This window comes from Antiquaquibacter metalliresistens (genome assembly GCF_029211225.1).
In the GTDB taxonomy this organism is placed as follows: domain Bacteria; phylum Actinomycetota; class Actinomycetes; order Actinomycetales; family Microbacteriaceae; genus Rhodoglobus; species Rhodoglobus metalliresistens.
The window spans coordinates 227,329-281,907 of record NZ_JARGEM010000002.1; the positions used below are offsets into that span (position 1 = coordinate 227,329).

The 54,579-nt window shown below is 69.5% G+C and carries 60 protein-coding genes, 1 tRNA gene and 1 riboswitch (2 of these 62 cut by a window edge); of the genes, 26 read left to right on the forward strand and 35 right to left on the reverse strand.

Annotation, left to right across the window (positions count from 1 at the left end; all coding sequences use genetic code 11):
- The 3 genes in view from pstA to PYV02_RS03980 are tightly spaced (at most 40 nt apart) and all read left to right on the forward strand, a layout consistent with a single transcriptional unit that may run on beyond the window.
- Positions 1–867: the 3' portion of a phosphate ABC transporter permease PstA gene (gene pstA / locus PYV02_RS03970; RefSeq protein WP_275756409.1), read on the forward strand. It extends 219 nt beyond the left edge of the window; only the last 867 of its 1,086 coding nucleotides appear in the window; the start codon falls outside the window, past its left edge; it ends in the stop codon at positions 865–867.
- 27 nt (positions 868–894) lie between these two features.
- Positions 895–1,674: a phosphate ABC transporter ATP-binding protein PstB gene (pstB, locus tag PYV02_RS03975; protein WP_275756411.1), complete on the forward strand. Its 780-nt coding sequence runs from the start codon at positions 895–897 to the stop codon at positions 1,672–1,674.
- 40 nt (positions 1,675–1,714) lie between these two features.
- On the forward strand, positions 1,715–2,368 hold the full coding sequence (locus PYV02_RS03980) for an arsenate reductase ArsC (protein ID WP_275756413.1): 654 nt from the start codon (positions 1,715–1,717) through the stop codon (positions 2,366–2,368).
- Here the strand turns inward: PYV02_RS03980 and PYV02_RS03985 are convergent.
- From PYV02_RS03985 to PYV02_RS04015, 7 genes are all read right to left on the reverse strand, one after another.
- On the reverse strand, positions 2,365–3,579 hold the full coding sequence (locus PYV02_RS03985) for a Dyp-type peroxidase (protein WP_275756415.1): 1,215 nt from the start codon (positions 3,577–3,579) through the stop codon (positions 2,365–2,367). The genes PYV02_RS03980 and PYV02_RS03985 overlap by 4 nt on opposite strands.
- Complete coding sequence (locus tag PYV02_RS03990; protein WP_275756416.1) at positions 3,580–4,101, reverse strand: copper chaperone PCu(A)C; 522 nt, start codon at positions 4,099–4,101, stop codon at positions 3,580–3,582.
- Positions 4,102–4,134: 33 nt separating this feature from the next.
- Complete coding sequence (locus PYV02_RS03995; RefSeq protein WP_275756418.1) at positions 4,135–4,683, reverse strand: copper resistance CopC family protein; 549 nt, start codon at positions 4,681–4,683, stop codon at positions 4,135–4,137.
- Positions 4,684–4,756: 73 nt separating this feature from the next.
- Positions 4,757–5,332, reverse strand: coding sequence for a hypothetical protein (locus PYV02_RS04000; RefSeq protein WP_275756420.1), 576 nt, complete (start codon positions 5,330–5,332; stop codon positions 4,757–4,759).
- Between the two features lie 26 nt (positions 5,333–5,358).
- Entirely contained in the window at positions 5,359–5,808 is a 450-nt protein-coding gene (locus tag PYV02_RS04005) for an OsmC family protein (protein ID WP_275756421.1), read from the reverse strand.
- 202 nt (positions 5,809–6,010) lie between these two features.
- Positions 6,011–6,640, reverse strand: coding sequence for a DNA-directed RNA polymerase subunit beta (locus PYV02_RS04010; RefSeq protein WP_275756423.1), 630 nt, complete (start codon positions 6,638–6,640; stop codon positions 6,011–6,013).
- A 10-nt stretch (positions 6,641–6,650) separates the two neighbouring features.
- The gene (locus tag PYV02_RS04015; protein WP_275756425.1) at positions 6,651–7,241 is read right to left on the reverse strand and encodes a hypothetical protein; all 591 of its coding nucleotides are present in this window, start codon (positions 7,239–7,241) and stop codon (positions 6,651–6,653) included.
- Positions 7,242–7,273: 32 nt separating this feature from the next.
- Between PYV02_RS04015 and PYV02_RS04020 the strand changes: the two genes are divergently transcribed.
- The 3 genes from PYV02_RS04020 (at position 7,274) to PYV02_RS04030 (ending at position 8,718) form a co-directional block, all read left to right on the forward strand.
- Positions 7,274–7,346: transfer RNA gene (locus tag PYV02_RS04020), tRNA-Lys, on the forward strand.
- Positions 7,347–7,845: 499 nt separating this feature from the next.
- Complete coding sequence (locus tag PYV02_RS04025; protein ID WP_275756426.1) at positions 7,846–8,232, forward strand: hypothetical protein; 387 nt, start codon at positions 7,846–7,848, stop codon at positions 8,230–8,232.
- A 48-nt stretch (positions 8,233–8,280) separates the two neighbouring features.
- The gene (locus PYV02_RS04030) at positions 8,281–8,718 is read left to right on the forward strand and encodes a hypothetical protein (protein WP_275756428.1); all 438 of its coding nucleotides are present in this window, start codon (positions 8,281–8,283) and stop codon (positions 8,716–8,718) included.
- Between the two features lie 52 nt (positions 8,719–8,770).
- Here the strand turns inward: PYV02_RS04030 and PYV02_RS15375 are convergent, their stop codons facing one another.
- Positions 8,771–9,463, reverse strand: coding sequence for an SDR family NAD(P)-dependent oxidoreductase (locus PYV02_RS15375; RefSeq protein ID WP_420833592.1), 693 nt, complete (start codon positions 9,461–9,463; stop codon positions 8,771–8,773).
- Positions 9,385–10,245, reverse strand: a complete 861-nt coding sequence (locus tag PYV02_RS04040; RefSeq protein WP_275756432.1) for an HIRAN domain-containing protein — start codon at positions 10,243–10,245, stop codon at positions 9,385–9,387. The genes PYV02_RS15375 and PYV02_RS04040 overlap by 79 nt, the downstream gene beginning before the upstream one ends.
- A 179-nt stretch (positions 10,246–10,424) precedes the next feature.
- Here PYV02_RS04040 and PYV02_RS04045 point away from each other — a divergent pair, with 179 nt between their 5' ends.
- Positions 10,425–10,625, forward strand: coding sequence for a type II toxin-antitoxin system VapB family antitoxin (locus PYV02_RS04045; protein WP_275756434.1), 201 nt, complete (start codon positions 10,425–10,427; stop codon positions 10,623–10,625).
- Entirely contained in the window at positions 10,612–11,106 is a 495-nt protein-coding gene (locus tag PYV02_RS04050) for a PIN domain-containing protein (protein ID WP_275756436.1), read from the forward strand. The genes PYV02_RS04045 and PYV02_RS04050 overlap by 14 nt, the downstream gene beginning before the upstream one ends.
- A 37-nt stretch (positions 11,107–11,143) precedes the next feature.
- Here the strand turns inward: PYV02_RS04050 and PYV02_RS04055 are convergent, their stop codons facing one another.
- Positions 11,144–11,323 carry a hypothetical protein gene (locus PYV02_RS04055; protein ID WP_275756438.1) on the reverse strand — a complete coding sequence of 60 codons (180 nt, stop codon included), beginning with the start codon at positions 11,321–11,323 and terminating at the stop codon, positions 11,144–11,146.
- Complete coding sequence (locus PYV02_RS04060) at positions 11,320–11,445, reverse strand: hypothetical protein (RefSeq protein WP_275756440.1); 126 nt, start codon at positions 11,443–11,445, stop codon at positions 11,320–11,322. Before PYV02_RS04060 ends, PYV02_RS04055 begins: the two co-directional genes overlap by 4 nt.
- A 162-nt stretch (positions 11,446–11,607) precedes the next feature.
- Between PYV02_RS04060 and PYV02_RS04065 the strand changes: the two genes are divergently transcribed.
- Both PYV02_RS04065 and msuE read left to right on the forward strand, forming a co-directional pair.
- Positions 11,608–12,351, forward strand: coding sequence for an alpha/beta hydrolase (locus tag PYV02_RS04065; RefSeq protein WP_275756442.1), 744 nt, complete (start codon positions 11,608–11,610; stop codon positions 12,349–12,351).
- A complete protein-coding gene (msuE, locus tag PYV02_RS04070) occupies positions 12,348–12,944 on the forward strand; it encodes an FMN reductase (protein WP_275756444.1) in 597 nt (198 codons plus the stop codon). Before PYV02_RS04065 ends, msuE begins: the two co-directional genes overlap by 4 nt.
- 16 nt (positions 12,945–12,960) lie before the next feature.
- On the opposite strand, the gene PYV02_RS04075 is transcribed toward msuE, so the two are convergent.
- Genes PYV02_RS04075 through PYV02_RS04095 form a run of 5 tightly spaced genes read right to left on the reverse strand, consistent with a single transcriptional unit; the run spans position 12,961 to position 17,704 of the window.
- On the reverse strand, positions 12,961–13,740 hold the full coding sequence (locus tag PYV02_RS04075; protein WP_275756446.1) for an ABC transporter permease: 780 nt from the start codon (positions 13,738–13,740) through the stop codon (positions 12,961–12,963).
- Entirely contained in the window at positions 13,737–14,522 is a 786-nt protein-coding gene (locus tag PYV02_RS04080) for an ABC transporter permease (RefSeq protein WP_275756448.1), read from the reverse strand. Before PYV02_RS04080 ends, PYV02_RS04075 begins: the two co-directional genes overlap by 4 nt.
- On the reverse strand, positions 14,519–15,349 hold the full coding sequence (locus tag PYV02_RS04085) for an ABC transporter ATP-binding protein (protein ID WP_275756450.1): 831 nt from the start codon (positions 15,347–15,349) through the stop codon (positions 14,519–14,521). The genes PYV02_RS04080 and PYV02_RS04085 overlap by 4 nt, the downstream gene beginning before the upstream one ends.
- A gap of 1 nt (position 15,350) precedes the next feature.
- Positions 15,351–16,412 carry an ABC transporter substrate-binding protein gene (locus PYV02_RS04090; protein WP_275756452.1) on the reverse strand — a complete coding sequence of 354 codons (1,062 nt, stop codon included), beginning with the start codon at positions 16,410–16,412 and terminating at the stop codon, positions 15,351–15,353.
- Positions 16,413–16,435: 23 nt separating this feature from the next.
- Positions 16,436–17,704: an acyl-CoA dehydrogenase family protein gene (locus tag PYV02_RS04095; RefSeq protein ID WP_275756454.1), complete on the reverse strand. Its 1,269-nt coding sequence runs from the start codon at positions 17,702–17,704 to the stop codon at positions 16,436–16,438.
- A 142-nt stretch (positions 17,705–17,846) separates the two neighbouring features.
- Here PYV02_RS04095 and PYV02_RS04100 point away from each other — a divergent pair, with 142 nt between their 5' ends.
- The gene (locus PYV02_RS04100; RefSeq protein WP_275756456.1) at positions 17,847–19,217 is read left to right on the forward strand and encodes an NtaA/DmoA family FMN-dependent monooxygenase; all 1,371 of its coding nucleotides are present in this window, start codon (positions 17,847–17,849) and stop codon (positions 19,215–19,217) included.
- A 26-nt stretch (positions 19,218–19,243) separates the two neighbouring features.
- On the opposite strand, the gene PYV02_RS04105 is transcribed toward PYV02_RS04100, so the two are convergent.
- A complete protein-coding gene (locus PYV02_RS04105; protein WP_275756458.1) occupies positions 19,244–19,924 on the reverse strand; it encodes an aquaporin in 681 nt (226 codons plus the stop codon).
- Between the two features lie 36 nt (positions 19,925–19,960).
- On the opposite strand from PYV02_RS04105, the gene PYV02_RS04110 reads away from it, so the two are divergent.
- The 3 genes from PYV02_RS04110 (at position 19,961) to PYV02_RS04120 (ending at position 21,858) form a co-directional block, all read left to right on the forward strand.
- On the forward strand, positions 19,961–20,884 hold the full coding sequence (locus tag PYV02_RS04110) for a metalloregulator ArsR/SmtB family transcription factor (RefSeq protein WP_275756460.1): 924 nt from the start codon (positions 19,961–19,963) through the stop codon (positions 20,882–20,884).
- 21 nt (positions 20,885–20,905) lie between these two features.
- Positions 20,906–21,304 (forward strand): arsenate reductase ArsC, encoded by a 399-nt coding sequence (locus PYV02_RS04115; protein WP_275756462.1) that lies wholly within the window; start codon positions 20,906–20,908, stop codon positions 21,302–21,304.
- Between the two features lie 101 nt (positions 21,305–21,405).
- Complete coding sequence (locus PYV02_RS04120; RefSeq protein WP_275756464.1) at positions 21,406–21,858, forward strand: hypothetical protein; 453 nt, start codon at positions 21,406–21,408, stop codon at positions 21,856–21,858.
- Here the strand turns inward: PYV02_RS04120 and PYV02_RS04125 are convergent.
- On the reverse strand, positions 21,855–24,431 hold the full coding sequence (locus PYV02_RS04125; protein ID WP_275756466.1) for a helix-turn-helix transcriptional regulator: 2,577 nt from the start codon (positions 24,429–24,431) through the stop codon (positions 21,855–21,857). The genes PYV02_RS04120 and PYV02_RS04125 overlap by 4 nt on opposite strands.
- 108 nt (positions 24,432–24,539) lie before the next feature.
- Between PYV02_RS04125 and PYV02_RS04130 the strand changes: the two genes are divergently transcribed.
- The gene (locus PYV02_RS04130) at positions 24,540–25,160 is read left to right on the forward strand and encodes a hypothetical protein (protein ID WP_275756468.1); all 621 of its coding nucleotides are present in this window, start codon (positions 24,540–24,542) and stop codon (positions 25,158–25,160) included.
- Here the strand turns inward: PYV02_RS04130 and PYV02_RS04135 are convergent.
- From PYV02_RS04135 to PYV02_RS04145, 3 genes are all read right to left on the reverse strand, one after another.
- Complete coding sequence (locus PYV02_RS04135) at positions 25,147–26,205, reverse strand: VIT1/CCC1 transporter family protein (RefSeq protein WP_275756470.1); 1,059 nt, start codon at positions 26,203–26,205, stop codon at positions 25,147–25,149. The two genes, PYV02_RS04130 and PYV02_RS04135, sit on opposite strands and share 14 nt — an antisense overlap.
- Before the next feature lie 161 nt (positions 26,206–26,366).
- A complete protein-coding gene (locus PYV02_RS04140) occupies positions 26,367–27,281 on the reverse strand; it encodes an aldose 1-epimerase family protein (RefSeq protein WP_275756472.1) in 915 nt (304 codons plus the stop codon).
- A gap of 10 nt (positions 27,282–27,291) precedes the next feature.
- Positions 27,292–28,056: a DeoR/GlpR family DNA-binding transcription regulator gene (locus tag PYV02_RS04145; protein ID WP_275756474.1), complete on the reverse strand. Its 765-nt coding sequence runs from the start codon at positions 28,054–28,056 to the stop codon at positions 27,292–27,294.
- 18 nt (positions 28,057–28,074) lie between these two features.
- On the opposite strand from PYV02_RS04145, the gene galT reads away from it, so the two are divergent.
- Genes galT through PYV02_RS04160 form a run of 3 tightly spaced genes read left to right on the forward strand, consistent with a single transcriptional unit; the run spans position 28,075 to position 31,078 of the window.
- Positions 28,075–29,163 carry a galactose-1-phosphate uridylyltransferase gene (gene galT / locus PYV02_RS04150; protein ID WP_275756476.1) on the forward strand — a complete coding sequence of 363 codons (1,089 nt, stop codon included), beginning with the start codon at positions 28,075–28,077 and terminating at the stop codon, positions 29,161–29,163.
- Positions 29,160–30,320 (forward strand): galactokinase, encoded by a 1,161-nt coding sequence (galK, locus tag PYV02_RS04155; protein ID WP_275756478.1) that lies wholly within the window; start codon positions 29,160–29,162, stop codon positions 30,318–30,320. The genes galT and galK overlap by 4 nt, the downstream gene beginning before the upstream one ends.
- Positions 30,321–30,337: 17 nt before the next feature.
- Positions 30,338–31,078: a hypothetical protein gene (locus tag PYV02_RS04160; protein ID WP_275756480.1), complete on the forward strand. Its 741-nt coding sequence runs from the start codon at positions 30,338–30,340 to the stop codon at positions 31,076–31,078.
- 11 nt (positions 31,079–31,089) lie between these two features.
- On the opposite strand, the gene PYV02_RS04165 is transcribed toward PYV02_RS04160, so the two are convergent.
- Together PYV02_RS04165 and glyA are read right to left on the reverse strand one after the other, a co-directional pair.
- Positions 31,090–31,962, reverse strand: a complete 873-nt coding sequence (locus PYV02_RS04165) for a bifunctional methylenetetrahydrofolate dehydrogenase/methenyltetrahydrofolate cyclohydrolase (protein ID WP_275756481.1) — start codon at positions 31,960–31,962, stop codon at positions 31,090–31,092.
- A gap of 136 nt (positions 31,963–32,098) precedes the next feature.
- Positions 32,099–33,382 carry a serine hydroxymethyltransferase gene (glyA, locus tag PYV02_RS04170; RefSeq protein WP_275756483.1) on the reverse strand — a complete coding sequence of 428 codons (1,284 nt, stop codon included), beginning with the start codon at positions 33,380–33,382 and terminating at the stop codon, positions 32,099–32,101.
- A 24-nt stretch (positions 33,383–33,406) separates the two neighbouring features.
- Positions 33,407–33,493: riboswitch (ZMP/ZTP riboswitch) on the reverse strand.
- A gap of 214 nt (positions 33,494–33,707) precedes the next feature.
- Between glyA and PYV02_RS04175 the strand changes: the two genes are divergently transcribed.
- Together PYV02_RS04175 and PYV02_RS04180 are read left to right on the forward strand one after the other, a co-directional pair.
- Entirely contained in the window at positions 33,708–35,129 is a 1,422-nt protein-coding gene (locus PYV02_RS04175; protein WP_275756485.1) for a COG1361 family protein, read from the forward strand.
- Between the two features lie 92 nt (positions 35,130–35,221).
- Positions 35,222–36,520 carry a family 20 glycosylhydrolase gene (locus PYV02_RS04180; RefSeq protein WP_275756487.1) on the forward strand — a complete coding sequence of 433 codons (1,299 nt, stop codon included), beginning with the start codon at positions 35,222–35,224 and terminating at the stop codon, positions 36,518–36,520.
- On the opposite strand, the gene PYV02_RS04185 is transcribed toward PYV02_RS04180, so the two are convergent.
- The gene (locus PYV02_RS04185) at positions 36,504–37,712 is read right to left on the reverse strand and encodes an MFS transporter (RefSeq protein WP_275756489.1); all 1,209 of its coding nucleotides are present in this window, start codon (positions 37,710–37,712) and stop codon (positions 36,504–36,506) included. The genes PYV02_RS04180 and PYV02_RS04185 overlap by 17 nt on opposite strands.
- A 119-nt stretch (positions 37,713–37,831) precedes the next feature.
- On the opposite strand from PYV02_RS04185, the gene purU reads away from it, so the two are divergent.
- Positions 37,832–38,689, forward strand: a complete 858-nt coding sequence (gene purU, locus PYV02_RS04190) for a formyltetrahydrofolate deformylase (RefSeq protein WP_275756491.1) — start codon at positions 37,832–37,834, stop codon at positions 38,687–38,689.
- A 46-nt stretch (positions 38,690–38,735) separates the two neighbouring features.
- Entirely contained in the window at positions 38,736–39,881 is a 1,146-nt protein-coding gene (gene nagA / locus PYV02_RS04195) for an N-acetylglucosamine-6-phosphate deacetylase (RefSeq protein ID WP_275756493.1), read from the forward strand.
- A 19-nt stretch (positions 39,882–39,900) separates the two neighbouring features.
- Here the strand turns inward: nagA and PYV02_RS04200 are convergent, their stop codons facing one another.
- From PYV02_RS04200 to PYV02_RS04220, 5 genes are read right to left on the reverse strand one after another with little or no spacing between them, the layout of a single operon-like run.
- The gene (locus PYV02_RS04200; protein ID WP_275756494.1) at positions 39,901–40,857 is read right to left on the reverse strand and encodes an N-acetylglucosamine kinase; all 957 of its coding nucleotides are present in this window, start codon (positions 40,855–40,857) and stop codon (positions 39,901–39,903) included.
- Positions 40,854–41,699: a carbohydrate ABC transporter permease gene (locus PYV02_RS04205; protein WP_275756497.1), complete on the reverse strand. Its 846-nt coding sequence runs from the start codon at positions 41,697–41,699 to the stop codon at positions 40,854–40,856. The genes PYV02_RS04200 and PYV02_RS04205 overlap by 4 nt, the downstream gene beginning before the upstream one ends.
- Entirely contained in the window at positions 41,699–42,640 is a 942-nt protein-coding gene (locus tag PYV02_RS04210; protein ID WP_275756499.1) for a carbohydrate ABC transporter permease, read from the reverse strand. Before PYV02_RS04210 ends, PYV02_RS04205 begins: the two co-directional genes overlap by 1 nt.
- Before the next feature lie 30 nt (positions 42,641–42,670).
- Positions 42,671–43,942, reverse strand: coding sequence for an extracellular solute-binding protein (locus PYV02_RS04215; protein WP_275756501.1), 1,272 nt, complete (start codon positions 43,940–43,942; stop codon positions 42,671–42,673).
- Between the two features lie 45 nt (positions 43,943–43,987).
- Entirely contained in the window at positions 43,988–44,932 is a 945-nt protein-coding gene (locus PYV02_RS04220; RefSeq protein WP_275756503.1) for an N-acetylmuramic acid 6-phosphate etherase, read from the reverse strand.
- A gap of 87 nt (positions 44,933–45,019) precedes the next feature.
- Between PYV02_RS04220 and PYV02_RS04225 the strand changes: the two genes are divergently transcribed.
- Genes PYV02_RS04225 through PYV02_RS04235 form a run of 3 tightly spaced genes read left to right on the forward strand, consistent with a single transcriptional unit; the run spans position 45,020 to position 48,146 of the window.
- Positions 45,020–46,087, forward strand: coding sequence for a serine hydrolase domain-containing protein (locus tag PYV02_RS04225; protein ID WP_275756505.1), 1,068 nt, complete (start codon positions 45,020–45,022; stop codon positions 46,085–46,087).
- A gap of 14 nt (positions 46,088–46,101) precedes the next feature.
- Complete coding sequence (locus tag PYV02_RS04230; RefSeq protein ID WP_275756507.1) at positions 46,102–46,989, forward strand: MurR/RpiR family transcriptional regulator; 888 nt, start codon at positions 46,102–46,104, stop codon at positions 46,987–46,989.
- The gene (locus PYV02_RS04235) at positions 46,986–48,146 is read left to right on the forward strand and encodes an exo-beta-N-acetylmuramidase NamZ family protein (RefSeq protein ID WP_275756509.1); all 1,161 of its coding nucleotides are present in this window, start codon (positions 46,986–46,988) and stop codon (positions 48,144–48,146) included. The genes PYV02_RS04230 and PYV02_RS04235 overlap by 4 nt, the downstream gene beginning before the upstream one ends.
- Before the next feature lie 11 nt (positions 48,147–48,157).
- Here PYV02_RS04235 and PYV02_RS04240 read toward each other — a convergent pair whose 3' ends face one another.
- From PYV02_RS04240 to PYV02_RS04265, 6 genes are all read right to left on the reverse strand, one after another.
- Positions 48,158–48,931 (reverse strand): glucosamine-6-phosphate deaminase, encoded by a 774-nt coding sequence (locus tag PYV02_RS04240; RefSeq protein ID WP_275756511.1) that lies wholly within the window; start codon positions 48,929–48,931, stop codon positions 48,158–48,160.
- 16 nt (positions 48,932–48,947) lie between these two features.
- Positions 48,948–49,862, reverse strand: coding sequence for an ROK family protein (locus PYV02_RS04245; RefSeq protein ID WP_275756513.1), 915 nt, complete (start codon positions 49,860–49,862; stop codon positions 48,948–48,950).
- On the reverse strand, positions 49,859–50,638 hold the full coding sequence (locus PYV02_RS04250; RefSeq protein WP_275756977.1) for a carbohydrate ABC transporter permease: 780 nt from the start codon (positions 50,636–50,638) through the stop codon (positions 49,859–49,861). The genes PYV02_RS04245 and PYV02_RS04250 overlap by 4 nt, the downstream gene beginning before the upstream one ends.
- Before the next feature lie 47 nt (positions 50,639–50,685).
- A complete protein-coding gene (locus tag PYV02_RS04255) occupies positions 50,686–51,576 on the reverse strand; it encodes a carbohydrate ABC transporter permease (protein WP_275756515.1) in 891 nt (296 codons plus the stop codon).
- Positions 51,577–51,674: 98 nt separating this feature from the next.
- The gene (locus tag PYV02_RS04260) at positions 51,675–52,964 is read right to left on the reverse strand and encodes an extracellular solute-binding protein (RefSeq protein ID WP_275756517.1); all 1,290 of its coding nucleotides are present in this window, start codon (positions 52,962–52,964) and stop codon (positions 51,675–51,677) included.
- Positions 52,965–53,029: 65 nt separating this feature from the next.
- On the reverse strand, positions 53,030–54,163 hold the full coding sequence (locus PYV02_RS04265) for an ROK family transcriptional regulator (RefSeq protein ID WP_275756519.1): 1,134 nt from the start codon (positions 54,161–54,163) through the stop codon (positions 53,030–53,032).
- 189 nt (positions 54,164–54,352) lie between these two features.
- Between PYV02_RS04265 and PYV02_RS04270 the strand changes: the two genes are divergently transcribed.
- A protein-coding gene (locus tag PYV02_RS04270) for an FMN-binding protein (protein ID WP_275756521.1) crosses the window boundary here: on the forward strand, positions 54,353–54,579 show its 5' portion. Its footprint extends 226 nt past the window's final position; only the first 227 of its 453 coding nucleotides appear in the window; the start codon lies at positions 54,353–54,355; the stop codon falls past the right edge of the window.

The following is a 54,579-nucleotide window of genomic DNA, read 5'->3' on the forward strand; positions in this document are numbered from 1 at the left end:
CTCGTCGAGGGCGTGCGCCAGGCCAAGAACCGCCTGGTCACCTCACTCGTCGCGACGGCGTTCATCGTGGCCCTGTTGCCGCTGATCTCGCTCGTCTACACGGTGCTCATCAACGGCCTGGCCCGATTCGACCTGCAGTTCTTCACCAGCTCCATGCGCAACGTGGTCGGGGAGGGCGGCGGCGCCCTGCACGCGATCATCGGCACCCTGCTCATCACCGGCATGGCCACGCTGATCTCCGTGCCGGTCGGCCTGCTCGCCGCGATCTACCTCGTGGAGTACGGTCGTGGCCCGCTCGCCAAGGCGATCACGTTCTTCGTTGACGTGATGACGGGCATCCCCTCGATCGTCGCGGGTCTGTTCGCGTTCGCGTTCTTCGCGCTGATCCTCGACGACCCCGGCATCCGGTTCGGATTCGGTGGTTCGGTGGCGCTCTCGCTGCTGATGATCCCGGTCGTGGTGCGTTCGAGCGAGGAGATGCTCAAGCTCGTGCCGAACGAGCTGCGGGAGGCCTCGTACGCGCTGGGCGTGCCGAAGTGGCTCACGATCCTGAAGATCGTCATCCCCACCTCGATCGCCGGCATCACCACCGGTGTCACCCTCGCGATCGCCCGCGTGATCGGCGAGACGGCGCCGCTGCTGATCATCTCCGGCTTCACCGCGAGCATGAACTACGACCTCTTCAAAGACCGCATGGCGTCGCTGCCGGTGTTCGTGTACACCCAGTACGCCAACCCGGGCAGCGACGTGCAGCCCTACCTCGACCGCGCCTGGGCCGGAGCGCTCACCCTCATCCTCATCGTGATGGTGCTCAACCTCATCGCCCGACTGGTCGCTCGCATCTTCTCCCCCAAGCTCGGCCGCTGAGCCGCAGGACGACAAGACAGGAAACCCGTGTCCAAGCGCATCGAAGTCAATGACCTCAACGTCTACTACGGCAAGTTCAAGGCCGTGGAGGATGTCTCGCTGAAGATCGAACCCCGCACCGTCACCGCCTTCATCGGCCCGTCCGGTTGCGGCAAGTCGACGTTCCTGCGCACGCTCAACCGCATGCACGAGGTGATCCCCGGAGCCTGGGTCGAGGGCGAGGTGCTCATCGACGGCAACAACCTCTACGGTCCGGGCGTCGACCCCGTGCTCGTGCGCCGCCAGGTGGGCATGGTCTTCCAGCGCCCCAACCCGTTCCCGACGATGTCGATCCGCGACAACGTGCTGGCCGGCGTCAAGCTCAACAACACGCGCATGTCGAAGTCGGACCAGGATGCGCTCGTCGAGGAGTCCCTGCAGGGCGCGAACCTGTGGAACGAGGTCAAGGACCGCCTGCACCTGCCCGGCTCCGGCCTCTCCGGCGGACAGCAGCAGCGTCTGTGCATCGCGCGTGCGATCGCGGTCGCTCCCGAGGTCATCCTGATGGACGAACCGTGCTCGGCGCTCGACCCGATCTCGACGCTCGCGATCGAGGACCTCATCGAGGAGCTCAAGCAGGAGTACACGATCGTGATCGTGACCCACAACATGCAGCAGGCCTCGCGGGTGTCGGACAAGACGGCGTTCTTCAACATCGCCGGCACGGGCAAGCCCGGCAAGCTCATCGAGTACGACGACACGAACACGATCTTCTCGAAGCCGAGCGTGCAGGCCACCGAGGACTACGTCTCCGGCAAGTTCGGATGATCCACTGTCAAAAGCATAGATATCCATCTATGCTTTTGACATGATCGATGTCAGTGCACGAAAGCCTCTCCCGGGTCTCGCCTTTCCCGAGGAGTACCTGAAGCGCCTCGCCGCCGAGCTCAGCGCGAACTTCACGGGCGTCTTCGCGCCCGAGACCGTCGAGCGCTACGTGCTCGAGTCCTACGCCTCCCTGCTGCGCACCTCCACCGTCAAGGCGCACGTCGCGGCGCGCACAATCCGCTTCGCCGGCGACCGCCTGACCGCGCTCGCGCAGGCCAAGGGCGCGATCGCCTCGCCCGTGCCCGAGGTGCTCTTCGTCTGCGAGCACAACGCCGGACGCTCGCAGATGGCCGCCGCCCTGCTGAACAGCGTCGCAGGCGGACGGGTGCACGTACGTTCCGCGGGCTCGGCGCCGCGGTCGGACATCGACCCCAGCGTGGTCGCCTCGATGACCGAGATCGGCCTGGACCTCGCCGAGGAGTTCCCGAAGCCGCTCACCGACGACGTCGTGCAGGCCGCGGACGTGGTGATCACCATGGGCTGCGGGGATGCCTGCCCCATCTACCCGGGCAAGACCTACCTCGACTGGGAGCTGCCCGACCCCTCCGGGCGCACCGTGGAGGAGGTTCGCGTCATCCGCGACGAAATCGCCCAGAAGGTGACCGACCTGCTCGCCGACCTCGATCGGGGCTAGAGAAGCGTCTCGCCGATGTAACCCCCCTCCGCGCAGCCGGGCGGGATGGCGAACACGGCAGAGCCGACCGGCGTCGTCCAGGTGTTGAGCAGGTCGAGCTCGTCGAGGCGGCGCTGGATGGGCACGAACTGGCGGGTGATATCCGCCTGGAACGAGGCGAACAGCAACCCAGAGTCGGAGATGCCCTCCGCGCCGCCGACCGGCTCGTCGTAGTTGTACCCACGTCGGTAGATGCGCTCGGGCCCCTTCGCCCGTCGCAGGTGCGCATAGGCGGGGATGACGGGGAAGCCGAGCGCGGTCGTCGCCTCGAGATCCGGAGCGTCGCGCTCGAGCGTGCCGGTCAGCGGCGCGCCCGTGTCCATGCGGCGACCGATCGAGGCCTCGCGTGCGGTGCGGTCGACGCGATCCCAGCCCTCGAGATCCATGGCGATGCGGCGCAGCACGAGCCCGGTGCCCCCGCGCAGCCAGTCGGGCGCTCCGCTGGACCACACGGTCTCCTCGAACTCGGCGGTGCCCGGCTGCGGGTTGGCGGTGCCGTCCACCTGACCGAAGAGGTTGCGCATCGTAGTGCCGGTGGCTTCCGAGTCCGCGGCGCGACGGAAGCCGCGCTGGCTCCAGCGCACGCTGGCGAAGCCGCGCGCATCCTTCAGCAGCATGCGGGTAGCGTGCGCCACCGTCACCGGGTCGTCGGCGGCGAGCTGCAGCAGCAGGTCTCCGCCGCTGAAGGCCTCCTGCAGTCGGTCCACGGCGAATGCCGGCAAGGGGCCGAGCCAGTCCGGTGCCGCGCCACCGGCCCGCGCGACGAGCTCCGCGCCGAAGCCGAAGGTCACCGTGAGCCTGCGCGGGATGCGCGCGAGCTCCGGCTCGGTGTCGGCGAGCGCCGGGCGCCCCTGGCTCAGGCGGGCGGCATCGTCGGTGAGCACGCGCATCAGCCGACCGAGGGCGATGGCATCCGTCTGCGGACGCAGGTCGAGCGCGAGGAACACGGCGTGCGCCTGCGGTGGGGTGTCGATGCCTGCCTGATGCTCGCCGTAGAACGGCACGATCGCGGGTGCGGGGTCGGGCGCGGGCTGCGGTCGGCCGGCGAGCTCGGCGGCGAGCCCGAGGCCCACCGCGCCAGCCGCACCGGCGCCCGCCGCGGCGGCACCCCCGAGCAGGAGGTGCCGCCGCGTCAGTCCGCGACCCGGTTGGCTTCTCGGGTCGTCAGGCATCTAGTCGTTCATCTCCATCGAGTCGTCGTAGTTCTCGTTGGCACCGGTGAAATCCTTCGCCGGTGCGGTGAACTCGAGGGTCGAGCCATCCGCGAACTCGAGGGTGATCGTGATCTCGTCGCCCGCGACGATCGGCTCGGTCACGCCCATGAACATGATGTGGTTGCCGCCGGGCATGAGCTCGAGGCTCTCCCCGGGCGCGATGACGAAGCCGCCGTCCTTCTGGCGCATGGTCATCGTGCCGGTGCCGTCGTCGACCGTCTCGTGCAGTTCGATCATCGGGGATGCCGCGGAGCTCGCCGCGACGATCGTCACCTCGGCGTCGCCGCTGTTCTCGACGAGCCCGAATGCCGCAGTCATGCCGGACTCGACGGCCTTGACCCAGGCATCGGTGATCGTCACCGACTCGGCCTGGGTCGCCACCGGCGCGTCGGCGACTGGCGCGGTGGGCGCGCAGCCGACCAGGGCGAGGGCCGCGATCGCGAGGGCCGCGAGGGCAGGGGTCGTTCGTGTGTGCTTCATGCTGTCTTCCTTCAGTGCTTGCTGTGCCGGCACTCAGACGCGCCGGCGAGATCGCACCGCGACGACGATGGCGAAGATCGCCACGCCGACCACGGCGCCGGTGAGGCCGATCCAGAGCAGCGCCGGGATGGCCCAGGGCTGCTCGTTCGATCGGCCGGTGTCCGTGTCATCCGCGGCACCCGGTGGGGTGATCGCGCCGGTCGATGCTCCGACCGCGAAGTCGAAGAAACCGGAGATCGGATGCCCGTCTGCCGAGACCACCTGCCAGCGCACCTGGTAGCTGCCGTCGGGCATGCCGGCCTCGAGCGGCTGCACGAGTTCGGCGCCCTCGACGATCGGCTCGCCCGCGCTCCAGTCGCGCTCGCTGCCGTCGACGACGAACACGATCACCCCCATCTGCATGAGCTCGGCCGTGAACCGCATCGTGACCTGCCCCGGGGCTTCGGCCAGCACCTGCCCCTCGGCGGGATCGGTGGAGATGACCTGATCGTGTGCGGATGCCGCCGCCGGCACCGCGAGTGCGGCACCGAGGGCGAGCGTGACGGCCGCGATCGCGGCGAGCGTGCGGGAGCGTGCGGACATGATGATGCGCCTTCCGGGCGGTCTTCGGACACGGGAGCGAACCCGGTCACGTGTCAGACGCGCACCGGGCGGTTCAGGCGGGCAGCAGCACGGGTGGTCCCCGCCGGGAGACCGAGGCCGCGAGGACGCGCAGGCGGGTCGGGGTGACCTCGCGCTGCGGCAGGGCTGCGGGCCTGGTGTCCGCGAGCGGGATCGGCGCGTGGGTGCGCAGTCGGGACAGGCCCGCCTTCGCGAGCGCCACGATCCCCCAGAACGCGGCCTCGCCGGAGCGCAGCGCCGCGATCGTGATGATGGCGGCGACCAGGTGGGCGAGGAACATCGGCTGTGCGCCGTGCTCGACCACCTCGGTCGGCACGAAAGCCACGGCGCCGTGGTGGCCGGACGTCGTGACGCCACCGGGGCCGGCACTGAGCGCGAACAGCGTGTGGAAGACGGCCTGGGCGCCCGCGACCGAGATCGTCAGGCGCACCAGCGAGAGGGTGCGGCCGGCCAGCGGCACGCACAGGATGCCGGCGAACGCGAGCGAGACCGCCACCGCGAGCCAGTCCGGGGCGTGTCCGCCGCCGGCGACGTGTGCGAAGGCGGCGACGAAGACCGCGAACCCGGCCGTGACCCAGCCGCGGACGAATCTCGCCCACCTCGTGGTCATCGGGTCTCCCTGGTCGCGTGCGATTCCTACGATACCCCCGCGGGTAGGGGCGGTCCGTCGACCGCGCGAACCGTCCCGTGCACGTCGCACGCCGCGGCGAGGGTGTTGGTGATCGTGCCGAACTCCCGCAGGTTGCGGTGCAGCAGCTCCACGCGACGCTCGCTCTCGGGGGTGACCAGCCGCAGGTCGTATTCGAGCTCCACGAACCGCGGCGGGGTGTTCTGCCGCCGACCGGTGACGGTGACCTCCGCCGACTCGTACTCGAACGGCATCATGGCGCGGGCGCGCTCGAGGCCCTTGAGCAGGCAGGCCGCGAGCGCGGAGAGCAGCAGATCCGCCGGTCCCGGCAGGCCCGACGGCAGCTCGGCGCCCCAGAGCACGTCCAAGGGGATCTCGGTGGCCGCCGCGGCGATCGAGGCGTCGTGCCCCGGAGCGCTGCGGGCGTGCACCGTGTAGGTCGTGGGCGGAGTGGTCATGGGCCCATCCTCGCCGCACAGGGGTCGCGCTGGCAGGGGCGTTGGTCCCGCCCCGCAAGAGTGATGCCGGGCCGCAGAACGCCTCTCGGCGCAAGGCCGCTCGAAGCGGCTATTAGTGGAGCCCGGGGTTACTGCGGCCCGGCTGGACTATTTTAGCCACGGTCGGCACACCTCTGGGCCGGCCTGCGCTGAGCGCGAACACTCAGTCCAGGCTGCCCGACCGGTAGAGGCGCGCGCAGGCGGTGAACTCGTCCGCGGTGAGGGCCAGGCGGTCGGCGCGGGTGGTCAGTTCGGTGGCGCGGTCGGGATGCAGCGGGTCCGCGTCATCCGCGAGGCTCGACGCCCCCGAGCTCAGGATGCGGCTGAACGCGGCCGCGCGATCGAGGGCCACGCCGAAGTCGCCGCGGAACAGTCCGCGCAGGATCTGGTCGGCGAGCTCGGTGATCTCCTCGGGACCGGCGGGCTCCGGCGCCCCCGCCACGGCGGCGTCGATGGTGCGCAGGGTGTCGATGCCGCGCTGGAAGAGCAGGCTCGTGCCGGCGGCATCCTGCCGGATCACCAGCCGCAGCAGGTAGATGCGCCACAGCGCACCCGGCAGGCTGCGCGGGCTCGAGCGCGCCCACAGCTCGGCGATCGCGTCGATGCCGTTGGCGTCGGTGAAGGCGACGATGCGTTCCAGCACGGCCGGATCGTCGGTCTGCCGCGCCCGGTCTACGAGCGCGTGCGCGGTGTCGTGGGCGACGCGCAGCACGGCGGCGGGATCTTCGCCGCCCTGCACGCCGTCGAACCAGTCGCCGGAGTACTGCGTGGGTTTGTGGAAGTCGTCGGCCATCGCCTCAAGCCTAACCAGCCGCGGCGACGGCGAGCCCGGCCGCCCAGCCGGGAGCCCGGCCGCCCTGGGGCGGTGTGAGCGCGGCGGGAATGCCCGCCTGCACCAGCAGCCACGAGACGAGCGAGTTGGAGTTCCACATGTCGCCGACCGGCCGCACCGTGCTCCCCCACACCAGGATCGGCACGCGCGGCACCGCATCCAGCAGGCGGCGGGATGCCTCGGTCTCGCCGCTCAGCGTCAGCGGCCCGCCCACGGCCCACGCCCGGTCGGGGATCACCCCGTCGCGCCAGCGCCGCACCTCGTACCGGAAGAACCGGGACCGGCCCAGCCACCGCATCCCCACCGGCCCGCTCGCGACCACCCCGCGCTCGGCCGCCGGCACGCCCCACGCGGGCGCCATCTCGATCACATAGCGCTCGCCATCGGCGACCACTTCGAGCGCCGCATGGAACAGCCGCGCGGGCCGTCGCCGCTGCACCGCCGCCTGCGCGAGCTCCCACCACCGGCTGGTGTGCTTGACCACATGCCCACCCGCACCCACCGGCAGCCACAGCAACGTCACACTCGACGCCCCGGATGCCACGCTCTCCACGTCAGACACCGTACCCGCCGCGCCGCTACCCTTGACGTGTAGGGCCTGTAGCTCAGTTGGCAGAGCATCGGACTTTTAATCCGCGGGTCGTGGGTTCGAGCCCCACCGGGCCCACATTGGTGGGATGCCCCACCGGGGCAGCGCACCAATGTGCGAGCGAAGTAGAAGAACTACACCGGGGTCCCCATCGCGCCGGTTCCGACGAACCGCGCAGCGGTTTGGCGGCCGTGCCGATGGGGCGTCGAGCCCCACCGGGCCCACGATGGACGGCTTCAACTGCACATCGGGTGACCGGCCATTGCTCAGCCCACTCGGTGGCGGTGATTCGCGACTCACTCGCGAAAGCGCACTCGCCCCGAGACTTCGCGACATCGCTGTTCGTCAGGAGCAGCTCGGCCTCGCGCTTGTTGGCACCCAGTCGCGTTTGAACAAAAGATATCGCGGCGCTGACGCAGGCTGGCTTGTCCCAATCGACTTCCCTGAAACCGCCTGAGCTGACGATTCACCGGTCGCGGCACTGCCATCCTGGTCTACCCGGGACCCGCCGCGTGTCGATCGACCTGATCACTGCTCAGGCGCAAGAGAGTCCGCCGGCACCGGTACCATGCCCGACATGGTCGCGTCATATGTCGTCCTCGTTGTTCTCGGCTTTCTGCTGCCCACGTTGGCCCTCGGAATCTTTGTTGTCCATGCCATCACCACTCGCAGGCAAATACGCAAGGACATCGCAGAACTCGTGGTCCTCGGCGAGCACCTCGCCGAGGCACGCGCGACGGGGCCACAGTGGGCGGTCGACGAAATTAACGAGAAGGTCGCGACTGTGATGTCACGACATGGAGTTGACGAATTACTCAGCGTCAACCTCGTGGCTTTTCCGCTCGCGATCCTCAGGGCCGCCGACAGGTCCACGATCGCTGACGGTTGGCGGGAGCTTGCGCTTGTCGCCGCCGGCTTGCTCTGCCAGGCAATAGCAGCGTTGATCGGCATCGGTTTCATGTAGCCGCATGACGATCCCGCGACAAACCCGGTCGGCCGCTACGCTCACTGTGTGAACGACATGATCACCACATGGGCAGACACGGGACCCGCATGGCTCGGCGCCGTCGGCGGCATTCTCGGCGCCTTCGCGAGCGTCGTTGCAGTCCGTGTGGCTTGGCGCGCCGAACAGGAGCACGTCTCCTGGCTGAAGGTGACGACGAAGACGAATTCCAGGGGAATGCCGACCGGCTACGAGATCGTCAACGGCGCGAAGAAGACGGAAGCAATCGTCGAGTCGATCGCTGACGTGACCGGCGACCAGATCGATGCGCTTGACACCTTCACCGAACTGCCACTCACAATCGCCCCAGGCCTATCCTTCCCTGTCGCGATCAGTCGGTCCCTGGCCAACAGTTACCCGACCGTCGTTGAACTCACTTGGCGAGAACGCACCGTCAACAGCCACCGTGTGAAACGCAGGGCGCGAACCGTTCGTTTGTACATGTAACTACAGGCGCGCGACAGATGCCAAGGTCCCGATCCAGTGGCCGCGCTTGCCGTCACCGTGGAATGCAACCCAGGCAAGTGCAGGACGCTTCTCTGGAGCGCGTCCGTGCCTGACCTCGCGGCCGCTGGTTCTGCGCCGCAACCTTCCGCGGAGCGCGGCAGCCAGGGTCGGTCATCCGGTGCATCATGGTCACCACCGTGCGGCGGCCGACGAGACGACCCAGGGCCGCGCCCACCCGATTGCCTGCGCCCTCGATGACGCTGGGGCCAGGGTTGCGGGAGTCGAGGTGGGCAAGCGCTGTGGCCACGACGTCGTCGGGGGTGCGCATCGCGGCACCGGCGGTGGCGTCATCCGTTCCGACCACGGTGTTGAACTCGGTGCTGGTCGCCCCGGGCGAGAGCGCGAAGACCAAGACCCCGATGCCGCGCGATTCCGCCCACAGCGACTCCGTGAAGCTCAGCACGAACGCCTTCGCGGCGCCGTAGACCGCCATGCGCGGCGTGGGCGCGTAGGCCGCCAGCTCGCGGCGTTGATCAGGTAACCGCCGCAGGCGGCGATGAACTGCGGGAGGAACTCTGCGGTCAGGTGCACGGGTGCAGAGACGTCGACCGTCCACCGCCCAACGAGCGTAGGCATGGGCGCTCGCCCTGTGACCCGCCCGGGCTGCTAGATCGCGGCGCCGCGCGCGAGTCGGGCCTTCGCGAGCTTGGCAACCATCGAATCCGGCATCGTTCGGGTGCCGCATTCGACGGCGTACTCTTCTAGCGTCGCGAGTTCACCGTCTCGGTCGCCCAACCGACGGATCACGGCGGCCAGTTGCTCGGTCGGCCACGGGTCCGGAACCTCGCCTGTCAGCGCCGACTCCCGGCTTGCGGCGGCACGGCATTCGATAAGAAACGCCCGAGCCTCCTCAAGCCGCTGCTGCCGCTTCAACTCAGCAATCGAGGGCTTCCATGTCGTCCAGTACATATCCCGCACCGTGCCGGTTTCACGGCGCGCGGCCTTGGCACTCTCTCGCGCCTCCCGCTCGGCCGCCTTCTGCGCAAGCGCCGCAGCCTTCTGGGCGTCTCTCTCCTCGATCCCCCGACGCTGCTCGGCGTAATCCTGTTCGTCCTCCGACGCACCAGTGAAAGAGAGCGTGACGCGCGCCCTCCATGTGCCGCCATCCACTCGAGCCCACACGCGCGCTGGGACGACGGCGACGGAGCCCCGTCCGAGTCTCTTGCACTCCGATGCGACCCGCGCGCTGAGATCCGCTGGCACGTAGCCGACGTGCTCGCCACGGATGATCACCTTGACGGCATTCCTGTCGTAGCGATTGCTTGGCTCAGGCACGAGCTGTGCCTGCTGCATCGTGACGCCGCCTTCAGGTCGCCCGATGCCCTTGAACAGGCGGGATACTTCCGCTCGGCGGTACGCCTCGCCCTCCACCTCGACATCCGGCCAACCTGCGCCGATGACCACGTACTGCTGAGCTCCTTGCGGCGCGTCGCTACCGCCCAACAACCGAGTGAACAATCCCGCCACGTCGCCTCCTTGTTGGGCGGAATGCTATCGAAGAAGACGCGCGCTCGGTAAGCATCACTCGGGAACCTCGCCAGCCCACGATGTAGGAGTGGCCACCGGGCCCAGGATGGCCGACCCGGACCTAGCAGATTCGCAGGCGGTGTATATACACTTGTCGCAGACTTTATATAGGAGGAATGATGGCCGTCACGAGCGTTGATATCGATACCGAAATGCTCCGACTCGCGAAGTCGTCACTAGGAGTACGCACCAACCGCGAAGCGATCAACCTCGCGCTGCGGGATGTTGTGATGCGTCGACGCCAAATCGAAGCCATCGACACGCTGGCGACGATCCCGGTCGACAAGGACGCGACGACCATCTCGTATGGCGACGACTAGCGGCCGATCCGTGGTGCGGTCTCGGACAACCGGCCGAGTTGGCCGAGCGCCGAGCCATCCAACTCGTTTCGTCGTCGACACCAGCGTCTGGGCTCGTCTCGCGACGACGCCCGAGGTTGTCGCCGAACTGAAGAAGGTCGTGGAGCTGGTGAGCCCCACGGACGTGCTGGTCTGCCCGCCCGTCGCGCTCGAGTACGGGTTCACCGTGCGCACCGGCAAGGATCACTCGAAGCTCATGGCGCAGTTCGGCGCTTTCGGCGAGTGCGATTCCCATCCGACTCGTGACGACGTCATGGAGATCCAGAGTCGGCTCTGGAATGGGGGGCTCCTTCGCGCCGCTGGCGCCATGGACACGCTGATCGCCGCGTACGCCGCGAAGAACAACGCGTCCGTGCTCCACTACGACCGCGACTTCGAGCACATTGCGTCCGTCGTGCCCGCCTTCGCGCACCGGTGGATCTTGCCTCGAGGTTCGATCTAGCACTTCGTAGTCGCAGCCCGCGCGCGTAGAGCACCCACTACACGCGCACCTCGTGCCGTCGCGGCTTCAGCCGCTCCGGGGCATCCGTCGCGGGGACGAACTCGCACGTGAACGTTCCGTCGTAGCCCGCATCCAGCCCGACCCCGAATCGGCGCTGCAGCATCGGGTGCAGCCGATCGAGCTCCTCGCCCATGGCGGCGGCGAAGATCGAGGTCATGGCGCCTCCAAGGGCTCGAGGGTCGCGGGGGCGTCGGCGTGCAGCGCGGCCTCCTGGGTGAGCCACCACACCCGCTCCAGGTCGGCGCGGATCTCGATCTCCACGTAGATGGGCTCGGCCACCCTTCGAGTGTGCCACCCGCGGCCACCGTTACCCCGTGTGACAGTTGTGACGGTCTGTGACGGGCGCTGCTTCGCCATCGCACCGCACCTTGCATAGCGTCGTTCTGTGAACCCGCTCCCCGTCTCGGCCGACCGCTCGCGGTCGTTCGCGTGGGCGCGGCGGTGACCACCCCGCTCACGCCCCCGACGAGCCAGCGCTGGGATGAACCGACCGGTGTCGAGGCGCGCGGCACGGTGCTCGTGCTCGGCGGCCGCGGCGAGACCCCGGCGGCCTACGCGCGCCTCGGACGCCGACTCTCCGCCGACGCCTACCGCGTGCGCGTTGTGGGTGACGTGACCGCACCGCGCACCCGCACCGTGGAGCTGGCGAAGAACCTGCTACGCGAGGGCGGGGTGCGCCCGATCGTACTGCTGGGCGCGGATGCCGGAGCCCTGCTCGCGCTGCGCCTCGCCGCAGCAGCACCGCACCTGGTGTCCGGCGCGATCACGATCGGCCTGCCGTCGCAGCGCGCGCACGTGCCAGACGGTGTGGCCCAACTGCCGCTGCGCACGCGCTCGCCCGAACACTGGGAGACCCTCTCCGACCCCGCCATCGTGGACCCCGGGGCGCTCTCCCGTGCGATCTCCGACGAACTACAGCCGCCGCGCGCCGCCGATATCCAAGTGCCGGTGCTCGGGGTGCACGGCGAGTCGGACCCGGTCGCGCCGCTCGAGGACGCCCTCGCCTACTACGCCGGCATCCCGCGGGTGCGCGTCGTGGTGGTCGACGGCGGTCGACACGACAGCGTCAACGATGCTGCGCATCGCAGCGTCGCGGCGACGATCGTGCTCTTTCTGGAGGAGCTGCGAAACGGAACCCCCACGGTCTCGACCTTTCCCCTACAAGAACGGACACGCATCCCATGACCATCCGCATCGTCGGCGTGAGCGGCAGCCTAACCACCCCGTCGCGCACCACTGCACTCGTCGCTGCGGTGGCGGACCAGCTGGCACGCGACCTCGGTGAGCACGGCGCCACCGAGACCACCGTAATCGAACTCGCCTCGCTCGTGCCGGCGTTATTCGCGGGCAGTTCGCGCAAGACACTCGGAGATGAGGCGCGCACCGCCCTCGATCAGGTCGAGAGCGCCGACGTGATCGTCGCGGGTTCACCCGCCTACCGCGCCGCCTATACCGGCATCTTCAAGCACTTCTTCGACTACGTCGACCAGTACGCGCTGGTCGACAAGCCCGTGGTGCTGACGGCGACGGGCGGCTCCGACCGGCACGCGTTGCTGGTCGAGCACCAGATGCGGCCCCTGTTCGGCTTCTTTCAAGCGCTGACGCTGCCCCTGGGCATCTTCGGCAACGAACGCGACTTCACCGACTACGTGGTCTCCTCCGACGAGTTGCTCGAGCGCGTGGCGCTGTCGACGAGGCGCGCGTTGCCGCTGCTGACCTACCAGCTGCGCTCGGCCGGACGCCTGTCGGGCACCGCGGCGGGCGTGGTGGTGCCGTAGCTCGACGCGCGACGGCTCAGGGCGCGAATCGTTCGACGACCGCGCTCTCGATGAGCGAGATGATCGTGTAGATGGTGATCGTCACGACCGCGATGGCGACAGCGGCAGCCCACAGCTCCGCGTACCGAGAGGTGCCCGCCGCCTGCTGCAGCTGGGCACCGATCCCCTTGCCGGTGATGAGCCACTCCGCCAGCAGCGCGCCCGTCAACGCGTGCGGCGCGGCGACCCGTGCAGCGGTGAAGAACGCCGGTACCGCGTGCGGCAGCGAGACCTTCGTGACCCGGGCGAGCGCGCCACCGCCGTAGACGGTGACGACGTCGAGCGCCGAGCGCGGTGTGGACCGCAGGCCGAAGGTGATCGTGATGAGGGCTGCGAAGAAGACGACGATGAAGCCGATCGCGGCCAGACCGGCGGCCCCACGCCCGAAGCCGAGGATGATCAGCGGCGTGAGGGCGATGAGCGGAAAGGTGCGCAACACCATCGCGACCGGCATGAACGTGGTCTCCACGGGCGGCAGCAGCACGAAGACGATCGCGATCAGCAGTGCGCCGGCAAGCCCGACGCTGTAGCCGATCACGGTGTCGTTGAGGGTGATCGCCACGTTGTCGAGGATCTCGGTGCGGTTGGCCTGGGCCTCCGGTGCGGTGACGAGGTAGTTCCACACGTCCAGTGGTGACTTGCCGATGAAGGGACTGATCCGCGCCACGATGAGGAACGCCCACCACAGGCCGAGCACCACGGCGGTTGCGGCGATGACAAGTCCGATGCGGCGCAGCGCGCCGAGCGCGAAGGTCATGATGTGCTCCTAGCCCAGGGCAGCGCGATGCGCGCCGCGACTGCGATGAGTCCGTACCCGCCGCTGGCCAACAGCGCGGCGCTGAGCCCGAAGATCCAAGTGCGCTCTACCTGGATGGATCGCTGGATCGCCGAGAGCGCCACGCCGATCCCGGAATCCACTCCGCCCAGGTACTCGCCGAGGATCGCACCGATGAGCGCAGCGGGCACCGCGATCTTGAGTGCGGTCGCAACCGCGGGCAGCGCCGCCCAGACCTGCACTTTCGCGAACCGCGACCAGCGATTGCCACCATAGGCGCGCACCAGGTCGTGCTCGATGCGGCGTGAGGCGTGCACTCCGAGCAGCGACCCGATGAGCGCGGTGAAGAACACGGCCATCGCCGCGAGGAAGATCGAGGGGGTTCTACCGCCGACGAGCGCGAGCACGATGGGGCCGATCGCGGTGAGCGGGATGCACTCGATGATGACGCCGAACTGGGTAACCGCGGGCTCGCTGCGCGGGAACAGCAGCACGAACGAGGCCAGCAGCAGCGCCGCGATCGAGCCCCACACCCAGCCCTGCGCGGCGCTGGTGACGGTCACCCCGACCTGGTTCACGTAGTACTGCGGCCCGTCCGCGATGAACTGCTCGACGAGCGCTGCGGGCGACGGCACGACGCCCGTCGCGGCGAACGCGGTGTCGGCGACGATCCACCACACGGCGATGACGACGACGAAACCGGCGAGCCCGAGCAGCAGGGTGGTGCTGCGCGAACCGGGTCGCCACGTGCGCGGGTCGCTCATGAGGTCTCGGCCGCGGCACCGGAGTCGAACAGCAGCGAGACCAACTGGTCGTGGATGCGGTGGAACTCCGGCGAGCGCAACACGTCGATGGTGCGCGGTCGCGGCAGGTCGATGCGCACCTGGGCGACGATGCGGCCCGGTCGCGGCGACATGACGGCGACCTCGTCTGAGAGGAGGATCGCCTCCTGGATGCCGTGGGTCACCATCAGCGTGGTCGCGGGCCGGTCGGTCCAGATGCGCTGCAACTCGAAGTTGAGCCGCTGACGGGTCATGTCGTCGAGCGCACCGAAGGGCTCGTCCAGCAGCAGCAGGTCGGGTTGAAGCACCAGCGCTCTGGCGATGGAGGCACGTTGCCGCATCCCGCCGGACAGGTGCGTGGGGCGGGCGCGCTCGAAGCCACTCAACCCGACGAGGTCGATGAGCTCGTCGACACGCGCCGACTCGTCTCTGCGACCGGCGAGTTCGAGCGGCAGCCGGATATTGGAGGCCACCGACCGCCATGGCAGCAACGCCGAATCCTGGAATGCGACCCCGACCCGCAGGTCTTTGGAGCGCTTCAGCGCGTCGTCGCCGTGCACACGGGCGATGCCGGAGGTGGGGGTCTCGAGTCCGGCCAGGATGCGTAAGATCGTGGACTTGCCGCAACCGGAGGGTCCCAGCAGGGAGGTGAACGATCCGCGCGGCACCTCGAGGTGCACGCCTTCGACGGCGTCGATCGTCCGCCGACCGAGCCTGAACTGCTTGGAGAGGCCGTCGACGAGGAGGCCCTCCCCGCGCGGCCCCGCGGGACCGGCATCGTGTACCGGCCCCGCGAGGGTGTTCGTCATGTCAGCCGCCGATGATGAGCTCAGGGTGGTCGGCGTAGACCTTCGCGATGAAGGTCGGGTCGAACAGCGTTTCATCGAGGTCGACACCGATGAGCTTGATCGAGGCGACGTTCGCTTCGATGGAGCGCTGCGAGATGGTGCCGATGCCGTTGGCTTCGCTCTCCTCGGTGAGGATGAACGTGGCCTGCTGATCCCACGACGACGAGATGTCCTCGGCCAGGTAGTTCTGATCCTTGCCGTAGTCGTTGACGACGAGGTCGATCACCCGGTCCTTGTCCTCGAACGCGGCCTTCCATCCCTGTGCGAACGCGGTGAGGAACGCCTGCAGTTTCTCGGGCTCGTTCTCGACGGTCTCCCGTCGCACGACGACCGCTTCGCCGGAGTACTCGAGTCCGAAGTCGGCAAGCTGGAACTCCTGCGCGCCGAACCCCTCGGCGCGCAGCGGGGCACCGCCGTCGAAGTAGCCCATGAAGCCATCGATCTGTCCGAGCTTCAGCGAGGCGTTGGCGTCGCCGTACGGCACGCGGTTGATGTCGGCCGGGTCGATGTCGTTGGCCGCGAGGAACGCGTCCCAGTTGCTGGCGCTGGAGTCGGCGATGGCGATCGTCTTGCCCACGAGGTCTTCGGGGCTCTCGATCGGGTTGGTGTCGGCCGACACGAGGGTGAACGGGTTCTTCTGGAACAACGTCGCCACGATCACGAGGTCGGCACCCTCCAGGTTCGCCTGGGCGACGCTGACGGGGCTGGCGATGCCGATCCAGGCCGTGCCGCTGGCGAGCGCCGCCTCCGCGGAGACGCCGCCGAGTCCGCCTGCGGTGAGCTCGACCGAGTCGAAGCCGGCATCCTCGAAGTAGCCGTCCTCGATGCCGAGGTAGTAGCCGGCGAATTCGTGATTCTTCAGCCAGGAGAGCTGCACGTTGACATCGCCGAAGCTCTGCGCGGCGGATTCGTCTGCCGGCGCTCCTGCGGAGCAGCCCGCGAGCGCGAGGCCGAGCGCGAGCGCGCCTGCCCCGGCGGCGAGGAGCCGCGAGGGGGTGCGTCGGGTCACCGAGGTGATGGACATGGGTTTCCTTTCCTCTTGCTGTGTCAGTTCTTGCTGCTGTGTGAGTTCGCAGCGCCCGGGTGGACGCCGACATCCGAGCCGGCCACGAAGATGGGCGGCAGCACTTCGTTGAGCACGTAGTCGCCGACCTGTCGCGCCTTGTAGATCCAGGGATTGTGCGATCCGACGGTGCGCGCGTTGCGCCAATGCCGGTCGAGCGCCGCCCGCACGTGGGTCGCGGAGGCCCCGAGCGCGTCAAAGATGTGGCTGGTCTGCTCGAGCACGAGCGGCACGATAGACACCTGCGCGGTGGAGACGACGATGTCCGCCTCGGCGAACAGTGCGGAGCTGGTGGCGGAGTCGATGTCGGGGTCGACCCAGGCATCCCACGCTTCTTGAAGGACGGCGGCGGCCGACAGCACGATCGCCCGCGCCGTGAACGCGGCCGCCTCCGCACGTCCGACGGCCTCCTGGATGAGGGGGTCCTCACGCGGCAGGTCCCCCGACCCTGCGCTGTAGACGCGGGTGCGTTCCTGTACCAGTCGGCGCACGTCGTCTGCCGCGGCTCGAGCAATGCCCGCGATGGTCGCGAGCAGGATGAGTTGGTGGTAACCCATCGTGTGGTGGCTGTCCGAAGTGCCGCGTCGCAGCACCTCGTCGTCGGTGACGAGCACGTCGGTGAACGTCGTGGTGCCACTCGCGGTGAGCTTCTGTCCGAAGCCCGGCCAGTCGTCGGAGATCTCGACCCCCTGCCGATCGGCTGGCACGATGACGACGACGGCGTCACCGTGCTCATCGACGGCCGAGACGGGGATGAACTGCGCATACAGATTGCCGGTGCTGTAGAACTTCTTGCCGCTCAAGCGCAGGGTGCCGTCCGGCAGGGTGCGCAGCACGGTCTGGATGGTACCGATGGGCACGTTCGAGGCTTCCGAGGTGGCGTTGCCGAAGATCCGGCCGGCCGCGATCGCGTGCAGCAGTTCGGTGGTGGCAGGCGACGATGGCTGCAGCAGGGCGAGCTCGACGCGGAAGTAGTGCTGCCGCAGCGCTTGGGGGATGTTGGAGTCGGCAGCACCGAGCGAGATGAGGAAGTCGAAGAAGTCGACGAGTCCGAGCCCGCGCCCGCCGAACTCCACGGGCACGCGCACCGCGCCGAGCCCGGCGACGGCGAAGCGTCGAAACTCGTCGAAGGGATGCACGCGGTCGACGTCGTGCTCCGCCGCCGTACGACGCAATTCGTCGAGATAGGGGGCGAAGTCATCGAGGGTGGCGAGGAGGGCGGCACTGCGGCCATGCGAAGCGGGTCTGGTCACAAGGGGTGACTGTATGACGCCCCAGCCCGGCGATCCCGGGAGATTTCGGCCCGTGACGATTGTGACGCTGCGTTGCGTACGCGACTCGACGGCTGACCCGGTCATGGGCCTAGCGTCGATCGATTCGGAAAGAGGTTCTCCCGTGCCGCAACGCCCCCGCATGCTCTTCAGCGCCTTCAACGAGTTCGTGCTGTCGCACCACGATCAGGGCCTGTGGGCCCATCCGAAGAGCCGCCAGCTCGAGCTGAACTCGGTGGAGTACTGGGTGGAGATCGCCCGACTGCTCGAGCGCGCCCACTTCGACTTGCTGTTCTTCGCGGACGTGCTCGCGACCTATGACATCTACCAGGGCAAGCGCGATGCGGCGGTGTTGTCGGGTATGCAGACCCCGATCAACGATCCGGCCGTGCTGGCCCCGGTGCTCGCCTACGCGACCGAGCACCTTGGCATCGTGGTCACCGAGAATGTGCTGCAGGAGCACCCGTATTCCTTCGCCCGCAAGATGACGACGCTCGATCACCTCAGCAAGGGGCGCGTTGGCTGGAACATCGTGACGAGCTTTCTGCCCGGCGCCGGTCGCAATCTCGGCTTCGGCGGACTGCCGACGCACGAGGAGCGCTACGCCCGCGCAGACGACTACATGAACGTGGTCTACAAGCTGTGGGAGGCCAGCTGGGAGGATGACGCGGTCATCCGCGATATCGCCAACCAGCGCTACGTCGACCCGTCGAAGATCCACGAGATCAACCACGTCGGGCCCTACTACGACGTGGTCGGCCCCCACATCTCGGAGCCCTCGCCGCAACGCACCCCGGTGCTCTTCCAGGCCGCTGCCTCGGATGTCGGCATCGACTTCGCGGGCCGCCACGCGGAGGTGCTGTTCACCTCCCTCGAGCGCTCCACAGCCGCAGCCAACATCGCCCGGCTGCGCGGTGAGGCGGTCGCCGCGGGGCGCCGCCCCGAGGATGTGCGGATCTTCGGCGGCTTCGCATTTGTGCTCGGCAGCACCGAGGAGGAGGCGCGCCGACTGGACGACGAGTTCCGGGAGGCACAGTCCCTGGATGCCGCGTTCGCAAAGTTCAGCGCATTCTGGCAGTTCGACCTCGATCTGCTGCCGCGCCGGGCGAAGCTCACCGACATCCTGAACGGGGAGGTCGCCAACGATGCGGTGAAGAAGGTGGCCCGCTTCAGCCCCGACCTCGATTGGACCCTCGAGGACTTCGTGCGCTGGATCGGTTCACGCCGGGTGGTCGGCACCCCGGAGCAGGTCGTGCGGGAAATCGAGGACTGGCAGGATCTCGGTGTCGACGGTCTGAACATCAGCTACGTCATCAGCCCCGGCACCTACGAAGACTTCGCCGAGCACCTCACACCACTGCTGCTGCAACGAGGCCTGATGCGTCACGAGTACTCGCCAGGAACCCTGCGCGAGAAGCTGTTCGGCAAGGGCCCCAACCTGCCCGACGAGCACCCCGCGCGACGGGTGCGCAGGGATGCGCTGGCAGCGAGCTGAGCGGCCGGAGCAGCGCGCACCGCGCACTAGCGCGGTGGCATCGCAGCGCGCGGCACCGGCACGAACACCCGCACCAGCACCACCCCGACCGCCGCACCGAGCAGTTGCGCCGCGACGAAGCCGAGCACCGAGGACGGCGCGATGCCCGCGAAGGTGTCGCTGAAGATGCGCCCGATGGTGATGGCGGGGTTGGCGAAGCTCGTGGAGCTCGTGAAGTAGTAGGCGGCGCCGATGTAGGCGCCGACCGCGACCGGGATCGCGCCCGTGCGCTCCGTGCGCACGAGCGCGAAGATCACGAGCACGAGGCCGGCGGTCGCAACGATCTCCGCGATGAAGGTGCCGGCGCCGAGCCGCTCGGTGGTGCTGATGGTGACGGCGGGCAGGTCGAACATGAGGTTGGCGAGGGCGGCGCCGCCGATGCATCCGAGAATCTGCGACGGGATGTAGAGCGCGATGTCCCGCCACGGCCGCCGGCCGAGCACGCCGTCGGCAAGCGACACCGCCGGGTTGAAGTGCGCACCGCTCACCGTGATGAACACGGCGATGAGCACCCCGAGCCCGAGCGCGGTGGCGAACGCGTTCTGCAGCAGTTGCAGCCCGACATCGGTCGGCGAGAGGCGCTCGGCCATGATGCCGGAGCCGATGACGGTGGTGGCGAGCAGGGCGCTGCCGAGGAACTCGGCGGCGAGGCGTCGGGCGAGGTGCATGCGCACATCGTAGCGGCATTGCATAGACTTCCATCTATGCTTCCCGATCCGATCGACCGCGACGAGGCGGAACAGATCGCGCGCAACCTCAAGGCGATGGCCGATCCCACGCGCATCCAGCTGCTGGGGCTGATCCAGCAGGCGCCGGACGGTCGTGCGACGGTCACCGAGCTCGCCGAGCGCCTGGGTCTCGCCCAGCCGACCGCCACCCACCACCTCAAGGTGCTCGCCGACGAGGGCCTGCTCGATCGCACCCAGGAGGGTCGCCAGGTCTGGCACTCGATCGCACCGGAACGGGCCGGGGATGTCGCCGAGTCCGTGCGCGCGGACCCCGCGGCCGGCGTCGTGGCCGGCCCCGTGCTCGAACGGATCGCCGCCGACCTCGCCGTGCGTTTCGCCGGGGTGTTCTCCCCCGAGACGGTCACGGGCGTGGTCGACGAGAGCTACCGGCTGCTCGCCGAGCAGGCCCGCATCACGCGCTACCTGCCCTCGCTCACCTCCCGCTTCGCCGCCGAGCGACTCGCCGCCCTCGCCCGCGCCAAGACGGCGCCGGAGGGTCCGCCGAGCGTGCTCTTCGTGTGCGTGCAGAACGCGGGCCGCTCGCAGCTGGCCTCCGCGATCCTGCGCTCCCTCGGCGGCGACGACGTGCGGGTGCTGACGGCCGGCTCGCAGCCCGCGGGCGCGATCGATCCCCGCGTCATCGCGGCCCTCGACGAGATCGGCGTCTCGATCGACGGCGAGTTTCCGAAGCCGCTCACCGACGAGGTCGTGCGGGCGGCGGATGTGGTGGTCACGATGGGCTGCGGGGACGCCTGCCCCGTGTATCCCGGCCGTCGCTATCTCGACTGGGAGCTGCCCGACCCGGCCACGCTGACGATGGATGGGGTGCGCGAGGTGCGCGACGACATCGACCGCCGCGTGCGCCAGTTGCTCACCGAACTCGATTCGCAAAAAGCATAGATAGCGGTCTATGCTTTTCTCATGAAGCCTGTCGTCCTCTTCGTCTGCATCCACAACGCCGGTCGCTCCCAGATGGCCGCCGGTTACATGAAGGCCCTCTCCGGGGGTGCTGTCGAGGTGCGCTCCGGCGGCTCCGAGCCGGGCGACCAGATCAACCCGATCGCGATCCAGGCGATGGCCGAGGAGGGCATCGACATCTCGCAGGGCGTGCCCCAGCTGATGACCACCGAGCAGGTGCGCGACTCGGACGTCGTGATCACGATGGGCTGCGGCGACGTCTGCCCGATCTTCCCGGGCAAGCGCTACGAGGACTGGGAGCTCACCGACCCCAAGGGCAAGAGCATCGAGGAGGTGCGCCCGATCCGCGACGACATCAAGGGCCGCGTCGAGGCGCTGCTCAAGGAGCTGCTGCCCGCCTGAGTGGCCACTGAGTGGTCACCACTCATGGTGCCCGGTGACCGGGTGCGCGACGGTGGATGCAGCGGTCGAACGACCGGCCATCCCGTCACGAAGGAACTGACATGCGTGCCACGTCCCTGCCCATCGCCGTCCTCGGCGCCGCCGCGCTGACCCTCTCGCTCACCGGATGCTTCGGCAACCCGGTCGAGAACCTCGTCGAGGGCGTGATCGAGAACCAGACCGGCATCGACGTGGACACCAGCGCCGGTGGCGGCTCGGCACAGGTGCCGGACGGCTGGCCGGGCCTGCCCATCCCCGAGGGGCAGATCGTCTCCTCGCTCGCCATCGACACCACGTACACCCTGACCATCACGGTCGCCTCGGACGAGGTCGCTGGTTCGGTCGCCGACCAGATCGAGGGCCTCGGATACGAGGTGCTCGCCGAAGGCGACATGGGCGAGCTGAAGACCACGGTGCTGCAGAGCCCGGAGTGGACCGTGAGCCTCAGCTGGTACACCGACCCGGATTCCAACGGCGTCGTGCTCAACTACGGGGTCGCGAAGACCGACTCCTAGATCGGGCTCGCCTCGTCGAGCGCGCGCGCGAGTTCGTCGCGCCCGGTGACCCCGAGCTTGCGGTACACGCTCGCGAGGTGGTTCTCCACCGTGCGCAGCGAGAGCCCGAGCCGCTCGGCGATCTCACGATTGCGTTCGCGCCGGGCCGCCGCCACGGCCACCTCGCGCTCGCGCTCGGTGAGCTCGATGTCCGGATCGCGCGCGCGGTGAACCAGCACCATGCCGGGCCGGGCGATATCGGCCCGCCGTGCCGCCGCGCGCACCGCCAGGCGCGGGGCGCGATCGCGCTGGGCGAGACGCTCGGCCAGCAACAGCCCCTCCACCGCCGTCGTCACGTGACCGGCGCCGACCAGGCGATCCGTCAGGTCGACCACCGCAGCGATGTCGCCGACGTGCAGCGCCTCCGCTTGGGCCGCCACCACCGCGATGAACTCGCTGCCGGATCGATCGGCCGCCTCGCGCAGCAGCGGCGCCGAGCGCGCGGCATGCCCGAGTCGGGTGAGCAGCGCGAGGGTCATCGCGGTGAGCAGGTCGTGGCGGAACTCGAGCCCGGTCACGGCGGCGCGATGCACGGCGTCGGCCGCGGCATCCGTTCGCCCCTCGGCGGCCAGCAGCCACGCCTCGGCCTCGGCCGCGTGCAGCACCACCTTGACGTCGTCGCGGTGCGCGGCGGTCAGCGCGTCCAGCGCGCTGCGGGCCGCCTCGGCCTCGCCGAGCTGCGCCTGGATGCCGGCGTGCAGGGCGCTCGCCGCGCCGAGCAGTCCCGTGAAGTCCCGCCAGCGCAGTTGCTCCACGGCGAGCGCGGCGAGGTGCGCGGCCGCGTCGAGGTCGCCGCCCTGGGCGTGCACGATCGCGAGCGCGTAGGACCATTGGCCCGCCGCATCCGGGATCGCGGCCGAGCGCCGCTGCTCGGCGAACACCCGGGCGTCGCTCAGCCGCCCCTCCGCCACCAGCACCAGGAACTCTGAGAGGTCGAGCAGGTGCGGCGCGAACGGCATGGCGTCGACGGCGAGCCCCGCGAGCGGTCGCCCCACCGCCACCGCCTCCCGCGCCGGTGCGGCCTGACCCGCCATCGTGGCGAACATGGCCTGCCCGACCGCGGTGCTGAGCGCGGCGGCCAGATCGTCCGGACTCGCCGCCAGCTGCGTCAACCCGGCGCGGTCGCCGGCCATCACCCGCCACTTCGCGAGGTCGGGTGCCAGCAGCGCCCGCCCGGCATCGTCGAGACCGGCGAGCAGCGGCTCGACCTCGTCGACGGCGAGCGCGGGCGACCCGAGCCGGTACGCGATGTGCTGTCCGTGCCGGGATGCCACGACCGCCCGCTCCCGCGGACCCGTCGCGAGCACCGTCGCCTGCGCGAACGAGCGCCCCGCCGCCTCGGCGTCCCCGAGCGCGGAGAGGGCACCCGCGCGCACGATCATGGCCGCGAACCCCGACCCCGCCGCGAGCGCTGCATCGGCGAGCCGCAGCGCGGATCCGTGGTCCCCCGCCGCCTGGGCGTAGCCGGCCACCCACTCGAGGTCGGCCACCCGGATCTGCTGTTCGGCATCCAACCGCAGGCACAGCGCCGTGAAACGGTACTGACCGTCGTCGAGCGGTTCGAGCCGTGCGGCAGCGGCGAGCCGGTCCTCGCGCCGCTCGCGGTCGGATCGGGCGGCGACCGCCTCGGCATACATGGGATGCACCACCCGCACATACCGCCCAGCACCGATGCTCTGCTCCGAGACCGCATCCGCCCGCAGCAACTCGTCGAGCGCGGACTCGTCCGCCGGCAGCACGGCCTCGCGAGGCCAGGGCTGGCTCAACGCGATCCTGCGCAGCAGCGCGCGGGCCGCGGCTCCGAGCGAGTCGAGGTGCCCGGCGACGGAGGCGAGGATGTGGGCCGGCAGTCCGGCGAGATCGAATTCGAGGCCGAACGGCCCGCTGTGCACGCCGTGCTCGCGCTCGGCCGCGAGCACCAGCTCCCGCACGAACAGCGGATTGCCCATCGTGCGCGCGCGCAGGTTCTGCACGGTGTGGGGGCTCACCCCGGCACCCAGCCTGCGGACGAGCACTTCGCGCAACTCGTCGTCGCTGAAGCCCTCGAGCTGGGTGACCTCCACGAGATCCTCGTGCAGCAGCCTGGCGATCGGGCCGGTGATGGGGTGCTCGTCGCGGGCGGTCAGCAGCGCTCGCACGCCGTACACCCGGGCGAGCTGGTAGACGGCGGCCGCCGACACCTCGTCGAGCAGCGGCGCGTCGTCGACCAGCAGTACGTGGTCCGCGGCGGCGGAGCCGATCGCGTTCACGAGGGCCGCGAGCCGCTCGTCCGCCGACGCCAGGTGACGGAACCGCTCGGATGCCAGCAGCGGAGCCAGCGCCCCCATCGGCACCGACCGCAACTCGGCGAGCGCGACCACGGGCACCACGACCCGGCCGCCGACGCCGAGGCTCGCCGCCACCGTGGAGGCGAGCGTCGTCTTACCGACACCGCTGGGGCCGCGCAGCAGCTGCGAGCGGCGCCGTGCACCGCCGAGCCGCGCAACCAGTTGGTCGAGGATCGACTCTCGTCGCACGATCGGCCAGTCCTGCACGCGACCAGTATTCCGCACCCCGCCGCGGCCCGCGCGAGCGTGTCGAGGCGCCCGACGGCACGGCCATGGATAACGTGAGAGACGCCCCGAACCAGGACTGAGACGACGATGCAGGTCACCACCCGATATCGACGCCGGGCTCTCGCGATCGCGGTCGTCGCGGTCGCGATCGCGTCGGCGATCGTCTTCGCCATCGCGAGTTTCGTCGCGGGTGCGCCGACGGACAGCCCGGTTCCGGCGCTCGCCGTGCTGGTGATGTGGGCGCTGCTCACGCTCGTGACCGGACGTGCGGCGTGGAACGGGTTGGCATTGCGCCGCCTGGCGAAGCTGCATCCGACCGCCCTGGTGTTCCTCGCCGAGCGGCAGGCCACACTGGCACCGGACCTGCCCGCCTATATGGCCGCGAAGGGTTACACGGCCGACGTGAGTCAGGGCTGGTTCCCCGCACTCGTCGATGATCGCGGCATCTCCGCGTGGTCGCCCGGGCCGCGGCCCAGGGAACTGCTGTTGATGCCCTGGGCCGAGCTCGACTCGATCACCGCGACCGCGTTCACCACCATCGACGGCCGCCCCGGGCGCGGCATCGCGGTGGATGTCGCCCCCTACGCGACCCCCTTGATCGTGACGGTGGGCTTCGCCGCGTTCGGCGTTCAGGCCGCGTTCGGCTCGCGCGGCATCGCGGAGATCGTCGCGGCCAGCAACGCGCAGCGGCCGGTCAGCCCGTCGTGACCCCGAACAGCAGCCCGAGCAGGTAGGTGGCCGCGGCGGCGCCGTAGCCGATCGCCAGCTGGCGCAGCGCGCGCCCGAGCGGCGAGGTGCCGGAGAGCAGCCCGACGACGGTGCCGGTGGCCAGCAGTGCGACACCGACGAGCACGGCGGCGATCGCGGCCGCCGTGAAGCCCTCGGCACCGAAGATGTAGGGCAGCACGGGGATGATCGCGCCGGACGCGAAGAACAGGAAGCTCGAGAGCGCGGCGCCGATGGCGGTGCCCACGGACTCGTGCTGCGCACCCTCACGCCTGGGCATCAGCTCGATGCCGGCGATGATGAGGTCCGCGTGGGCCTTCGCGTCGTCCGGGGACATGCCGCGGGCGCGGTAGACCAGGGCGAGTTCGTTCGCGTCGACGTCGAGGTGGGGCAGGGCATCCGCACCGTTGTCGTTCGGCGTGGTGGCGTCGAGCAGCTCGCGCTGCGACTGCACCGAGACGAACTCGCCGGCACCCATCGAGAGCGCCCCAGCGAGCAGACCGGCGATGCCCGCCAGCAGCACCACGTGGTTCGGCATGCCCGCGGCGGCGAAGCCGAGCACGAGCGCGAGGTTGGAGACGAGCCCGTCGTTGGCGCCGAACACGGCCGCGCGGAACGTGCCGGAGAGCCGCTGCCGACCGCGCGCGGCGAGGGCGCGCACGACCTCCTCGTGGATGCGCTCGTCCGCGGCCATCTGCGTCGTGGCATCCGCGTCGCGGTCATAGGGCGAACGGGACTCGGCCCGCTGCGCGAGCGCGAGCACGAACACCGAACCGAACCGCCGGGCGAAGAAGCCGAGGAACGCGGTGCGCAGGTCCCGCTTGGGCTCGCCGGCCTGGTCGCCGAGCAGGTCGAGCCAGTGCTGTTCGTGCCGGCGCTCGGCATCGGCCAGGGCGAGCAGGATCTCCTGCTCCTCCCCCGTGCGGCGCGAGGCGAGGTCGCGGTAGATGGCGGCCTCCGCGCGCTCGGCGGCGAGGTAGCGGCGCCAACGGCGGATCTGGGCGTTGGTGGGCGTCATGGTGGACATCCTTCGGTCTGGTCCGGCCGGAGAATGCGGGGTGCACACTTCGGCCGGAGTCGTGGCCGAAGGTCTCGTTCGCCAGTTCGCACTGGTGGAGCACCGGGTCACCTGCGTCGGCGACCAGTATGTCGATGTCTCACTCGACCGCGCTCGTGGCGCGGCGGGAACTACTCCCCTTCGATACCACCATGGTACTGGATGCCCCAGCCGACCGCCCAGGCCGCCCCGGGTTCCAGCCACTGCAGCCCGAGCCCCGAGTTGAACGCGTTCGCGGGGGCGGTCATCGGCTCCAGCGCGATCGCGGTGCCGGCGCCCGGGAACTCGCGCGTGATGAACGCCTGGAGGTAGCCGTGGCGCTCGTCCTGCAGCAGGCGCACCTCCCGGCCGTCCGGCGCGCGCAGCAGGGCGCTGACCCCGCCGACCGTGCTCACGCCGCCGAACGCGTCGTCGAGTTCGAGGTCGCGCACGAGGCGGCCGGCGCGCAGGTCCCACTCGGTGCCCTCGACGTCGTGCTCGCGGATCGGGTTGAGGCGGGCATCCACCTCGAAGTGGGTGGCGGCGTTGAGCACCAGGGTGAGCTCGTCGGTGGGCACCCCACCGATCTTCAGGAACGGGTGGGTGCCGACCGCGACCGGTGCGCGACCCGATCCGACGTTGCGCACGCCGTGGGTGACCTCGATGCCCTGCGCGACGAGCGCGTAGCGCACGGTGGTCTCGAGGTGGAACGGATACCCGTGCTGCGGGAACACGTCCGCGGCGAGCACCACCGACTCCGCGTCGCGCTCGACCAGCCGGTACGGGGTGTTGCGCAGCAGCCCGTGGATCGCGTTGTTGCGCTCGACCTCCGTGAGGTCGAGCTGCTGCACCGCGCCGTCGAGCTGCCAGCGGCCGTCTTCGACCCGGTTGGGCCACGGCATGAGCACGATGCCCTCGCCGAACGGCGGCAGGCTGTGCTCGGGGTAGGACTGCACGAGGTCGACGCCGTCGACCGAGAGCTCGCGCAGGCTCGCCGCGAGCTCGGTGATCACCGCCCGCGCCGTGCCTCGGGTGATGACGTGCTGTTCTCCGGTTGGCGCTTTCACGGCGTCCAGCCTAGGCCCGCACCACTGTCAGCCCGTCGACGGGGAACTCCCCATCGGTCACGAGGGCGTCGAAGTCATCGAGGGCGGCGATGCGGGCGAGCTCGATGCGGCCGAGCTTCGTGGCATCCGCGAGCACGATGCTGCGGGCGGAGCGCCGCATCGCCAGCGTCTTGATCTCGGCCTCCGGCAGGTTGAGGTTGGTGACCCCGGCGTCGGGGTGGATGCCGTTGCAGCCGATGAAGGCGAGGTCGAGGTTGAGCGCCGCCAGCATCGGTGCCGCGAACGGATTCACCAGCGAGTGCTGCAGCGGCCGCAGGGTTCCGCCCGTGACGACCACGCTGAACCGCGGCAGCGCGGCCTCCAGCGCGAGCGCGATGGTCAGACCCGGCGTGACGACGGTGAGGTCGTGCAGCTCGCGGCGTGCGACGAGCGCACGGGCCAGGGCCATCGCCGTGGAGCCGGCATCGACGTAGACCGCCTGCCCCGACGTGACGAGGGCTGCCGCGGCCCGGCCGATCGCGGTCTTGGCGGCGGCCTGCCGATCGAGGGAGGATTCCAGGCTCGGTTCGCTGAGGGTCGTCGGCATCGCTCCGCCGTGCACCCGGGTGATCAGCCCGGCCGCCTCCAGCGCGGCCAGATCACTGCGTACCGTGACCTCGCTGACGCCGAGCTCGAGGCTCGCCTCGCCGACCCGCACGAAACCGCGCTCCGCGACCATGCCTGCGAGCTCGCGGCGGCGCGGGCTTACGATATCTTTCGCATTCGCAAGTTCCACTTTCGATATCGTAACGGCATGCTCTTGGCCGGGATCACGAAGCACGCGACGACCATGGCGGACGGTCGCGAGCTCATCTACTACGACGACGCCGACACGACGCTGCCCGCGGAGCGCGCCGCCGACGTACGCGACCTGCCGGCGCGACCGGTCACCGCGACGATGCGCCAGGATCCGCTCACCGGCGAGTGGATCTCCATCGCGGCGGCGCGGCAGAACCGCGTGTTCCTGCCCTCGGCCGACCGCGACCCGCTCTCCCCCTCGACCCCGACCAACCCCTCCGAGGTGCCGTCGAACTACGACGTGGTGGTCTTCGAGAACCGCTCCCCCTCCTTCGGCCCCGAGCTCGGTGCGGTCGATCTGCACGGCGTCGGCATCGGGCGCACCGCGCCCGCGGTCGGCCGCTGCGAAGTCGTGTGCTTCAGCCCCGAGCACGAGGGGTCGTTCGGCTCGCTCAGCCCGAGCCGCGCACGCACGGTGATCGAGGCCTGGGCCGATCGCACCGAGGCGCTCTCGGCACTGCCCGGGGTGGCGCAGGTGTTCCCGTTCGAGAACCGCGGGGAGGCCATCGGGGTCACGCTGCACCATCCGCACGGCCAGATCTACAGCTATCCCTATGTGACCCCTCGCACCCAGCGCCTGCTCGCCGCGATCGACGAGCAGGGCCCCGACCTCTTCGAGCGCATCCTCGACTTCGAGCGCGCGGGCGAGCGGGTCGTGCTCAGCGGCGAGCACTGGACCGCGTTCGTGCCGTTCGCCGCGCGCTGGCCGCTCGAGGTGCACATGCTGCCGCACCGCCACATCCCCGACCTCGCCGCCACCGACGACGCCGAACGCACCGAGCTCGCCGAGCTCTACCTGCGACTGCTGCGTGGGCTCGACGCCCTGTACGAGACCCCGACGCCGTACATCGCGGCGTGGCATCAGGCCCCCGTGCACGTCGGTCGCGACGCCGTGCGGCTCATGCTGCAGGTCACCTCGCCGCGGCGTGCCGCCGACAAGCTGAAGTACCTCGCCGGCTCGGAGTCGGCGATGGGAGCATGGATCGGGGACATCCCGCCTGAGCAGGCGGCAGAGTTCATCAGGGACGGGATCGGCAGGGCATGAGCGACATCCGTGACGAGGTCATCGAGGCGTTCGAGCAGGTGCACGGCCGCACGCCGCTGGGCGTGTGGTCGGCGCCGGGTCGGGTCAACCTCATCGGCGAGCACACCGACTACAACGAGGGCTTCGTGCTGCCGCTGGCCATCAACCGGCGCACCGTCGTCGCACTCGGCGCGCGGGACGACGGACTGCTGCGCGTCGCGAGCGGATTCGCCGACGAACTCGCCGAGCTGCCCCTGACCGAGCTCACCCCCGAGCACCTCGCCGGCTGGGCCGCATACCCGCTGGGCGTCGCGTGGGCCCTCGGCCAGTTCGGCGCCGACCTCGGTGCCGTGCCGGGCGTCGACCTCGCCATCGAATCCACGGTGCCCGTCGGTGCCGGGCTCTCCTCGTCGGCGGCGATCATGTGCGCCGTCGCGGTCGCCCTCGACGAGATCTGGCAGCTCGGGCTGGATCGCCGCACGCTCGCCCGCGCCGGACAGCTCGCCGAGAACCGCGCCGTCGGCGCGCCCACCGGCATCATGGACGAGTTCGCGTCCCTGTTCGGACGCAGGGATGCCGCGGTCTTCCTCGACTGCCGCAGCCTCGACTTCGACGTGGTCGACCTCGGGTTCGCCGAGGCCGGACTCGAGCTGCTCGTGATGGACACGGGGGTCTCGCACTCGCATGCCACCGGCGGCTATGCCGCCCGCCGGGCATCCTGCGAACGCGGCGCCGCCGTGCTGGGCGTGCCGAGTCTGCGCGACGTGAGCGTCGACGACCTGCCTCGGGCGCGCGAGCTGCTCGACGACGAGACGTTCCGACGGGTGCGGCACGTCGTCACCGAGAACCAGCGCGTGCTCGACACCGTCGCGGCGCTGCGTGCCGAGGGCCCGCTGGCGATCGGCGAACTGCTGGATGCCTCGCACGTCTCCATGCGCGACGACTTCGAGATCTCCGTGCCCGAACTCGACCTCGCCGTCGAGACCGCGCGCGCGAACGGCGCCATCGGCGCGCGGATGACCGGCGGCGGTTTCGGCGGGGCCGCGATCGCCCTCGTGCCGTCGCACGCCGTGTCGCGCATCCAGGTCGCCCTCGACGGGGCGTTCGCGGAGCACGGCTTCGCGCCGCCGACGACCTTCACGGTCGAGGCATCCGACGGGGCCATGCGCGACCGCTGACCACTAGGCTCGGCGCCATGAAGCTCATCATGCCCGGCCTCGCGATCGTGACCGCCCTCGCGCTGGGCGGCTGCGGCACCATGACCCTGCCCGGCGGGGCGACCCCCACACCGACCGCGTCGGCCACCGCGACCGCGACGGCGACGCCGAGCCCCACCCCGAGCCCGAGCGCGTCGAGCACGCCCGCACCGGGCGTCGACGGCGAGGTGCTCTTCACGATCAAGGCGAAGCTCACCTCGCCCACCGGTGCCACCGCCACGATCACCCAGACCGTCTTCGCACCATTCGACGACCTCGACGACGAGAGCGCCGTCGAAGACCAGCTCGACGAGGAGTGCAGCGGCTGGCGCGACACCATCGGCGACGACGCCTGGCTGGTCTCCGAGATCACCGCGAACGACACCTCGACGGGCGGCCGCACGTGGAGCAGCGGCTCGCAGTTCGTGGTGACGATGGCCGGGGCGCCGGTGTTCCAGGGCGACTACTCGCCGTTCCAGGCCTATTGCGTCAGCGCGCAGGGTCACGTGCCGGGCGTCATGCGCGCGGTGAGCCCGCTCGATCCCGACATCGCGCCCGATTCGCCCGGCGGCTGGGCGACGTTCGCCTACGGCTTCGGCACCGCGGACGAGGTCAACCGCATCAGCGCCTGCACCATCACGGTGAGCGCGCTCGCGCGCGCCGAGAGCACGCTCGCCAAGGCCTGGACGTCGATCCGACAGAACCCCGGGTTCTGCGAGATCAACACGCTCGGGCTGTAGCGCTCGGGCGCTCAGTACTCCGCGAGCTGCACCACGTTCTGCAGCAGCATCGCGCGCGTCATGGGACCGACCCCGCCGGGGTTCGGTGAGAGCCACCCAGCGACCTCGGCGACATCCGGATGCACGTCCCCGTGCAACCGCGCCCGGCCGGACTCACTCATGCCGATGCGCGTCACCCCCACGTCGAGCACCGCCGCGCCGGGCTTGATCCAGTCGGGCTGGATGAAGTGCGGCACCCCGAGGGCGGCGACGACGATGTCGGCGCGCCGCACCTCGGCGGGCAGATCGACCGTGCGGGAGTGCGTCAGCGTGACGGTCGCGTCGACGCCCTTGCGGGTGAACACTAGCCCGAGCGGGCGGCCCACCGTGAGCCCGCGCCCGACGATCGTGACGTGCTTGCCCGCGATCGGCACGTCGTGGCGACGCAGCAGCTCGACGACGCCGGCCGGGGTGCAGGGCAGCGGGGAGTGCAGTTCGCCCTCCACACCGAGCACGAGACGACCGAGGTTCGTGGGGTGCAGACCGTCGGCGTCCTTGTCCGGATCGATGAGCTCGAGCATCGCGTTCTCATCGAGCCCGGCGGGCAGGGGCAGCTGCACGATGTAGCCGGAGACGGCACCGGAGGCGTTGAGGTCCGCGATCGCCGCGCGCACGTCCGCGGCGGATGCGGTGGCCGGCAGGTCGACGCGGATGGACTCGATGCCCACCTCCGCGCAGTCGCGGTGCTTTCCGGCGACGTAGGCCTGCGAGCCCGGGTCATCCCCCACCAGCAGCGTGCCGAGGCCGGGCACGATGCCGCGGCCGCGCAGGGCAGCGATGCGCAAGGCGAGCTCGCCCTTGATCGCGGTCGCCGTGGCGACGCCGTCGAGCGTGACCGCGGTCATGCGGCGCCTCGCCGCGGCATCTTCGGCGGGACCTGCACACGGATGGCGGGAGTCATTGACCCCGCCATCCGGCTCCAACTCCCGCCAAAGCGGGGATTGCTCCCGCCACCCGTGAGGACGCTCGTCACGAGCACCCTCATGCCCACGTCCCGGGCGAGGTGAGCCCGGGGTAGAGCGGGAAGCCGTCGGTGAGCTTCAGCACGCGCTCGCGCAGGGCCGCGACATCCGGGTTCGGCTTGAGCGCGTTCGCGATGATGTCGGCGACCTCGGTGAACTCGGCGTCGCCGAAGCCGCGGGTGGCCAGCGCGGGGGTGCCGATGCGCACGCCGGAGGGGGTCATCGGCGGGCGCGGGTCGTTGGGCACCGCGTTGCGGTTCACGGTGATGCCCACCGAGTGCAGGATGTCCTCCGCGTCCTGACCGTGGATCGCCGAGTCGCGCAGATCCACGAGCACGAGGTGCACGTCGGTGCCGCCGGTGAGCACATCGATGCCCGCCGCCTTCGTGTCGGCCGCCATCAGCCGCTCGGCGAGGATCTGGGCCCCGCGGATCGTGCGCTCCTGGCGCTCCTTGAACTCCGGCTCGGCGGCGAGCTTGAACGCGGTGGCCTTCGCCGCGATCACGTGCATGAGCGGTCCGCCCTGCTGGCCGGGGAACACGTTGGAGTTGAGCTTCTTCTGCAACTCCAGGTCGTTGGTGAGGATGAAGCCCGAGCGGGGTCCGCCGATGGTCTTGTGCACGGTGGATGAGGTGACGTGCGCGTGCGGCACCGGCGACGGGTGTAGGCCCGCGGCCACCAATCCCGCGAAGTGGGCCATGTCGACCCAGAGCATCGCGCCGACCTCGTCCGCGATCGCCCGGAAGGCGGCGAAGTCGAGCTGACGGGGGTAGGCGCTCCAGCCGGCGATGAGCACGTGCGGCTTGACCTCGAGCGCCTTCTCGCGCACGGCATCCATGTCGATGCGGTTGGTCGCCGGGTCGACGCCGTAGGCGTTGGCCTCGTAGAGCTTGCCGGAGAAGTTGAGCTTCATGCCGTGCGTGAGGTGGCCGCCCTGGTCGAGCGCGAGGCCGAGGATGCGGTCGCCGGGGTTCGCGATGGCGCTCAGCACCGCGGCGTTCGCCGAGGCTCCGGAGTGCGGCTGCACGTTCGCGTAGGCGGCACCGAAGAGGCTCTTCGCGCGGGCGATGGCGAGCGTCTCGGCGACGTCGACGAACTCGCAGCCGCCGTAGTAGCGCCGGCCGGGGTATCCCTCGGCGTACTTGTTGGTGAGCACGGAACCCTGCGCCTCGAGCACGGCGCGCGGCACGAAGTTCTCGCTCGCGATCATCTCGAGCGTGCCGCGCTGGCGGCCCAGCTCGTCGGCGAGCGCCTGCGCGATCTCCGGGTCGACCTCGGACAGGGGGGCGGTGAACTGGGACATGACATTCCTTCCACGGTGAGCGAGAGTCGTGGCCCAGGCGTACGGCCACCAACCGTGAATTGGGTCGCTCCCCGATGGGATCCCATCTGAACGCCAGTCGCGACGAAGCCATTCTACCCGCGCGGCGACGCGAATCCAGCGGATGTTCGACGCGGTCGCCTAGCGCACCATTCACCCCTCACTAGCCCCGTTTCCGCCCCCTTGCGCACTCGCAATTCACCCCGGGCGCGGGAGTTGCATGAGCGCGTTGCGCGACTGCGCCCGAGGGAAACGGAGTACGACGATGATGTCAACCGACACTGGCCCAACAACAACCGGTCACCGAATGCGTGCGGGATCACCCGAGCGCGCGTCGCGATGGCGCCGCGGTCTCGCCGCGCTGGCAGTGGCGGCCCTGGGATTCACCGGGGTCGGGATGCTCGGCCTCGCTCCCGCGGCGGCCGAGGACGCACCCCCCGCCGCGTGCACCGAACCGCAGGTGCTCGACGCCGACGGCATCACGTGCATCGACCCCGCACCCGCTGAGGAGACCGCGCCGCCCGCCGAGGAGAGCGCGCCACCCACCACGTGCACCGAACCGCAGGTGCTCGACGCCGACGGCGCCACGTGCATCGACCCCGCACCCGCCGAGGAGACCACGCCACCCACCACGTGCACCGAACCGCAAGTGCTCGACGCCGACGGCATCACGTGCATCGACCCCGCACCCGCCGAGACGCCGACCGCCGCACTGAAGGTCGACGAGGTGGTGGCCCAGGCACCGCAGGGCAAGATCGCCTTCTGTCACCGAACGGCCAGCAACACGAACCCCTACGTGCCGATCGAGACGAACCTCAACGCGTTCTACAACGCCGGGCACATCGATCACACCGGGCCGGTGTGGCCCGCGGTCGGCCCGGACGGCAAGTGGGGCGACATCTACCCGCCGAACGTCTACGACGCGGACGGCCAGAACTGGGGTCCCGACGCACAGGCCTTCGTCGACAACGGCTGCAGCAGTGAGCAGTCGCTGACCCCCGGCATCGCGATCGATGCGCAGAGCTGCACCTACTACGACGGCTACGGGTGGGCGGAGATCGCGGCCACCAACACCGACAGCGACTACTTCTACGAGCTGCTGCTCGACGATGTCGTCGTCGACTCCGGCTGGGGCAGCGAGGAGATCGCCTACTTCTCCTACCTCGACCCGGGCACCTACACGGTCACCGTGCGGATGTACGACAGCGATGAGGAGGGCGATCTCGTCACCGAGTCGAGCACCGAGTTCACGCTCGAACCGTGCCCGGAGCTGGGCATCACGGCAACGCCGTCGACCTGCAGCACGGGCTCGAACGGCTCGGCGCAGGTTCTCGTCACGGGGCTGCTCACCGACGAGTCGCTCTATCAGGAGTACGAGTGGGGATACACCGGACCGAACGGGGCCTACGGTGGCGGTGCGATCGTGCCGACCGGGCCGAGCTACGAGTTCACCATCAGCGGCCTGGCACCCGGTGACTACACCGTGACCGTGTACTGGAACGCGGTGGCCGGAACCTCGGAGAAGGCGATCGTCGCCGAGGAGCAGTACCTCACCGTCTCGACCACGTTCACGATCGCGGCCTGCCCTGCCCTGGCCAACACCGGGGTCGGCGACATCGCCGGGCCCGTCAACCTCGCTCTGCTCCTGACGATCCTTGGCGGCACCGCCATGGCGATCGCCTACCAGCGGCGCGAGAACGCAGCGTTGCGGACCCCCTTCCTCGGCTAGTCGGGTGGGAAGGGAAGCGGCGGGCGTCCGTTCACCGGGCGTCCGCCGTCCCGCGCGTTGTCGAGGGCTGCGCACCACGGCATACTCGATGGATGCTCCCCCGCCCCACGAACGCGCAGTTGCGCCCGGGCGTCGCCGCCGGCCCGATCACCACCGCGCTGGTCGCAGGCCTCCCCGCGGAGGGCTACCGCATCGAACTGGCCGAGACCGGCATCCGCATCGAGGCGGCCGATGACGCCGGGCTGTTCTACGCAGCGCAGACCCTGGAACAGCTCGGCGAGCACCCGCCGCTGGGGAGCATCGAAGACCACCCCCGCTTCGCCTACCGCGGGGCGATGCTCGACGTCGCCCGACACTTCTTCTCGGTGGCGGATGTCACGAGGTACATCGACGACATCGCGCGACTGAAGCTCAACCACCTGCACCTGCACCTCACGGACGACCAGGGATGGCGCATCGCGATCGACGCGTATCCGCGCCTGACGGAGGTGGGCGGGGCCACCCAGGTCGGCGGCGGGGGCGGCGGCTGGTACTCGAAGGAGGACTACCGCGCGATCGTGGAGCACGCGGCATCCCGGTTCGTCACGATCGTGCCCGAGGTGGACATGCCCGGTCACACGAACGCGGCGATCGTGGCGTATCCGGAGCTCGGCGATGAGCCCGCGACCGCCTATGAGGGCATCGAGGTGGGTTTCAGCTCGCTCGCGATCGGGCGGCCGACCACCTACGTCTTCGTCGAGACGGTGCTGCGCGAGCTCGCCGCGATGACACCGGGGCCATACCTGCATCTGGGCGGCGACGAGTCCCTGGCGACGACGGACGAGGACTTCCTGGCCTTCATCGCGCGGGCGACGGCGCTCGGGGCGACCACCGGCAAGCGACTGATCGGCTGGCACGAGATGGGCCGCAGCCGCGAGCTGCCGCCCGGCACGATCGGCCAGTACTGGGACTACCGCGTTCCGAGAGAGCATGCGGCCGAGCACACCCGGTCGTTCGTCGAGCAGGGCGGGCGCGTGATCATGTCACCGGCGGATGTGGCCTACCTCGACATCAAGCCCACGGCGGACTCGCCGCTCGGGCTCACCTGGGCGGACGGCCCCACGTCGGTGCGCGACGCCTACGAGTGGGACCCCGCCGACATCGTGCCCGGCGTCGGCGACGAGCAGCTGCTGGGGGTCGAGGCGCCGCTGTGGACGGAGACCATCACCTCCATCGACGAGATCGAGGAGATGGCCTTCCCGCGCCTCGCGGCGATCGCCGAGATCGCGTGGTCGCCACGCGGCGAGCGCGACTTCGTGGAGTTCGCCGACCGCCTGGCCGTGCTCGAACGCCAGTGGGATGCCCTCGGCATCCGTTTCCACCGCGCCGCCGAGGTCAGCTGGCTCGACTGACCGCGCGGCGCCGCAGCCACACGTCGCCGATCAGGATGAGCGCGACGCCGAGGAGCGCGAGTGCCGCCTCGACGAACGGCAGCGCCCCCACACCGACCCGATCGAGCACGACGCCGCCGACGAAGGCGCCGCCCGCGATCGAGAGGTTGAACGAGGTGGTGAAGCCTGCCGCCGCGAGGTCGCGCAGCCGCGGCGATGCGGCCCGCAGCATCCGAGCCTGCATCAGCGCAGGCACCCCGCCGAAGGCGAACCAGAGCACCGTCATCGCCGTGATGGCGAGCGCGGTGTTGGAGGCCGCGAGTCCCGTCACGAACACCGCGAGCCCCATGAGCACCACGGAGCCGACGATCGAGGCGTGCGGCCAGCGATCCCCCAGCACGCCGGCGGCGACGAGGCCGATGGCCCCCGCACCGCCGAAGAGGAAGAGCGCGCCCGCGACGCCCTCCTCGGTGACGCCGACCGGGCCGATCAGGAACGGCGCGACATAGGTCGTGAAGATGTTGTGCCCGAGGGCTACGACGATCACGATCGACCAGGTGAGCACCACGGCCGGCAACGTGCGGTCGCGGTGCAGCGGCAGCGGGATCTCCCCCGTCGACAGCGGCACACGGTGATCGACCGGCGGCAGGAACTTCACCGCGAGCACCGTGAAGACGAGGATGATGGCCGCGATCACGACGAAGGCGAGCCGCCAACCGAGTGCGTGCCCGATCGCGGTGCCGACCGGCACGCCGAGCACGAACGCCGCGGTGCCGCCGCCGCTGGTGATCGCCACCGCCCGCCCGAGCTGGTGCGGCGGAACGAGGTGCCCCGCGTAGGCGCCCACGACGGCCCAGAACAGCCCGTGGGCCAGGCCGCCGAGCACGCGGGCGACGACGAGCATCTCGTAGGTCGGCGCGAGCGCGGCGAGCACGTTGGAGACGATGAACACCAGCAGCACGACGATCACGAGCGACTTGCGCGAGTAGCGCCGCGTCAGCAGGGAGAGCGGCACGCTGGAGAGCACCACGGTGCCGGCGAACACGGTGATGAGCAGACCGATGCGCGACTCGGAGACCCCGAGGTCCGCCGCCATCTCCGGCAGCAGGCCGGTGGGCAGGAACTCGCTGGTGACCGACGTGAAGATGAGCGCGGCGAGAACGATGAGTCCGAGCCAGGGGAATGGACGGGTGGTGGTGTCCGTGACACGCATGGTGCGGTGATCCTTCGGTGCTGCGTGCGCCGCCGCGGGATGCCGGGGATGCGGCATCCGTTCAAGCTTACGACCCGGCGCCGGGCCTTCGCAGCGCCGACCGCCGCTACCCTGGGAGCGTGACCGACACGGCGACGCACTGGATTCTGACGATCGTCTGCGATGACCGCCCGGGCATCGTGCACGCGATCAGCGGCGCGATCGTGCAGGCCCAGGGCAACATCACGGAATCGCAGCAGTTCTCGAGCGAAGACACCGGCCGCTTCTTCATGCGGCTGCAGGTGGAGTCCTCCGCCGGCCGGGTCGCGTTCGAGGCCGCGCTCGCGCCGGTCGTCGCACGCTACGACATGGACTGGCGTCTGGATGTCGTCGGCCGCCCCCTGCGAACGCTCGTGCTCGTCTCCAAGGCCGGCCATTGCCTCAACGACCTGCTCTACCGCCAGCGCGCGGGACAGTTGTCGGTGGACATCCCGCTCGTGCTGAGCAACCACGCGGATCTCGCCGACCTCGCGACGTTCTCCCAGGTGCCGTTCGAGGCGCACCCGGTGACCTCTCCGGGGCAGAAGCTCGCCTTCGAACAGCGCGTGCTCGAGGTCGTCGAGGAGCACGACATCGAGCTCGTGGTGCTCGCCCGCTACATGCAGATCCTGTCGCCGGAGCTGTGCGAGGCGCTCAGCGGTCGGATCATCAACATCCACCACTCGTTCCTGCCGGGGTTCAAGGGCGCCAACCCCTACAAGCAGGCCCACGCCCGCGGCGTGAAGCTCATCGGCGCGACGGCGCACTTCGTCACGAGCGATCTCGACGAGGGGCCGATCATCGAGCAGAACGTGGTGCGCGTCGACCACTCCCGCACCCCGGCCGAACTCGTCGCGATCGGCCAGGACGAGGAGTCGCGCACCCTCACCCAGGCGGTGAAGTGGTTCGCCGAGCATCGCGTGCTGCTCGACGGCGCCCGCACGATCATCTTCCGCTGAGTCGCGCCTGCCGAGCATCGCTCGCCGCGCTGGCTAGGCTGGGCGCGTGACCGGCCAGACCCTCTTCCACGGTGCCCGCAAGCTCGACGCGCACGGCCAGGTCGACGACTTCTGGATGCTCGTCGACGGCCCCGACATCGTCGCGACCGGCAGCGGCCACCTGCCCGACACGGAGCGCGGCACGCGCACCATCGACGTCGACGGCAAGTGGTTCGTGCCCGGCTTCATCGACATCCACGGGCACGGCGGCGGCGGGTGCGTCTTCGACGACGGGCCGGAGCAGATCCTCGGCGGTCTCGCCGCGCACCGCGCACGCGGCACGACGCGCTCGGTGGTGAGTCTGGTCGCCGCCCCGATTCAGGCGCTGGAGACGAGCCTGCGCACGATCGCAGACCTCGCCGACGCCGACCCGCTCATCCTGGGTTCTCACCTCGAGGGGCCGTTCCTGGCACCCGACCAGCGCGGTGCCCACGACCCGCGATTCCTGCTCGAGCCGCAGCCGGAGGAGGTCGAACGCCTGATCGGCGCGGCCCGCGGCACGCTGCGGCAGTTGACCATCGCCCCGGAACTGCCGGGGGCGTTCGAGGCGATCGACGTGCTCGTCGAGGCCGGGGTGGCCGTCGCCGTCGGGCACACGACCGCGGACCAGGCGTGCGCGAAGGAGGCGTTCGACCGCGGGGCGCGGATTCTCACGCACGCGTTCAACGCGATGCCGGGCATCCACCACCGCGCCCCGGGCCCGGTGGTCGCCGCCTTCGACGACGAGCGCGTGACCCTCGAGCTGATCATGGATGGCAAGCACGTGCATCCGAGCGTCGTGCACCTGGCGTTCACGGCGGCACCGGGCCGGGTGGCGCTCGTCACCGACGCGATGGCCGCGGCCGGGTTCAGCGACGGCGACTACACGCTCGGTTCGCTCACCGTGTCGGTGCGCGACGGCCTGGCCATGCTGCGCGGCACGACGACCATCGCTGGCTCGACGGTCACCCAGGACTCGGCGTTCCGTCAGGCGATGCGCGACGTGCACATCTCGCCGACCGACGCGATCGCCGCCCTCACCCGCACCCCGGCGCGCGCCCTCGGGCTCGATCACCGGCTCGGGATGCTCGCCCCCGGCTTCGCCGCCGACGCCGTGATCCTGAACCACGAGTGGCGGGTCGAGCAGGTCTGGGCGAACGGGGAACTGCTCTAGCCCGGATGGACGTCGCGCGCTAGCGGCGGCCGGCCCGCAGCGTCACGAGCGGTGCCCCCATCCCCAGGGTCGCGCGATGCGCCAGCAGCAGCGACCCGTCGAGGGAGGTGCCGAGCCCGGGAGTCGGAACGATGTCGGGGCGACGCGTGGCGAACTCGGCGAGGAACGGCTCGAGGAACACCGACTCCGGAAGGCTGAACAGTCCGCCGGTGTACGCCGCCCGCGCGGGGATGGGCTCCTGCAGCGCGGCCGCGAGGGTGGCGGCGACCTGCGAGGCGGCGCTCCGCAGGATCGCCGCGGCGATCCCGTCGCCGCGCATCGCGAGATCGGCGACGCTGGGAACGAGGCTCGCCAGCACGGCGGCGCGGTCGGGGCGAAGGTACACCTGAGAGGGCCAGTTCGTCACGGGACCGAACGCGTCCATCACGACGGCCAGCAGGGCGCCACCGTCGGAGGCACGCCCGTCCGCCAGTGCGGCGGCGGCTCGGAGCGCCTCGATGCCGATCCATGCCCCCGAACCGAGATCGCCGATCAGGTGGCCCCAACCGTCGACACGATGCCAGGTGTTCTCATGGTCGGTACCGAACGCGATCGCCCCGGTGCCTGCGGCAAGGACGGCGCCGCCCTCGCCGCCGAGCGCGCCCAGATGGGAGGTGACCATGTCCGCGGCGAGCGCGACCGGGGCTCCCCCAAGGCGGTGCTGAAGAGCGCCAGCGATCTCATCGGGGTCGAGCACGAGCGTGGCGAATCCGGCGATGCCAGCGCCAAAGCCCGAGATGCCGCGCATCGCATCCGGCCACTCCTGCTCCGCGCGATCGATGAGGTCGAGCAGCACCTGCCGAGCCGTGCTCTGGCCATCGACGACCGCTGCGGGTGGACCCGACAGTGGCGCGCGTTCGCGCGGTCGCCCGGCCTCGGCGAGCGCGAGCCGACTTCCCGTCGCCCCGACGTCGACGCCCAGCAGCCAGGAGGTCACTTGCTCATGCCCGCCGTCAATCCGGAGACGATCTGCTTGGTGGCGAAGAGGAACAGCACCACCAGCGGCAGCGTCGCGAGGGTGAGGCCGGCGAACAGCGTCGCCCAGTCCGTCTGGAACTCGCCGAAGAAGCGGGTCAATCCGACGGGGAGTGTGTAGACGTCGCGGTCGCGCATGAGGATGAGCGGGTAGAAGAAGTCGTTCCAGATCGGCACGAAACGGAACACGATCACCGTCGCGATCGCCGGCCGCACCAACGGCAGCAGCACGAAGAAGAACGCCCGGAAGGGCCCCGCTCCGTCGATGCGAGCGGCCTCCTCCAGCTCCAGTGGTAGCTGACGGAAGAACGAGGCGAGCACGAAGGTGGAGAACGGGATGCCGAGCGCCGAGTAGACGAGGATGAGCCCGCCGAGGTTGCTCACCAGCCCGAGTCCGTCGAGAAGAAAGAAGATCGGCAAGATCGCGAGGTACACCGGCAGCATCAGGCCGGAGAGGAACAGCCCCTCGAGCGCCAGGAAGAACTTGCTTCGCGATCGCGCGAAGGCGTACGCAGCGAGCACCGACACGATCGTGGAGATCGCCACAGACGAGATGGTGACGAGCATGGAGTTGAAGAAGTACGAACTGAAGTCCGCGGTGACCCAGGCCTTGACATAACTCGAGAAGCTCGGGTTCTGCGGAAGGCCCAGCGGGTTGGAGGCCATCTCCGACGTCGTGCGGAACGAGTTCATCACCATGAGCACGAGCGGGGCCAGCGAGACCACGACGTAGGTCCACAGCAGGACGCCCGTGGCGGTGCGGGAAGCGAGAGGCGCTCGCGCCAGTCTGCCGTGACGCGACATCAGTACATCCTCTTCTCGCGGGTGTCCAAGTACCAACGCATCAGCATCGCGACGCCGAAGATGCACAGGAACAGCAATGTGGCGATCGCCGACGAGACGCCGATGGCGTTGTTCGAGCCGGACTCGAACGCCGTGCGGTAGAACAACAGCGACATGACGTCGGTGGCGCCCGCGGGGCTCCCGGTCGAGCCGCCGAGCGCATACGGGATCGGGAAGGCCTCCATGGCTCCGATGAAGGTCAGGATGCTCACCGTGCCGATCGCAGGCACGAGCAGCGGCAGCGTGATGTGTCGGAATCGCTGCCAGGATGTCGCGCCATCGAGCGAGGCGGCCTCGTTCAGCTCCTCGGGCACACCGCCGAGCGCGGCGCCGTAGAGCAGGATCGGGAAGCCGATCCACTGCCACGCCGTGACGAGGACCACGACCCAGATCGCCGTCTGCGGATCACCAAGCCACGGTCGAGCCAGATCGCCGAGTCCGACCGCCTTGAGCAGCGCATTGACCGGCCCGAAGAGCGGGGACAGCATGAGCGACCACAGGTAGCCGATGACCAGCGGGCTGACAAGGTAGGGCAGCGTGTAGACGGTCTGGAAGAACCGCTTCAGTCGACCGATTCGGTGCAACAGCGCTGCCAGCCCCAGACCGACGGTGTTCTGAAACACCATCGCCCCCAGGAACAACAGGATGTTGTGGGCGAACGCCCCGGCGATCTCGTCTTTGTAAGGCAGTCGGGTGAAGACCGTGACGTAGTTGTCCAACCACGAGAAGCCGTCGTTGACGGTGCCTCGCCAGTTGAAGAACGAATACCCGAGCGCTGTGAGCAGCGGGTAGAGGATGAAGACGGCGAACAGCGCCAGCGCGGGAAGCACGAACATCATGCTCGTCCCCCAGGGCAGACCCACCCCCGTAGTCAGGCGCTTGCGCCGTCCGACCGCCTTCATCCTCTGATCTCCTTGTTCAGACTGCCACGGCTAGTTGCCGGGAACGAACCACTGGTCGATGCCGGCCTGGAGCTTGTCCGCCACTGCGGCCGGGTCCAGCTCTCCGAGGAACATCTGCTGCACGCCCTCGCCGAGCACCGCGGTCCCCTGGGGCTCTCCATAGCGGAAGTTCACCAGGAGCAGGTACGAGGCGGGGCTGGCCTGATAGAGGTCCCACATCTCCTCGAGCACCGGGTCGTCGTAGGTCACGCCGGGAATCGGGGAGAACATCGAGAGCTCGTCGGCGAACAACTGCGCGAACTCCTCGGTGGTGAACCAGTTGAGCAGCTTGGCCGCCTCGTCCTGGTGCTCCGACGCCGAGTTGATCGCGAAGCTCCCGTCGGCGTACGCCGGGGTGACGGGTGCGTCTGCGACGGCATCCGGCGGAAGCGGCACCTGGTAGACACCGAGTTCCAGATCGGGAGCCTGCGTGTTGAACGTCGTCAGTTCGAAGGTACCACCGGGGTACTGAGCGGCCAGTCCGGAGGTGAACTGGATCTGAGCGTCCGTGTATCCCACCCCGACGACGTCCGGGGAGAGGTACTGCTGCATGTCGTCGACGAGCGCGAGCGAGGCGACGTAGTCCGGGTCGGTGAAGTTCTTCTCGCCGGAGAGCACCGCCGCTTCGAACTCTCCAGCACCATAGCGGCCAGCGCCGATGATGTCGGAGAAGATCGGCAGCATCCAGGAGTCCTTCGCGCCGAGCGCCATGGGCGTCACTCCGGCTGCGAGGAGCGCGTCGTTGAGCTCGATGAACTCATCCCAGGTAGTGGGTTCCTCGAGCCCCAGCTCGTCGAACATGCCCTTGTTGTAGAACATCTGCAGGGTCTGGGTGGCGAAGGGAACACCGTAGATCAGGCCGTCTTCGTGCCCCCGGGCGCCCGCGAGAACCGCCGGCTCGATGGCGTCCAGACCATCGACGATGTCGTCGATCGGCACGAGCTGGCCAGCGGAGACCCAGGCCTGAAGGCCGCCGTAGGAGCGGACCATGGCGATGTCCGGTCCGTCGGAACCCGACAGGCCGGTGGTCAGAAGCTGGTTGTACTCGGTGTTCAGGAAGGCCTCGAACTCGATCGTGACACCGGGGTTGGCCTCTTCGTAGACATCGAAGATCCGGTTGTACTTCTCCACGTCTTCGGTGCGCCACGACCAGAGGGTGAGCGTGACCTCGTCACCGGTGTCGGTGGCACTCGGAGCGCATGCGCTGAGTGCCAGGGCGCTGGCCGCGGCGATGCTGACCGCGGCGAGGTGTGTGCGTTTCATTTCTCCTACTTTCATTGTTGGGTGCCGTGCGCGGGTATCGGTGGGTTATGCGTTGTCCGCGGCGCCGAGGGCGAGCGCGTCGCGAACGGACTCGGAACTGGCCGCGAGAAGCTCACGGGCTCGCTGACTGTCGACGCCGACAAGAGCCGAGACGAGCGCGGTCTTGAGCTCACCATCGGAGGCGTCGAGCAGCGCGCGGCTCTGCTCCGCGCTGATCGAGAGTGCCTGGCTGAGGATGCGCGTGGTGCGCACGCGCAGCTTCTCGTTGGTGGCGACGACCGACACCATGAGATTCGACCAGGTGCGTCCGAGCGCGACCATCACGGCGGTGGAGAATCCGTTCAGGATGAGCTTCTCGGCGGTTCCCGCCTTGAGTCGCGTGGATCCCGAAAGCACCTCGGGACCGGTGTCGGCGACGATCACGATGTCCGCGAGCGGGCCGAGTGCGGGTTCGGGGTTGCACGCGATCAGGGCGGTGGCCGCACCGCGGGACCGCGCTTGTTCGAGCGCTCCGCCGACGTAGGGCGTGATGCCAGAGGCCGTGACGCCGATGGCGATGTCGTCGGGGCCCAGCCCTGCAGCATCCTGCGAGCCCAGTTCCCGAGAGTCCTCGGCGTTCTCGACGGCTCGCAGCACGGCGTCAGCGCCACCGGCGATGTGGGCAACGACGACGTCTGGCGGAAGATTGAAGGTCGGGAGAAGTTCGGCGGCGTCGAGGATCGCCAATCGTCCCGAGGTGCCGGCCCCGAAGTAGTGGACACGCCCGCCACGGCGCACCCGCTCCACCGCGGCATCCACGAGTTCTGCGACGTCGGGCAGGGAGGCGGCGACCGCCTCGACGGCCCGGCGGTCCTCACTGTTGAGCAAGGCGAGGACCTCTATGCTGCTCATCTCGTCGAGGGCAACACTGGAGGGGTTGCGCTGCTCGGTGGACAGTTGCGCCGTCTGGGCGGCGACGCCACCGCTATCCGCCGTCGAATTGTTGGTCACGCGACGATCATGGCAAAGATTTCCCAAGATGTCATCGTTTAGGGGAATTATTTACATCTGCGTTACATTCGCGCCTACGATTGACCCATGGAGACGATCCCCGCGATCATCGACCGCGAACTCGCGGCCCCCGACGGCACGTCCTTCAGCGCGGCCCACGTCGTCGTCGCACGGTCCGGGAAGGTCCTGTTCGACTTCGCGGGCGGGGATGCCGCGCGCTACAGCGGCTCGACGCGCGACGCTCTCGCCCCCGAACACCGCCCGCCCGTCACAGCGCAGACGCGATTCGACATCGCCTCTCTGACGAAACTGCTCACGGCGGGCACCCTGCTCGAACTGCTCGACCGAAACCACGAGAGCGTCGATGTGCCCGCGCACCGATACCTGCCCGAGCTCGCGGACGGACCTCGCTCCGAGATCACACTGCGCCACCTGCTCACCCACACCGCCGGATACCCACCCGTCTGGTTCGGCTGGCGCGACCGCCCCTCGATCGAGGCGGCGCGGGCGGCGATCCTCGCCCTCGATCTCGAGGCCCCGCCCGGTCAGCGCCACCGGTACTCCTGTCTCGGGTACATCCTCGCCGGCATCGTCGCCGAACGGATCTCGGGAACGACGCTCGACGTGCTCATGCGTGAGACGATGACCGATCCGCTGGACATGCGCAGCACCGGATTCCGGCCGGCCGGACCCGAGAACACGGTGGCCACCGAGTTTCAGTTGCTCCCCGAGCAGGTGGTGGTGCACGGTCGGGTTCATGACGAGACCGCGTGGACTCTCGGCGGGGTCGCCGGCAACGCCGGGCTCTTCTCGACGGGTTCGGACCTCATCCGCTTCGCGGAGGAGCTGCGCACCGGAGACCACGGGGTGCTCTCACCCCGCACGCGCGCGGCCATGACGACGGTACAGACACCGCCCGGGGTCGAGTCCGAGTACGGTCAGGCGATCGGGTCCCGGCTCGGGCACGACGCGTTCATGGGTGCGCTCGCCGACGGCGGCATCGGACACACCGGATTCACGGGCACGCTTCTGCTCGTCCACCCGGCGCGCGAGTTGTCGCTAGTAGCGTTGACGAACCGCGTGCATCCCACCCGCACCGTGAATGATCCAATGGCATTCCGCCGTGAACTCGCCGCCGCACTCGCGGTGCTCTGAAAGGGAGACCACCCTTGGCTACCGATGTTCTGGTCGCACTGCGACAGGCTCTACCGACGCTGCGTCCCGCAGAGCAGCGCATCGCGAACGTCGTGCTCGAGAATCCATCGATCGTGCGGGACTCGACGATCACCGAGCTCGCCCGGGCCTGCGCCACATCGCTCGCCACGGTCACCCGTTTCTGCAGCGCGCTCGGTTTCTCGGGCTATCCCGAGTTCCGGATGGCGATCAGTTCGGCGACCGGCCGGGAGGAGGCCGAGCGCGAGCGGTTCAGCATCGCCGACAGCGACATCGATCCTCGAGACGCGGCCGAGGACGTCGTATCCAAGATCGCCTTTCAAGAGGCTCAAGCGATCGAGCAGACCGCCAAGGCGCTCGATCTCGTGACGCTCGACGCCGTCGTCGCGGCCGTCGTCGGGTCGTCGCGTGTCGATATCTACGGCGTGGCGTCGAGCGGACTCACCGGTCAGGATCTGCAGCAGAAGCTGCACCGCATCGGCTTGGTGTCGTACTGCTGGGTCGACCCTCACCTGGCGCTCACCTCGGCGGCGCTGCTCAACAGCGACTCGGTGGCCATCTCGATCTCGCACTCCGGTCTCACCATGGAGACCGTGCACGCCCTCGAGGTCGCCGCGAAGGCGGGCGCGCGAACCGTCGCGATCACCAACTACCCGGACTCGCCGCTGGCCGAGCGAGCGGACCTCGTGCTGACCACGGCAGCACGAGAGACCCGCTACCGCTCGGGCGCGATGTCCAGCAGAATCGCGCAGCTGGCGGTCGTCGACTTCCTCTTCGTCAGGATCGCGCAACAGCTCTACGATCGCATGAGCGAGTCGCTCAAGCTCACCTACGATGCCGTGCAGAGTCACCGATTGAGCTACGACAGGAAGCCGCGCGCGTGACCGGCACGAGACTCGGCATCGACCGGGTCGGCACGCTCGCCGGGTCATCCCTCCGCAGCGCTCGGTTCGGTCTCGTCACCAACGACGTGGCGCTCACGAGCACCCTGCGCCCCGGCCGCGACGAGGTGCTGCGATCGGGGCTCGCGCTCACACGACTGTTCAGCCCCGAGCATGGGCTCTCGGCACAGGGCAGGGACGGGTCGTTTCAAGCCGACTCGTACGACGCCCTCACCGGGCTTCCGGTCACGAGCCTCTACGGTGAGCGGCTCGCCCCCGACCCGGAGAGCCTCGCCGGGCTCGACGCGGTGATCGTCGACCTCCCGGATGTCGGGTGCCGCTTCTACACCTACCTGTGGACGATGAGCCTCGTGATGGAGTCGTGCTCGAGCGCCGGCATCCCCGTCGTCGTGCTCGACCGCCCCAACCCCCTGGGCGGCGCCCCCGGCGTCGTGGAGGGACCCCTGCTCGACGAGGAGCACTGCGCCTCGTTCATCGGGCGCTGGTCGATGCCGGTGCGGCACAGTCTGACGATGGGCGAGCTGGCGCGTCTGTGGACGCACGAGTCCGCCGTGGATGTCGAGGTCGTGGTCGTCGGACTCGAAGGCTGGGACCGCGACCGCCAGGCCCTCGACGACACCCGCCCGTGGATTCCGCCGTCCCCCGGCATGCCGACCGCACACACCGCCGCGCTCTACCCGGGACTCGGCCTGCTCGAGGGTGTGAACGTGAGCGACGGGCGTGGCACCGCGCTGCCGTTCCGCGCGGTCGGCGCACCGTGGATCGATCCGCTCGCACTGTGGCGGGAGTTCGAGGCGCTCGAGCTGCCGGGCGTCGCCGCGACCCCGTACTCGTTCACCCCGACCGCCGAGAAGTACCGCGGCGAGACCTGTTTCGGACTCCTGCTCACCGTGACGGACACCGCGAGCCTGCGCCCCGTCGCGGTCGGCGTCGAGCTCATCCGCGTGCTCGGCGCCCTCTGGCCCGAGCACCTCGCGGAGCACCGGTACGTGACGCGCGCCAACCCGAGCGGCACCCGCCATCTCGACCTTCTGCTCGGCGTGCCGGATGCGGCGCGTGGCATCGCCGAAGGATCGATCGACCTCTCGGTGGCCACCACCGACTGGTGGGATCGCGTGCAGCCCGCGCTGCTCTACTGACGCGCAGCCGGCTAGACGCGCTCCCACGCGAGCCGGTTGTCCCAGGCGTATCGGTAGTAGTCGGCGAACCTGAGCCTGCTCGCCGCCGCCTCGTCGACGATCACGGTCACCTTGCGGTGCAGTTGGATCGCCGAGCCCGGGAGGCTCGAGGTGACCGGTCCTTCGACCGCACCCGCCACCGCCTCGGCCTTACCCTCACCCCACGCGAGGAACAGCAGATGCCTCGCGCGCATGATGGTGCCGAGACCCTGGGTGATGCAGTGCATGGGAACCTCGGCGAGCGAGCCGAAGAACCGGGCGTTGTCGCGACGGGTCTGCTCGGCAAGGGTCTTGATGCGGGTGAGCGAGGCGAACGAGGAGCCCGGCTCGTTGAACCCGATGTGACCCGTGGTGCCGATGCCGAGAATCTGGATATCGATACCGCCCGCGGCATCAAGGTCGGCCTCGTAGCGCTCCCCCGCTTCATCCAGGGGACCGTCGTCGTCGGCCGGGACTCGCACCAGGGCAGGATCGAGGCCCAGCGGCTCGACGACCTCCCGAGTGATCACCGATCGATAGCTCTCGGGATGCTGCCGCGGAAGTCCCACGTACTCGTCGAGGGCGAACCCCCGTACCCGGTTCAGGTCGAGGTGTCGGCGCGCGAGCGACTGGTAGGTCGAGAGCGGCGTGGACCCGGTGGCGAGACCGAGCACGGCATCCGGTCGCGCTGCCACGAGTGAGGAGATGATGTCGGCGGCGAGCTCGCCACCCTCCGCGGACGAGGGGACGATGACGACTTCAGCCATTGTTCGATCCTATCGATCAGGCCACGCCGACGAGCGCGGCACCGACCGCGGCCGCCGGGAACTCAGCGGGCACGATCGTGACCCGCTCACTCAGGTGGGTCGACGCCAGGAACGGCGAGTGCCGCTCCCAGTCCGCGAGCACGGCTCGTACGGCATCGAGCAGCTCCGTGCCGAGCGACGACAGTCCACCACCGATGACCACGGTATCCGTATCCACGGTGAGCACGAGCACGCGCACCGCCGCGGCGACGTTGTCCAGGAACCGGCGCCGCACCTCGAGGGCCGCCGGATCGCCGGATGCCGCGGCCGCGAACAGCGCGCGCGCCGGCTTCGGGTCGTCCGTCGGCCACTGCCGGGCGATGGCCGAGCCGGAGGCGACCGTCTCGAGACAGCCCCGCTGCCCGCACGGGCACTCCGGCCCATCCGGGTCGACCGGGATGTGGCCGATCTCGCCGGCGGTGCCGCGCGAGCCGCGCCACAACCGACCGTCGAGCACGAGCCCGGCCGCCAGGCCGGTGCCGAGGTTGAGGTAGGCGAGCGATCGGGTGCGCTGCTCGCCGAGCAGGTGATAGGCCCCGATCGCCGCGGCGTTCACGTCGTTGTCGACGCGCACCGCCCGCCCCAGGCGACGGCCGAGATCGTCGCCGAGCTCCAGCCCGTCCAGTCCCAGGTTGACGGCGTGCGTGACGCGACCGCTCACGGGGTCGACGGCCCCCGGGATCCCGACGCCGATCGACGCGAAGTCCGCGATGCCGCCGTGGGCGAGCTCGGCGAGGGTGGTCAGTGCGGTCACCGCGGTCTCGAGCACGGCATCCGGCCCGAAGCCGGTCGGCAGCCGCAGCCGGTGCACGATGCCGCCCGCCTCGTCGACCGCTACGGCCTCGGTCTTGGTGCCGCCGATATCGATGCCTGCGCGCAATGCCCCGCTCATCCCTTCACCGCGCCGCTGACCAGTCCCGACGTCAACCGCCCCTGCACGATGAGGAAGAACACGATCACCGGGATGGCGACCAGGCTCGATGCGGCCATCACCTGTCCCCAGTCCGTCTCTCGCGTCGCGCTGGCCTGCACGAAGCCCCGCAGCCACAGGGGCAGCGTCTGGGCGGCCTCCGAGGGCAGCAGCACGAGCGCGACCGTGAACTCGTTCCATGCCTGCAGGAAGGCGTAGACGCCGGAGGCCACGAGGCCCGGAGCCAGCAGCGGGAAGGTGATGCGCATGAACGCGCCGAAGCGGCTGAGGCCGTCGACCATGGCCGCCTCCTCGAGGTCCGCGGGGATGCCCGCCACGAAGCCGCGCAGCATCCAGATCGTGAACGGCACGACGGCGGCGATGTAGATCACGCTCACGCCGATCACGGTGTCGAGCAGGTGCACGCTCGCGACCATCTTGTACTGGGCGATGAAGAGCCCCTCAGCCGGGAGCATCTGCACGATGAGCACGGCGAGCACGAAGCTCTTGCGACCCCGGAACCGGAACCGGCTGATCGCGATCGCCGCGAGGAACGCGAACAGGATGCAGAACACCACGACGGTGAGCGTGATCGCCACGCTCATGCCGAGCGCCCGGAAGAACGACCCGTCGGCGAGCGCGCCCGTGAAGTTGCTCAGGGTGCCGTGCAGCGGGAAGAAGGTCGGCGTGAACTGCTGCAGCACCGCGGTGGGGATGAACGCCGAGTTCACCATCCAGTACACCGGGAACACCCACATAACGGCGATCACGATAGCGAGCGCATTCAACAGAACTCTGGCGGGTTTCACGCCTCGTCCTCCTTCAGCAGCGAGCGGATGTAGAACGAACTCAGCGCCACGGTGATCGCGAGCACGAGGATCGACACGGCCGACGACATCCCGAAGTCCTGCGCGCTCGTGCCGAGCTTGTAGATGTAGGTGCCGAGCAGGTCGTAGTCGCCGGAGCCGGAGCCAGCCTCCTGCAGCATCTTGATCTGGGTGAACACGCGCAGATCCCAGATCAGCTGCAGCAGCAGCACGATCGCGATCACCGGGCGGATCATCGGCTGGATGATCCACCAGAAGCGCTGCCAGCCGCTCGCGCCGTCGAGCTGCGCCGCCTCGAGCACCTCGTCGGAGACCTGGGTGAGTCCGGCGTAGATCGAGAACGCGACGAAGGGCACGCTCATCCAGATCACGATGATGCTCGCGACGAGCAGGAAGGTCAGGGGGTTGGTCAGCCATTGGAACCGGTTCATCTCGACACCGGGGATGAGGTCGAGCAGGTAATTGATCACGCCGCGTCGGCGGTCGAAGAGCCAGATCCACACGGTCATCGCCGCGACGACCGGCATCGACCAGGCCAGCAGCAGCGAGATCTGCAGGATGAGCCTCGCGGTCTTGGTGACGGCGCTCATCAGCAGGGCCAACAGCGTGCCGATGGCCAGCGTGACGAACGCGGTGACGACGCAGAACACCAGGGACTTCGCGACGACCACCCAGAACTGCACGTCGGTGGCCAGGCGCACGTAGTTGTCGAACCACACGAGGGTGGCCGGTTGCCCGAACTGCTGGGCGAGCCCGTACTTCTGGAACGAGGTGACGACCTGCCAGATCAGCGGGTACCCCATGCCGAGGATCAGGATGGCGATGGCCGGAACGATGAGCGCGTACGGCGCGCGCGAGCGGGTGAACACGACGAAGCCTCCTCTCGGGCTCGGATGACGTGGGTGGGGGTACCGGTGGTCGAGCCCGCCGAGACCGGGTCTCGGCGGCGCTCGACCACCGGGTGGGACTAGCCGTTGATCAGTTCGTCGATCTTGGCGTCGTACTCCTTGGCGAGGGCCGGGATGTCACCGCCGGCGTTCACCTTGCCGAAGAACTCCTCCAGCAGTCGTGCACCCTCCACCGCAGCCCAGCCGGGCGCCGCGGGGGTGAGCTTGGATCCGGCCGCCGACTCGATGAGCGCGGCGGCGAACTGGTCGTCACCGAGCGCGCTCGCGTAGTCGAGGTTGGCCGGCCCCAGACCGTTCTCGCCGAGCATGGTCTGGTACTCGGGCGAGAAGATGATCCTCAGCAGCTCCTTCGCGCCGGCCTGGTTCTGGCTGGCCGCGGAGATCGCGACGTTCGAGCCGCCCGCGAAGACCGGGGCGACCCCGCCGTCGACGCCCGGCAGCACGAAGGTGCCGAACACCTCGTCGTTCCAGGTGGCCACCATCTTGGTGCTGTCCTTCGGGTCGGGAGTGAGGTCGCCGATCGACCAGTGCGCCCAACCGGGTGCGATGATCGTCGCCGCCTCCGGCACACCCGTCTCGGAGTTGTTGTTGATGTTCACCCACGGGGTGCTGTCCGCCTCGTTGACCGGGGCGAGCGAGGCATCCGCGAACAGCGCCTGCAGCTGCTCGAGGCCGGCGATCGTGTTCGGGTCGGAGAGCGTCGACTTCCAGGTGTCGCCGTCCTTGACGGCGAGCTCGCCGCCGTTGGCGAACACCCACGAGATGCCGTTGCGCCAGTCCTCGCCGCCGAGGTAGAAGCCCGACTGGGTGTCGGTCTTCAGCGCGGCCGCGGCGGCGTTGAACTCCTCGAGCGTGGTCGGCACCTCGAGCCCGGCGGCGGACCACAGGTCTTTGCGGTAGAAGACGTAGCGCGAACCGAAGTAGTACGGCAGGGCGTAGTTGGCGCCGTCGACCTCGCCGACCTCGACGAAGGACGGCAGCAGCTTGTCGCCGCCGAGTTCCTCCACCATGTCGGTGATGTCGGTGAACGCGCCGACGGTCGTGAAGGTCGGTGACCAGGTGTTGCCGATCTCCGTCACGTCCGGGGTATTCTCGGCATCGGGCAGGGCTGTGGTGAGCTTCGCAAGGGCGTCGCCCCAGGACTGCTCCTCGATAGTGAGGGTGCCCCCGGTTGCGTCCGCGTACTCGGTCTTAAGGTAGTCGCGCAGCGCTTCCGGGGTGTCACCGCCCATCACCCAGAACGTGATGTCCTGTCCGTCGGCGTTGCCGTCCGACGGTGTGGTGGCGCACCCGGCGAGAACGACGAGTGCGGCGGTCGCGGCTGCGACCACTCCGATCTTTCGCTTCATTTCCTGTTCCTTCTTCTTGGGGCTGCGGGGCGCCGGATGGACACTCCGCTGGTGCGGGATTCGGGTCAGGAGACCCCGAGCTGGGCGGAGAGCACCATCGCGGCGGCGCCGCGCATCACGATGTCTTCGCCGAGCGTCGTCATCCGCAGCGTCAGACGGCCATGGAACTCGGCCATCGTGCGGTTGCGGAGGGTTTCGCCGGTCGCCCTGATGAGCGGACCGTCGAGCAGGTGCGTCGGTCCGCTCAACACGACCTCGGCGAGGTTGAGCGCTCCGACGATGGGGGCCAACGCGATGCCGAGTCGCTGGCCGGCCTCGGTCAGCACGGCGTCGCGGTCGCCGTGCGCGATGGCGCGCTCCAGCCGCGGCGTCGCCAGCCACGTCTCCAGGCAGCCGTGCTTGCCGCACACGCAGGCGGGGCCACCATCGGTGCCGACGACGACGTGCCCGATCTCACCGGCGGCGAAGCGGCTGCCGAACAGGGGCGTACCGTCGAGCAGCAGTCCGGCACCGACACCGTGGCCGACCTTGACGAGCATCATGTCGCTGTCGGCGTCGCCGAAGCTGTGCTCGGCGAGCGCGGCGACGTTCGCGTCGTTCGCGACGACCACCGGCAACGCGAAGCGGGCCGCGAGCTCGTCTTGCAGTCGTTCGCCGGACCAGCCGAGGTTCGGGGCGGAGAGCACGACGCCGGCGAGGTCGACCACGCCGGGTGATCCCACGCCGATGCCGAGCACCGGGAGGGTGGCGGCGGCCACGAGCTGCTCGGTGAGGCGGATGACGAGGGCGGTGGCATCCGGCCCCGTGCGCGCCTCGAGGGGCAGTTCGGCGCGCGCGAGGATGTGACCGTCGAGGTCGAGCACGGCGCCGCGGAAGGTGGCGTACTCGCTCAGGTCGATGCCGATGATCTGGAACGCGGAGCGGTTGAGGTCGAGCAGCGTGGCCGGCTTGCCGGGGCGTGCGTCCTCGCGCTGACCGGTCTCGACGACGAGGCCCTCGCCGATGAGCTCGGCGACGAGGTCCGAGACGGTCACCCGGGTGAGGCCGGTCTCGCGGGCGATGTCGGCGCGGCTGAGTCCGGCGCGCTCGGCGCGGTAGAGGGTCTGCAGCACGAGCGATCGGTTGTGCCCGCGCGCGTGCTCGGGGAGCACCTTGCGTGTCGGCCTGAGCACCCGTCCGGATGCGAACCCCGTCGTCATGTTTGTTAGTACACCTTACGAACAAACCTCAGCGCAAGTGCGAGAACAGAGGTTTACACGCTCGTTACATTTCGGGGATGTGGCGGGATGCTGCGAACTCACCGGATACGCCCAGCCCGCTCACGGGCATCCGCCGCCCGGTAGGGAATGCTGGGGACACGACGTTTCCTGACCACGGAGAGAATCTCGATGCGCTCACTGACCACCAGCAAGCCCGCCTTCGCCCTGCTCACCGGCCTCACCCTCACCGGTGCGCTCGCCGGTTGCGCGGCATCGACGCAGCCCGCCACCGAGGGGACCCCGCAAACCGACCAGAGCACCACGCCCGCCGACACCGGCGCGGGCACCTATGCCGACGGCACCTACACCGAGAGCGCGAACTACCAGTCCCCCAACGGCACCGAGACCATCGATGT

Excerpts from the sequence above, each read along its gene's own strand:
- PYV02_RS03990 (WP_275756416.1), bottom strand. The coding sequence starts at position 4,101 with ATGAAGCACACACGAACGACCCCTGCCCTCGCGGCCCTCGCGATCGCG.
- PYV02_RS04010 (WP_275756423.1), bottom strand. The coding sequence starts at position 6,640 with ATGGCCGACGACTTCCACAAACCCACGCAGTACTCCGGCGACTGGTTC.
- PYV02_RS04130 (WP_275756468.1), top strand. The coding sequence starts at position 24,540 with ATGCAGGTCACCACCCGATATCGACGCCGGGCTCTCGCGATCGCGGTC.
- PYV02_RS04265 (WP_275756519.1), bottom strand. The coding sequence starts at position 54,163 with ATGACGACGGGGTTCGCATCCGGACGGGTGCTCAGGCCGACACGCAAG.
- PYV02_RS04090 (WP_275756452.1), bottom strand. The coding sequence starts at position 16,412 with ATGTCCATCACCTCGGTGACCCGACGCACCCCCTCGCGGCTCCTCGCC.
- PYV02_RS04105 (WP_275756458.1), bottom strand. The coding sequence starts at position 19,924 with ATGCACCTCGCCCGACGCCTCGCCGCCGAGTTCCTCGGCAGCGCCCTG.
- PYV02_RS04025 (WP_275756426.1), top strand. The coding sequence starts at position 7,846 with ATGGTCGCGTCATATGTCGTCCTCGTTGTTCTCGGCTTTCTGCTGCCC.
- PYV02_RS15375 (WP_420833592.1), bottom strand. The coding sequence starts at position 9,463 with ATGCGGCACCCGAACGATGCCGGATTCGATGGTTGCCAAGCTCGCGAA.
- msuE (WP_275756444.1), top strand. The coding sequence starts at position 12,348 with ATGACCATCCGCATCGTCGGCGTGAGCGGCAGCCTAACCACCCCGTCG.
- PYV02_RS04260 (WP_275756517.1), bottom strand. The coding sequence starts at position 52,964 with ATGAAGCGAAAGATCGGAGTGGTCGCAGCCGCGACCGCCGCACTCGTC.
- PYV02_RS04000 (WP_275756420.1), bottom strand. The coding sequence starts at position 5,332 with ATGACCACGAGGTGGGCGAGATTCGTCCGCGGCTGGGTCACGGCCGGG.
- PYV02_RS04115 (WP_275756462.1), top strand. The coding sequence starts at position 20,906 with ATGAAGCCTGTCGTCCTCTTCGTCTGCATCCACAACGCCGGTCGCTCC.
- PYV02_RS04180 (WP_275756487.1), top strand. The coding sequence starts at position 35,222 with ATGCTCCCCCGCCCCACGAACGCGCAGTTGCGCCCGGGCGTCGCCGCC.
- PYV02_RS04210 (WP_275756499.1), bottom strand. The coding sequence starts at position 42,640 with ATGAAGGCGGTCGGACGGCGCAAGCGCCTGACTACGGGGGTGGGTCTG.
- PYV02_RS04045 (WP_275756434.1), top strand. The coding sequence starts at position 10,425 with ATGGCCGTCACGAGCGTTGATATCGATACCGAAATGCTCCGACTCGCG.
- PYV02_RS04005 (WP_275756421.1), bottom strand. The coding sequence starts at position 5,808 with ATGACCACTCCGCCCACGACCTACACGGTGCACGCCCGCAGCGCTCCG.
- PYV02_RS04240 (WP_275756511.1), bottom strand. The coding sequence starts at position 48,931 with ATGGCTGAAGTCGTCATCGTCCCCTCGTCCGCGGAGGGTGGCGAGCTC.
- PYV02_RS04075 (WP_275756446.1), bottom strand. The coding sequence starts at position 13,740 with ATGACCTTCGCGCTCGGCGCGCTGCGCCGCATCGGACTTGTCATCGCC.
- PYV02_RS04175 (WP_275756485.1), top strand. The coding sequence starts at position 33,708 with ATGCGTGCGGGATCACCCGAGCGCGCGTCGCGATGGCGCCGCGGTCTC.
- PYV02_RS04250 (WP_275756977.1), bottom strand. The coding sequence starts at position 50,638 with ATGTGGGTGTTCCCGGTGTACTGGATGGTGAACTCGGCGTTCATCCCC.
- glyA (WP_275756483.1), bottom strand. The coding sequence starts at position 33,382 with ATGTCCCAGTTCACCGCCCCCCTGTCCGAGGTCGACCCGGAGATCGCG.
- PYV02_RS04215 (WP_275756501.1), bottom strand. The coding sequence starts at position 43,942 with ATGAAACGCACACACCTCGCCGCGGTCAGCATCGCCGCGGCCAGCGCC.
- PYV02_RS04135 (WP_275756470.1), bottom strand. The coding sequence starts at position 26,205 with ATGTCCACCATGACGCCCACCAACGCCCAGATCCGCCGTTGGCGCCGC.
- PYV02_RS04120 (WP_275756464.1), top strand. The coding sequence starts at position 21,406 with ATGCGTGCCACGTCCCTGCCCATCGCCGTCCTCGGCGCCGCCGCGCTG.
- PYV02_RS03980 (WP_275756413.1), top strand. The coding sequence starts at position 1,715 with ATGATCGATGTCAGTGCACGAAAGCCTCTCCCGGGTCTCGCCTTTCCC.
- galK (WP_275756478.1), top strand. The coding sequence starts at position 29,160 with ATGAGCGACATCCGTGACGAGGTCATCGAGGCGTTCGAGCAGGTGCAC.
- PYV02_RS04245 (WP_275756513.1), bottom strand. The coding sequence starts at position 49,862 with ATGAGCGGGGCATTGCGCGCAGGCATCGATATCGGCGGCACCAAGACC.
- PYV02_RS04160 (WP_275756480.1), top strand. The coding sequence starts at position 30,338 with ATGAAGCTCATCATGCCCGGCCTCGCGATCGTGACCGCCCTCGCGCTG.
- PYV02_RS04080 (WP_275756448.1), bottom strand. The coding sequence starts at position 14,522 with ATGAGCGACCCGCGCACGTGGCGACCCGGTTCGCGCAGCACCACCCTG.
- PYV02_RS03985 (WP_275756415.1), bottom strand. The coding sequence starts at position 3,579 with ATGCCTGACGACCCGAGAAGCCAACCGGGTCGCGGACTGACGCGGCGG.
- galT (WP_275756476.1), top strand. The coding sequence starts at position 28,075 with ATGCTCTTGGCCGGGATCACGAAGCACGCGACGACCATGGCGGACGGT.
- PYV02_RS04165 (WP_275756481.1), bottom strand. The coding sequence starts at position 31,962 with ATGACCGCGGTCACGCTCGACGGCGTCGCCACGGCGACCGCGATCAAG.
- PYV02_RS03995 (WP_275756418.1), bottom strand. The coding sequence starts at position 4,683 with ATGTCCGCACGCTCCCGCACGCTCGCCGCGATCGCGGCCGTCACGCTC.
- PYV02_RS04050 (WP_275756436.1), top strand. The coding sequence starts at position 10,612 with ATGGCGACGACTAGCGGCCGATCCGTGGTGCGGTCTCGGACAACCGGC.
- PYV02_RS04225 (WP_275756505.1), top strand. The coding sequence starts at position 45,020 with ATGGAGACGATCCCCGCGATCATCGACCGCGAACTCGCGGCCCCCGAC.
- PYV02_RS04055 (WP_275756438.1), bottom strand. The coding sequence starts at position 11,323 with ATGACCTCGATCTTCGCCGCCGCCATGGGCGAGGAGCTCGATCGGCTG.
- PYV02_RS04085 (WP_275756450.1), bottom strand. The coding sequence starts at position 15,349 with ATGACGAACACCCTCGCGGGGCCGGTACACGATGCCGGTCCCGCGGGG.
- PYV02_RS04205 (WP_275756497.1), bottom strand. The coding sequence starts at position 41,699 with ATGTCGCGTCACGGCAGACTGGCGCGAGCGCCTCTCGCTTCCCGCACC.
- PYV02_RS04110 (WP_275756460.1), top strand. The coding sequence starts at position 19,961 with ATGCTTCCCGATCCGATCGACCGCGACGAGGCGGAACAGATCGCGCGC.
- PYV02_RS04185 (WP_275756489.1), bottom strand. The coding sequence starts at position 37,712 with ATGCGTGTCACGGACACCACCACCCGTCCATTCCCCTGGCTCGGACTC.